General features: G+C 64.9%; 56 protein-coding genes and 1 pseudogene (2 of these 57 running past the window's edge). 20 read left to right on the top strand and 37 right to left on the bottom strand.

The genetic code is table 11. The features are described 5' to 3' along the window. On the bottom strand, positions 1 to 919 hold the 5' portion of the coding sequence (locus tag AC1RBA_RS18705) for an aminotransferase-like domain-containing protein (RefSeq protein ID WP_492419530.1). The gene continues 503 nt to the left of window position 1, outside the view; only the first 919 of its 1,422 coding nucleotides appear in the window; it begins with the start codon at positions 917 to 919; the stop codon falls past the left edge of the window. A gap of 152 nt (positions 920 to 1,071) precedes the next feature. Between AC1RBA_RS18705 and AC1RBA_RS18700 the strand changes: the two genes are divergently transcribed. From AC1RBA_RS18700 to AC1RBA_RS18685, 4 genes are all read left to right on the top strand, one after another. Then, a complete protein-coding gene (locus tag AC1RBA_RS18700; protein WP_492419528.1) occupies positions 1,072 to 1,800 on the top strand; it encodes a c-type cytochrome in 729 nt (242 codons plus the stop codon). Continuing rightward, positions 1,797 to 3,071: a c-type cytochrome gene (locus AC1RBA_RS18695; protein WP_230505937.1), complete on the top strand. Its 1,275-nt coding sequence runs from the start codon at positions 1,797 to 1,799 to the stop codon at positions 3,069 to 3,071. The genes AC1RBA_RS18700 and AC1RBA_RS18695 overlap by 4 nt, the downstream gene beginning before the upstream one ends. 75 nt (positions 3,072 to 3,146) lie before the next feature. Further along, positions 3,147 to 3,428, top strand: coding sequence for a type II toxin-antitoxin system HigB family toxin (locus tag AC1RBA_RS18690; protein ID WP_409026816.1), 282 nt, complete (start codon positions 3,147 to 3,149; stop codon positions 3,426 to 3,428). Next, positions 3,416 to 3,841, top strand: coding sequence for a helix-turn-helix domain-containing protein (locus AC1RBA_RS18685; protein ID WP_083287837.1), 426 nt, complete (start codon positions 3,416 to 3,418; stop codon positions 3,839 to 3,841). The genes AC1RBA_RS18690 and AC1RBA_RS18685 overlap by 13 nt, the downstream gene beginning before the upstream one ends. A gap of 51 nt (positions 3,842 to 3,892) precedes the next feature. Here the strand turns inward: AC1RBA_RS18685 and AC1RBA_RS18680 are convergent, their stop codons facing one another. Next, the gene (locus tag AC1RBA_RS18680) at positions 3,893 to 4,528 is read right to left on the bottom strand and encodes a class I SAM-dependent rRNA methyltransferase (RefSeq protein WP_070224987.1); all 636 of its coding nucleotides are present in this window, start codon (positions 4,526 to 4,528) and stop codon (positions 3,893 to 3,895) included. 188 nt (positions 4,529 to 4,716) lie between these two features. On the opposite strand from AC1RBA_RS18680, the gene AC1RBA_RS18675 reads away from it, so the two are divergent. Further along, a complete protein-coding gene (locus tag AC1RBA_RS18675; protein WP_492419525.1) occupies positions 4,717 to 5,502 on the top strand; it encodes a head GIN domain-containing protein in 786 nt (261 codons plus the stop codon). Between the two features lie 60 nt (positions 5,503 to 5,562). Here AC1RBA_RS18675 and AC1RBA_RS18670 read toward each other — a convergent pair whose 3' ends face one another. Beyond that, positions 5,563 to 6,105 (bottom strand): YaeQ family protein, encoded by a 543-nt coding sequence (locus AC1RBA_RS18670; RefSeq protein ID WP_070291303.1) that lies wholly within the window; start codon positions 6,103 to 6,105, stop codon positions 5,563 to 5,565. 39 nt (positions 6,106 to 6,144) lie between these two features. After that, positions 6,145 to 7,026 carry a formyltetrahydrofolate deformylase gene (gene purU, locus AC1RBA_RS18665; protein ID WP_070224981.1) on the bottom strand — a complete coding sequence of 294 codons (882 nt, stop codon included), beginning with the start codon at positions 7,024 to 7,026 and terminating at the stop codon, positions 6,145 to 6,147. 345 nt (positions 7,027 to 7,371) lie between these two features. On the opposite strand from purU, the gene AC1RBA_RS18660 reads away from it, so the two are divergent. From AC1RBA_RS18660 to AC1RBA_RS18650, 3 genes are all read left to right on the top strand, one after another. After that, positions 7,372 to 7,884 (top strand): phasin family protein, encoded by a 513-nt coding sequence (locus tag AC1RBA_RS18660; RefSeq protein WP_070224980.1) that lies wholly within the window; start codon positions 7,372 to 7,374, stop codon positions 7,882 to 7,884. Positions 7,885 to 7,932: 48 nt separating this feature from the next. Further along, on the top strand, positions 7,933 to 8,316 hold the full coding sequence (locus AC1RBA_RS18655; protein ID WP_070224979.1) for a KGG domain-containing protein: 384 nt from the start codon (positions 7,933 to 7,935) through the stop codon (positions 8,314 to 8,316). Positions 8,317 to 8,496: 180 nt separating this feature from the next. Further along, positions 8,497 to 9,009, top strand: a complete 513-nt coding sequence (locus AC1RBA_RS18650) for a YgjP-like metallopeptidase domain-containing protein (protein WP_070304061.1) — start codon at positions 8,497 to 8,499, stop codon at positions 9,007 to 9,009. Between the two features lie 159 nt (positions 9,010 to 9,168). Here the strand turns inward: AC1RBA_RS18650 and AC1RBA_RS18645 are convergent, their stop codons facing one another. The 12 genes from AC1RBA_RS18645 to AC1RBA_RS18590 form a co-directional block, all read right to left on the bottom strand. After that, entirely contained in the window at positions 9,169 to 9,762 is a 594-nt protein-coding gene (locus tag AC1RBA_RS18645) for a PEP-CTERM sorting domain-containing protein (RefSeq protein WP_070224977.1), read from the bottom strand. A 349-nt stretch (positions 9,763 to 10,111) separates the two neighbouring features. Next, on the bottom strand, positions 10,112 to 10,657 hold the full coding sequence (locus AC1RBA_RS18640) for an LOG family protein (RefSeq protein WP_162995816.1): 546 nt from the start codon (positions 10,655 to 10,657) through the stop codon (positions 10,112 to 10,114). Positions 10,658 to 10,668: 11 nt separating this feature from the next. After that, positions 10,669 to 11,442 (bottom strand): tetratricopeptide repeat protein, encoded by a 774-nt coding sequence (locus AC1RBA_RS18635; protein WP_070224976.1) that lies wholly within the window; start codon positions 11,440 to 11,442, stop codon positions 10,669 to 10,671. Between the two features lie 41 nt (positions 11,443 to 11,483). Beyond that, positions 11,484 to 12,155 carry a TetR/AcrR family transcriptional regulator gene (locus tag AC1RBA_RS18630; RefSeq protein WP_034758777.1) on the bottom strand — a complete coding sequence of 224 codons (672 nt, stop codon included), beginning with the start codon at positions 12,153 to 12,155 and terminating at the stop codon, positions 11,484 to 11,486. A 138-nt stretch (positions 12,156 to 12,293) separates the two neighbouring features. Further along, complete coding sequence (locus AC1RBA_RS18625) at positions 12,294 to 12,914, bottom strand: phasin family protein (protein WP_492419523.1); 621 nt, start codon at positions 12,912 to 12,914, stop codon at positions 12,294 to 12,296. 152 nt (positions 12,915 to 13,066) lie between these two features. Then, positions 13,067 to 16,705 carry an EAL domain-containing protein gene (locus tag AC1RBA_RS18620; RefSeq protein WP_492419521.1) on the bottom strand — a complete coding sequence of 1,213 codons (3,639 nt, stop codon included), beginning with the start codon at positions 16,703 to 16,705 and terminating at the stop codon, positions 13,067 to 13,069. 302 nt (positions 16,706 to 17,007) lie between these two features. Next, positions 17,008 to 17,964 carry an esterase/lipase family protein gene (locus tag AC1RBA_RS18615; RefSeq protein WP_492419520.1) on the bottom strand — a complete coding sequence of 319 codons (957 nt, stop codon included), beginning with the start codon at positions 17,962 to 17,964 and terminating at the stop codon, positions 17,008 to 17,010. Further along, entirely contained in the window at positions 17,961 to 19,595 is a 1,635-nt protein-coding gene (locus AC1RBA_RS18610) for a GMC family oxidoreductase (protein ID WP_492419519.1), read from the bottom strand. The genes AC1RBA_RS18615 and AC1RBA_RS18610 overlap by 4 nt, the downstream gene beginning before the upstream one ends. Positions 19,596 to 19,602: 7 nt before the next feature. Further along, positions 19,603 to 20,130 carry a hypothetical protein gene (locus AC1RBA_RS18605; protein ID WP_492419518.1) on the bottom strand — a complete coding sequence of 176 codons (528 nt, stop codon included), beginning with the start codon at positions 20,128 to 20,130 and terminating at the stop codon, positions 19,603 to 19,605. A 72-nt stretch (positions 20,131 to 20,202) separates the two neighbouring features. Next, complete coding sequence (locus AC1RBA_RS18600; RefSeq protein ID WP_492419517.1) at positions 20,203 to 21,399, bottom strand: MFS transporter; 1,197 nt, start codon at positions 21,397 to 21,399, stop codon at positions 20,203 to 20,205. Between the two features lie 100 nt (positions 21,400 to 21,499). Beyond that, positions 21,500 to 22,402, bottom strand: coding sequence for a LysR substrate-binding domain-containing protein (locus tag AC1RBA_RS18595; RefSeq protein WP_492419516.1), 903 nt, complete (start codon positions 22,400 to 22,402; stop codon positions 21,500 to 21,502). Beyond that, positions 22,399 to 23,163 carry an RNA methyltransferase gene (locus AC1RBA_RS18590; protein WP_492419515.1) on the bottom strand — a complete coding sequence of 255 codons (765 nt, stop codon included), beginning with the start codon at positions 23,161 to 23,163 and terminating at the stop codon, positions 22,399 to 22,401. Before AC1RBA_RS18590 ends, AC1RBA_RS18595 begins: the two co-directional genes overlap by 4 nt. 195 nt (positions 23,164 to 23,358) lie before the next feature. On the opposite strand from AC1RBA_RS18590, the gene AC1RBA_RS18585 reads away from it, so the two are divergent. Next, positions 23,359 to 24,138, top strand: coding sequence for an inositol monophosphatase family protein (locus AC1RBA_RS18585; protein WP_326457276.1), 780 nt, complete (start codon positions 23,359 to 23,361; stop codon positions 24,136 to 24,138). A 74-nt stretch (positions 24,139 to 24,212) separates the two neighbouring features. Here AC1RBA_RS18585 and AC1RBA_RS18580 read toward each other — a convergent pair whose 3' ends face one another. From AC1RBA_RS18580 to AC1RBA_RS18535, 10 genes are all read right to left on the bottom strand, one after another. Continuing rightward, on the bottom strand, positions 24,213 to 25,154 hold the full coding sequence (locus AC1RBA_RS18580; protein ID WP_162995604.1) for a type II secretion system F family protein: 942 nt from the start codon (positions 25,152 to 25,154) through the stop codon (positions 24,213 to 24,215). An 18-nt stretch (positions 25,155 to 25,172) separates the two neighbouring features. Further along, entirely contained in the window at positions 25,173 to 26,141 is a 969-nt protein-coding gene (locus AC1RBA_RS18575; RefSeq protein ID WP_070312938.1) for a type II secretion system F family protein, read from the bottom strand. A 6-nt stretch (positions 26,142 to 26,147) separates the two neighbouring features. Beyond that, positions 26,148 to 27,494 (bottom strand): TadA family conjugal transfer-associated ATPase, encoded by a 1,347-nt coding sequence (locus AC1RBA_RS18570; protein ID WP_070291412.1) that lies wholly within the window; start codon positions 27,492 to 27,494, stop codon positions 26,148 to 26,150. 63 nt (positions 27,495 to 27,557) lie between these two features. After that, positions 27,558 to 28,718: an AAA family ATPase gene (locus AC1RBA_RS18565; protein WP_492419514.1), complete on the bottom strand. Its 1,161-nt coding sequence runs from the start codon at positions 28,716 to 28,718 to the stop codon at positions 27,558 to 27,560. Positions 28,719 to 28,755: 37 nt separating this feature from the next. Beyond that, complete coding sequence (locus tag AC1RBA_RS18560) at positions 28,756 to 29,028, bottom strand: hypothetical protein (RefSeq protein ID WP_230505924.1); 273 nt, start codon at positions 29,026 to 29,028, stop codon at positions 28,756 to 28,758. Between the two features lie 9 nt (positions 29,029 to 29,037). Further along, positions 29,038 to 30,546 carry a type II and III secretion system protein family protein gene (locus AC1RBA_RS18555; RefSeq protein WP_492419513.1) on the bottom strand — a complete coding sequence of 503 codons (1,509 nt, stop codon included), beginning with the start codon at positions 30,544 to 30,546 and terminating at the stop codon, positions 29,038 to 29,040. A 25-nt stretch (positions 30,547 to 30,571) separates the two neighbouring features. Further along, positions 30,572 to 31,405: a Flp pilus assembly protein CpaB gene (gene cpaB / locus AC1RBA_RS18550; RefSeq protein ID WP_070312942.1), complete on the bottom strand. Its 834-nt coding sequence runs from the start codon at positions 31,403 to 31,405 to the stop codon at positions 30,572 to 30,574. 63 nt (positions 31,406 to 31,468) lie between these two features. Then, positions 31,469 to 32,029 (bottom strand): A24 family peptidase, encoded by a 561-nt coding sequence (locus tag AC1RBA_RS18545; protein WP_083293675.1) that lies wholly within the window; start codon positions 32,027 to 32,029, stop codon positions 31,469 to 31,471. Between the two features lie 116 nt (positions 32,030 to 32,145). Continuing rightward, positions 32,146 to 32,319 carry a Flp family type IVb pilin gene (locus AC1RBA_RS18540; protein WP_071650303.1) on the bottom strand — a complete coding sequence of 58 codons (174 nt, stop codon included), beginning with the start codon at positions 32,317 to 32,319 and terminating at the stop codon, positions 32,146 to 32,148. Positions 32,320 to 32,520: 201 nt separating this feature from the next. Continuing rightward, a complete protein-coding gene (locus AC1RBA_RS18535) occupies positions 32,521 to 33,213 on the bottom strand; it encodes a LuxR C-terminal-related transcriptional regulator (RefSeq protein ID WP_230505922.1) in 693 nt (230 codons plus the stop codon). Between the two features lie 558 nt (positions 33,214 to 33,771). On the opposite strand from AC1RBA_RS18535, the gene AC1RBA_RS18530 reads away from it, so the two are divergent. The 3 genes from AC1RBA_RS18530 to AC1RBA_RS18520 are packed head-to-tail and all read left to right on the top strand — an operon-like array spanning position 33,772 to position 36,205. After that, complete coding sequence (locus AC1RBA_RS18530) at positions 33,772 to 34,260, top strand: TadE/TadG family type IV pilus assembly protein (RefSeq protein WP_070224959.1); 489 nt, start codon at positions 33,772 to 33,774, stop codon at positions 34,258 to 34,260. Continuing rightward, complete coding sequence (locus AC1RBA_RS18525) at positions 34,260 to 34,865, top strand: TadE/TadG family type IV pilus assembly protein (RefSeq protein ID WP_070312945.1); 606 nt, start codon at positions 34,260 to 34,262, stop codon at positions 34,863 to 34,865. The genes AC1RBA_RS18530 and AC1RBA_RS18525 overlap by 1 nt, the downstream gene beginning before the upstream one ends. Continuing rightward, positions 34,865 to 36,205, top strand: coding sequence for a vWA domain-containing protein (locus tag AC1RBA_RS18520; RefSeq protein ID WP_492419512.1), 1,341 nt, complete (start codon positions 34,865 to 34,867; stop codon positions 36,203 to 36,205). The genes AC1RBA_RS18525 and AC1RBA_RS18520 overlap by 1 nt, the downstream gene beginning before the upstream one ends. A 14-nt stretch (positions 36,206 to 36,219) precedes the next feature. Here AC1RBA_RS18520 and AC1RBA_RS18515 read toward each other — a convergent pair whose 3' ends face one another. Both AC1RBA_RS18515 and AC1RBA_RS18510 read right to left on the bottom strand, forming a co-directional pair. Next, entirely contained in the window at positions 36,220 to 38,070 is a 1,851-nt protein-coding gene (locus tag AC1RBA_RS18515) for an amidohydrolase (protein ID WP_492419511.1), read from the bottom strand. Between the two features lie 66 nt (positions 38,071 to 38,136). Then, positions 38,137 to 38,790 (bottom strand): hydrolase, encoded by a 654-nt coding sequence (locus AC1RBA_RS18510; RefSeq protein ID WP_070224955.1) that lies wholly within the window; start codon positions 38,788 to 38,790, stop codon positions 38,137 to 38,139. 218 nt (positions 38,791 to 39,008) lie between these two features. Here AC1RBA_RS18510 and AC1RBA_RS18505 point away from each other — a divergent pair, with 218 nt between their 5' ends. After that, positions 39,009 to 39,263, top strand: coding sequence for a hypothetical protein (locus AC1RBA_RS18505; RefSeq protein ID WP_070291319.1), 255 nt, complete (start codon positions 39,009 to 39,011; stop codon positions 39,261 to 39,263). Positions 39,264 to 39,278: 15 nt separating this feature from the next. On the opposite strand, the gene AC1RBA_RS18500 is transcribed toward AC1RBA_RS18505, so the two are convergent. From AC1RBA_RS18500 to AC1RBA_RS18485, 4 genes are all read right to left on the bottom strand, one after another. Continuing rightward, complete coding sequence (locus tag AC1RBA_RS18500; protein WP_492419510.1) at positions 39,279 to 41,423, bottom strand: TonB-dependent receptor plug domain-containing protein; 2,145 nt, start codon at positions 41,421 to 41,423, stop codon at positions 39,279 to 39,281. A gap of 113 nt (positions 41,424 to 41,536) precedes the next feature. Then, positions 41,537 to 43,093 (bottom strand): M56 family metallopeptidase, encoded by a 1,557-nt coding sequence (locus AC1RBA_RS18495; RefSeq protein ID WP_492419509.1) that lies wholly within the window; start codon positions 43,091 to 43,093, stop codon positions 41,537 to 41,539. A gap of 3 nt (positions 43,094 to 43,096) precedes the next feature. After that, positions 43,097 to 43,474: a BlaI/MecI/CopY family transcriptional regulator gene (locus AC1RBA_RS18490; protein WP_070291322.1), complete on the bottom strand. Its 378-nt coding sequence runs from the start codon at positions 43,472 to 43,474 to the stop codon at positions 43,097 to 43,099. A gap of 99 nt (positions 43,475 to 43,573) precedes the next feature. Beyond that, entirely contained in the window at positions 43,574 to 45,295 is a 1,722-nt protein-coding gene (locus AC1RBA_RS18485) for a methyl-accepting chemotaxis protein (RefSeq protein ID WP_492419508.1), read from the bottom strand. Between the two features lie 290 nt (positions 45,296 to 45,585). Here AC1RBA_RS18485 and AC1RBA_RS18480 point away from each other — a divergent pair, with 290 nt between their 5' ends. From AC1RBA_RS18480 to AC1RBA_RS18455, 6 genes are all read left to right on the top strand, one after another. Further along, entirely contained in the window at positions 45,586 to 46,956 is a 1,371-nt protein-coding gene (locus tag AC1RBA_RS18480) for a DEAD/DEAH box helicase (RefSeq protein WP_070291324.1), read from the top strand. A 244-nt stretch (positions 46,957 to 47,200) separates the two neighbouring features. After that, positions 47,201 to 48,001 carry a 2-oxo-tetronate isomerase gene (gene otnI, locus AC1RBA_RS18475; RefSeq protein ID WP_121668923.1) on the top strand — a complete coding sequence of 267 codons (801 nt, stop codon included), beginning with the start codon at positions 47,201 to 47,203 and terminating at the stop codon, positions 47,999 to 48,001. A gap of 88 nt (positions 48,002 to 48,089) precedes the next feature. Further along, entirely contained in the window at positions 48,090 to 48,908 is an 819-nt protein-coding gene (locus tag AC1RBA_RS18470; RefSeq protein ID WP_492419507.1) for a hypothetical protein, read from the top strand. Beyond that, complete coding sequence (locus AC1RBA_RS18465; RefSeq protein ID WP_083287293.1) at positions 48,893 to 49,366, top strand: hypothetical protein; 474 nt, start codon at positions 48,893 to 48,895, stop codon at positions 49,364 to 49,366. The genes AC1RBA_RS18470 and AC1RBA_RS18465 overlap by 16 nt, the downstream gene beginning before the upstream one ends. An 83-nt stretch (positions 49,367 to 49,449) precedes the next feature. Next, a complete protein-coding gene (locus AC1RBA_RS18460) occupies positions 49,450 to 49,866 on the top strand; it encodes a VOC family protein (protein ID WP_070224947.1) in 417 nt (138 codons plus the stop codon). Between the two features lie 108 nt (positions 49,867 to 49,974). Next, positions 49,975 to 50,355 carry a TraR/DksA family transcriptional regulator gene (locus tag AC1RBA_RS18455; RefSeq protein ID WP_436542114.1) on the top strand — a complete coding sequence of 127 codons (381 nt, stop codon included), beginning with the start codon at positions 49,975 to 49,977 and terminating at the stop codon, positions 50,353 to 50,355. Positions 50,356 to 50,523: 168 nt separating this feature from the next. On the opposite strand, the gene phbB is transcribed toward AC1RBA_RS18455, so the two are convergent. Then, complete coding sequence (phbB, locus tag AC1RBA_RS18450) at positions 50,524 to 51,270, bottom strand: acetoacetyl-CoA reductase (protein WP_070224945.1); 747 nt, start codon at positions 51,268 to 51,270, stop codon at positions 50,524 to 50,526. A gap of 168 nt (positions 51,271 to 51,438) precedes the next feature. On the opposite strand from phbB, the gene AC1RBA_RS18445 reads away from it, so the two are divergent. Next, entirely contained in the window at positions 51,439 to 52,305 is an 867-nt protein-coding gene (locus tag AC1RBA_RS18445) for a universal stress protein (RefSeq protein WP_070291328.1), read from the top strand. A 21-nt stretch (positions 52,306 to 52,326) separates the two neighbouring features. Here the strand turns inward: AC1RBA_RS18445 and AC1RBA_RS18440 are convergent, their stop codons facing one another. From AC1RBA_RS18440 to AC1RBA_RS18425, 4 genes and pseudogenes are all read right to left on the bottom strand, one after another. Beyond that, positions 52,327 to 52,686 (bottom strand): hypothetical protein, encoded by a 360-nt coding sequence (locus tag AC1RBA_RS18440; RefSeq protein ID WP_070224943.1) that lies wholly within the window; start codon positions 52,684 to 52,686, stop codon positions 52,327 to 52,329. A 196-nt stretch (positions 52,687 to 52,882) separates the two neighbouring features. Then, positions 52,883 to 53,437 (bottom strand): glycine zipper domain-containing protein, encoded by a 555-nt coding sequence (locus AC1RBA_RS18435; RefSeq protein WP_070224942.1) that lies wholly within the window; start codon positions 53,435 to 53,437, stop codon positions 52,883 to 52,885. Positions 53,438 to 53,542: 105 nt separating this feature from the next. Continuing rightward, on the bottom strand, positions 53,543 to 54,286 hold the full coding sequence (locus AC1RBA_RS18430; protein WP_492419505.1) for an amino acid ABC transporter ATP-binding protein: 744 nt from the start codon (positions 54,284 to 54,286) through the stop codon (positions 53,543 to 53,545). Next, positions 54,283 to 54,406: pseudogene (locus tag AC1RBA_RS18425) on the bottom strand (amino acid ABC transporter permease) (it continues 568 nt past the right edge of the window). The gene AC1RBA_RS18430 and the pseudogene AC1RBA_RS18425 overlap by 4 nt, the downstream one beginning before the upstream one ends.

Below are 54,406 nucleotides of genomic sequence, written 5' to 3'. Positions count from 1 at the left end.
TGACGAGGCCCGCGCTGTCGTGGCTTTTCGTCAGGCCCGGACGCTGCTTGCCGAAATACAGCTCGCCATACACATCATCCTCGATCAGCGGCACGCCATGGCGCGCCAGCAGTTCGACCAGCGCGCGCTTCTTTTTCGGCGGCATCAGGCTGCCCAGGGGGTTCTGGAAACTCGTCATCAGCCAGCACGCCTTGGGCCGGTGGCGTTGCAGCAACTCTTCCAGCGCGGCCAGGTCGACGCCGTCACGGGGGCTGGTGGCAATTTCCACCGCCTTCAGTTCCAGCCGCTGCAGCGCCTGCAGGCAGGCATAGAAGCTGGGCGACTCGATCAGCACCGTGTCGCCGGGCCGCGTGACGGCTTGCAGGCACAGGTTCAGCGCTTCCAGCGCGCCATTCGTGATGACGATGTCGTCGCTGGAAACGGGCACGCCGTCAAGCTGGTAGCGCAGGGCGATCTGGCGGCGCAGCTCGGCATTGCCCAAGGATAAATCGGTGACGGTGCTCCACGGGTCGAGGCGGCGCATGCTGGCCGACACGGCCCGCGCCAGCCGTTCCATGGGGAACAGATGCGGGCTGGGAAAGGCCGAGCCGAACGGCACGATATCGCGCGCGCCGACGGCGCCCAGCACCTCGAACACGAGGTCGCTGACGTCGACGGTGGTGCTGGCATCGAGCGGGTGGGAACTGTCCGGCTCGGGGGCCAGCGCGGCGCGCTGCGGCGCCACGTAATAGCCGGAGCGGGGACGCGAGACGATCATGCCGCGCGCTTCGAGCAAATAATACGCCTGGAACACCGTCGACGGGCTGACGCCCCTGCGCGCATGCTGCTGGCGTACGGAGGGCAATTTATCGCCAGGCAGCAACAACTGCGTGGCTATCATGGCGGCGACTTCTTCCGCCAATTCCTCATATCGTTTCAACCCTGCTCCTCAAACTGATCCGTAGTTTTATTGCACAACTGATCCTGTCACAGTGACAGCACCCGGTATATGCTAGGGTAACAACATCCGGGCAGCAACACCGGCACGGCATATCGACCGACGAGACAGGTTATTTCCCCATGCAACTCCCCATGCTACTGCATTCCCCTCCCGTGCTGGTGCTGGCCCTGGCGATCGCCTGGCCCTGCATGGCGCTGGCCGCGCCCGCCGCGCTGCCAGCCGGCCACGACAGCCTGGAACAGCGCATCAAGGCGTGCACGGCCTGCCATGCGCCGAAGGAACGCCACGACGCCTTCTTTCCCCGCATCGCCGGCAAGCCTTCAGGCTACCTGTACAACCAGCTGCTGAACTTTCGCGAGGGACGGCGCCAGTATCCGATGATGAACTACATGGTCGAACACTTGCCCGACGATTACATGCGCGAAATCGCCGAGTATTTTGCGGCGCAGCACCCTGCACCGCCGCCGGCCCAGCCCAGCGGCGCCGGCACGATGGCCCTGGAACGCGGCAAGCAGCTGGTGCTGCACGGCGATACCAGTAAAAAGATTCCCGCCTGCATCGCCTGCCATGGCGAGAAGCTGGCCGGCGTGGCGCCCGCCATCCCCGGCTTGCTGGGCTTGCCGCGCGACTATATCAACGCCCAGCTGGGTGCCTGGAAGAACGGCATCCGCCGCGCCCACGCGCCCGACTGCATGGCGCAAGTGGCGCAGCGCCTGTCGGATGCGGACGTGGGCGCCGTCTCGGCTTGGCTGGGCACGCAAGTGGCCAGCGCCGACGCGCGCCCCGCCAGCAGCATCGCCCTGCCCTTGCCCCTGCATTGCGGCGGCGTGCCGGGCTCCGGTGCGCAGGTGGCGCCATGAAAAAATGGATGATCGCGATTGCCGGCGTTGCCATCGTTGCGGCCGGCGCCAGATTCGTACTGTACCCAGACGACGACATGGGCCCGCCCGCCGTTGCCAGCACTCTGAGCCAGGAACAGCTGGTCGCGCGCGGCGCCTACCTGGCCAAGGCGGGCGATTGCATGGCCTGCCACACGACGCGCGGCGGCGTGCCCTACGCGGGGGGACGCGCCCTGCAGACGCCGTTCGGCAAGGTGCTCTCGCCCAACATCACGGCCGACAAGGAAACGGGCATCGGCAGCTGGACGGCCGACGATTTCTGGCGCGCCATCCACAACGGCAAGTCGAAAGACGGCCGGCTGCTGTATCCGGCCTTTCCCTACACCAGCTACACCAAGGTGCAGCGCGAAGACAGCGACGCCCTGTATGCGTATTTCCAGAGCGTGCCGCCGCACAAGCAGGAGAATACGCCGCACGCGCTGCGCTTCCCCTACAACCAGCAGATCGCGCTGGCCGCCTGGCGCGCGCTGTATTTCAAGCCAGGCGTGTACCAGCCGCTGACGGGCAAAAGCATGGAGTGGAACCGGGGCGCCTACCTGGTACAGGGCCTGGGCCACTGCAGCGCCTGCCATAGCAGCCGCACCACCCTGGGCGGCAGCGACGACGGCCTGTCGGGCGGCCTGATCCCCGTGCTGGGCTGGTATGCGCCGTCGCTGACGTCCGACGCGGAAGCGGGCCTGGGCGACTGGGACACGGCGCATATCGTGGACTTGCTGCAAACGGGCGTCTCGCCGCGCGCCACCGTCTTCGGCCCCATGGCGGAGGTCGTGCGGCAAAGCTTGCAGCACATGAGCGGCGCCGACGTGCAGGCGATGGCCGTCTACCTGAAAAGCCTGCCCGGCCCCTCGCAGCACGCGCAACGGGCGCCGCGCGACACGTCGGAGCAAGCCCGGCAGCAACTGGCGCTGGGCGCAAAACTGTATGAAGCGCAGTGCGCAAGCTGCCACCAGGCCGACGGCAAGGGTGTACCGCCCGGCTACCCGCCGCTGGCCGGCAACCGCGCGCTGACGACGGTCTCGGCCGTGAACGCCATCCGCCTCGTGCTGAACGGCGGCTTCGCGCCCGGGACAAAAGGCAACCCGCGTCCCTACGGCATGCCGCCGTTCGGTCCCGTCATGGATGATGCGGAAGTGGCGGCCGTGGTCACGTATCTGCGCGCGTCGTGGGGCAATGATGCGCCGGCGGTGTCGGCGCTGGAGGTAAACAAATACCGCAGCGTGCCGCTGGAATAATGCCGTTTGACGATTATCTCAAATTGAGATAATCTGCGCTCATGATATCGCTTCGTCACGGCATCGCTTCGGCATATGCGCATCGTCGCCAACAAGGCTTTGATCGATTTCGCCAGGAAACATCCCCTGGCGGGCGAGCCCATGCAGGCATGGCGCAAGATCATCGAATCGCGGCCTTTTGCCAATTTCGCCGTGCTGAAGTCGATATTTAACGCCACGGATCGCGTCGGTGATTACTATGTTTTTAATATTGGCGGTAACAAGTACCGGATCATTGCCGCCATTCACTTCAATCGCCAATTGCTGTTCATCCGGGAAGTGTTGACGCACAAGGAGTACGACGCATGGAAACCTTGATGCATCGTGAGATGATTACAGAAATCACTGTCCACTATCAGGCCTTGTCCAAACTGGTCCCTCTGCAGGCGATTCCTGATGCGCCCGCTTATGAACAAGCTGTCAGCGTATTGCATCAGCTATTGGACGCGGGGGCGGCCGATGAAAAACACCCGTTGGCGGGGTTGGTTGACAGTATCGGCCGGTTGATAGCCGATTACGATCAGGAGCATTTCCCGGCTGCCCCTGTTTCGCCTGCGGCCACGCTGCGCCAGTTAATGGAACAACATGCACTGACACAGTCCGACGTACCGGAAGTCGGCACACAAGGCGTCGTCTCTGAAGTGCTCAACGGCAAGCGGGATCTGAATGTGCGGCAAATCAAGGCCCTGGCACAACGATTCGACGTCCCTCCCAGTGTTTTTATTGCGTAATCCAATAAAAAACCGGCTCACGCCGGTTCTTTTCATGTCAAACAGCCGTTCTCAGCGGAACTTGCTCTTGTGCCCCGTTTTGAGGTCCAGCGCATAGCGCACGCCGTTGTCCGTCAGCATGACTTCATCGGGCGGTTCTTCGCCGGCCAGGGCGCCGTCGATCAGGGGCAAGCCTTCGCCCTTGCGCATCAGGTCGTCGCAGCGCTCGTACACGTTGACGCAGCCGGTGGACGCCATCAGCGATTGCACGATGGCCACTTTCCAGGCGTCGACGCCGCCGGCGTTGAATTCGCAGATCAGATAGCCCTGCACGCCGCCAAACAGTTGCACCACCAGGCCCGGCAAGCCCTCGTCTTCACCCTTGATCAGGGTCAGCAGCTGGTTTTCGCCGGCCTTCTTGATGGCTGGCAGTTTTTTCTCGATGGCGGCCTTGACCCTGCGCTTGATCAGCGCGTGGTCGACCGGTTCGTCTTCCTTGAAGCTCCAGATGCGCGCGCGGATCTGCGACTTCGAATTGTAGGCGGCGCGGGCGATAAATTGTTTCGAAGAACTCTGCACGATGGCCGTCGAGCCGGGCTTCATTTTTTCCTGCGGCTTGCCTTCGACTTTTTCAATCGCGGACGCGTAAATCCACGATTGGCCCAGCAAGCTCTTTTCCTTGCCCTGTTTGATGGTGATGATCAGCATGTAATTCCAGTAGTGTGAGCGGCGCGTGCCCCTCGTCGTATGTCCAATACCGGCATGATACCTCATGCCATCCTGTCGCATCCTCCTGCATTCCATGCCGCTGCCGGCGCAGTCTGTCGCAGCGCGCTACGCAGGCGCAGCAGGCTCGCATACCATGGCTGCAGTCCAATTCAAAACAGGGAGCAAGAATGACACCGACACTTTTCCACCGCCGCCGCGTCAGCGCCGCGACCGCCCTGCTGCTGGCCGCCTGCGCGCTGGCCATGCCGGCCGCGCCGGCGCTGGCCTCGCCACTGGACTGGATTTCCGGCAACAGCATCCAGGGCAGCGGGAAGCTGCAAAAACAGACGCGCGAAGTGGGCAGTTTCCATGGCGTGGCGCTGAACGTGCCGGGCACGGTCGAACTGCGTATCGGCAACACGGACAGCGTCACCATCGAAGCCGACGACAATATCCTGCCGCTGATCGAGACAGCCGTGGAAAACGGCACCCTGCGCATCCGCCCCGCCAAGCGCAACGCGAATTTCCGCCAGAGCAGCCTGACCATCGTCATCCAGGCGCGCCAGGTGGAGCGCGTCAGCGTGGGCGGCTCGGGCAACATCACGGCAACGGGCTTGCGGGCCGAGAATCTGCGCTTCGACGTGGGCGGTTCCGGCTCCATCAACGCGCGCGAGCTCGACAGCCGCCAGGTGTCCGTGGCCATCGGCGGCAGCGGCAACTTCAAGGCCAGCGGCAAGACCGAGCAGCTGACGGCGTCGATCGGCGGCTCGGGCAATATCCAGGCGGGCAAGCTGGCCGCGCGCGACGTGCAGGTGAGCATCGGCGGCTCGGGCGAGGCGCAGGTATGGGCCAAGGATGACTTGACCATCAGCATCGGCGGTTCGGGCGAAGTCAGCTACTACGGCGACCCGCGCATCAGCCGCAGCAAGCAGCGTTCGAGCAGCATCAAGCGCCTGGGTGCCGCGCCGAATTAAGCCCCCACAATGACAAAAGCCCGGAGCGATCCGGGCTTTTTGCGTTTCAGACAGCCAACATCAGCGTGCCGGCTTCACCGGTTCGCGGTCGATCAGGACCGTGTTGACGCTGTCGGTCAGCCAGATCTGGCCATCCTGGATCGTGCATTGCAGCTGCATGGTGCGCTGCGCCAGCTTGCTCATGTCTTGCGCCGCCTCGGACGGCAAGTTGATCACGGTCAAGTTCTTCGCCCGTTCCAGTTTATTCGCGATCTGCTTCCACCAGATGTGGCTGGTTGCGCCATAGCTGTAGACGATGACCTGTTCCGAACGGCCGCAGGCCTTCAGGATGCGCTTTTCATCCGGCTGGCCCACTTCGATCCACAGCTGGATGGCGCCCGTCAAATCCTTCTGCCACAGGTCGGGCTCTTCCGTATCGAACAGGCCCTTGGTGAAGGTCAGCGCCTCGTCCGCATGGATGGCGAACGCCAGCAGGCGCACCATCATGCGCTCGTCCGTTTCGGACGGGTGGCGCGCCAGGGTCAGCGCATGATCCTGGTAGTAATTGCGGTCCATGTCGGCGATCTGCAGATCGGCTTTGAAAATTGTTGCTTTGAGGGCCATCGTGTTTCTGTCTCGGTAAAGTAAATAGTGAAGTCGGTATCAGCGGAAAACCACGGTCTTGTCGCCATTTTTCAGGATGCGATGCTCGACGAACCATTTCACGGCGCGCGCCAGCACCACGCACTCGACGTCGCGGCCGATGGCCGTCAGCGTTTCCGCATCCATCGCATGGTCGACGCGCTCGACGTCCTGCTCGATGATCGGGCCTTCGTCCAGGTCGCCCGTGACGAAATGGGCCGTCGCGCCGATCAGCTTGACGCCGCGGTGGTGCGCCTGCGCATACGGCTTGGCGCCCTTGAAGCTGGGCAGGAAGGAGTGGTGGATATTGATGGCGCGGCCGTCGAGCGCCTGGCACAGGCCGGGCGACAGGATTTGCATGTAGCGCGCCAGTACCACCAGGTCGATCTTGTGCGTGTCCATCAGGTCGAGGATCTTCGCTTCCTGCGCCAGCTTGGCCGCTTCCGGCGCACCGGCCGCCAATGGCAAGTGGTGGAAGGGAATATTGTAGCTGGCCGCCAGCTGGTAGAACTCCATGTGATTCGACACGATGGCGGGAATTTCCACGTTCAGCAAGCCGCTCTTGTAGCGGAACAGCAAATCGTTGAGGCAATGGCCGATCTTCGACACCATCAGCATCACGCGCGGCTTGACGCGCGCATCGTGCAACTGGCCATGGAAGGGGCCATTGCGCTGCATGACTTGCGACAAGTCGGCGAAGTCGCTGCGCAACTGGGCGTCGCTGACGGCGCCGTCTTCCAGCGCGAAATGCACGCGCATGAAGAACAGCTGGGATTCCTGGTCGCCGAACTGGGCGGAATCGAGGATGTTGCAGCCGTGATCGGCCAGGAAGCCGGACACGCGGTGCACGATGCCGCGCTGGTCCAGGCAGGACAGGGTCAGTATGTATTCGGGATGCGTCATGGTCGCGGAAATAGGTAAAAAAGTAAGGCGATGCTCGGCTCAGCCACGCGCGCCGGCCATCGGCTGCGCTGCCGCGAGCCGGCTATTGTCGCACGGCCGGGCCGGTAAGCCGGCATTTTCCACACAAACAGCATGGCTGCCAGCAGCAGCGAGCTAACTGGCGTTCATTTGATCTAACACAAAGCCATCGCGTTTTTGCGCCTGCCAGCTCCCATTCTCGCGCCAAACCGGTAACTGGCGTGGAACCTGGCACGCCATCCGGCGTCTATCTCTTTGCTTGTTTCACCATACGCCGCATCCGGTGCACCGGATGTTTTCTGGATCAGCTTTTCATTGAGGTAGAACATGTTCACAAACAGTATTTTCCCCAGTCTCAGCCCGGCCCTGAAGTCCCATCTCGAGGCCCAGTGCAATTTCGCCACGGAACTATCGCGCAAGATGTTCGATACGGCGCAGCAATTGAGCGAGCTGCATCTGCGGCTGGCGCAAGACTTGCTGCACGAGTGGAGCAACGCCAGCCAGCAACTGCTGGGCGCGCGCGACACGGGCGAGTTCATGTCGCTGGCCGCTGGCCAGTTGCAGCCAAGCAGTAACAAGCTGCACCAATACCAGCAGCAGCTCGGCAATCTCGTCGCCAACGCCAATGTCGAGATGAACCGCACGGCAGAGAACCACCTGCCCGAAACGAGCCGCACGGCCGTGGCCTTCGCTGACGAAGTGGTGCGCAAGACAGCGGAAGAAACGGAAAAAGCCACGCAGCGCCAGCGTGAAATGATCGAAAAAATGCACGCCATAGGCCACCGCGACGGCGCGGGCCGCAGCCACGATAACAGCAGGCAATCCGATCAGGCGCATTGAGCGCCTGCACAGACCACTTGACCCCCACTCGACAGCAAGGAGAGCGACATGGCTAGCAATCAAGGTAATGAACAGGGCAAAGGCACTGGCAGCAGCCAGAAAGCCAGCGAATCGGGCAGCGCCAAAGGCACGAGCAAGCGCGGTTTCGCCGCCATGAATGAGGAACAGCAACGCGAAATTGCCAGCAAGGGCGGCCAGGCAGCCCATCAAAAAGGCACGGCGCATGAATTCGACTCGGAAGAAGCACGCCGTGCCGGGCAGAAAGGCGGTGAAGCCGTCAGCCGCAACCGCGAACACATGGCGGAAATCGGCAGGAAAGGCGGCGAAAGCCGGCAATCGGCTCAGCGCGCCAATGAAAACCGCAGCAGCACGGCGGGGCGCAGCGGCGGCACGGGCCGTCAGGGCGGCAAGGACGAAGACGACAAGGGCTGACCGGGCTGCGGGACTTGCCGGGCCGAGCGAGCGGCTTAGCCCGGCAACGCACGGCTTGGCGCGCGAAGGCACGGGGCGGCCCTGGCAGCTCCGTGCAAGGGGTGGCGCAGCGCGGGGCGCGGCGGTATGGTACATTCTCGCCTTACCGACACCTCCGCGCCAAGTCCCGCCCTTCCCCGCATGCAGCCATCCCTGAAATACCTGAGCGCCTATTCCGAACAAACGCAAGCGCAAGTGCAGCAACTGATCGCGCAAGACAAGCTGGGCGAAGTGTTATTAAAACGCTACCCGAACGCGCACGATGTGCGCAACGACAAATCGCTGTACCAGTATGTGCAGGACTTGAAGAATGAATTCCTGCGCAATGCCGAGCCGATCAACAAGGTGGCGTTCGACAGCAAGATCCATGTGATCCAGCATGCGCTGGGCTTGCATACCTCGATCTCGCGCGTGCAGGGAGGCAAGCTCAAGGCCAAACATGAAATCCGCGTGGCGACCATGTTCAAGGAAGTGCCGCTGGAATTCCTGCGCATGATCGCCGTGCACGAACTGGCGCACGTCAAGGAAAAGCAGCACGACAAGGCCTTCTACAAGCTGTGCACATATATGGAACCGCAGTACCACCAGTACGAATTCGACGTGCGCCTGTACCTGACCCAGCTCGACCTGTCAGGCCAGCGCCTGTGGTCATGAACTGCTGCGGATGACGGTCTGCGCATGAAGTCCACGTGAAAATGCCGCCCGGCATACTGGGCGGCATTGTTCGAGTGCGCTGGCTAGTCAGCATGGCCGCCCGGTAAAACGGGCGGCTTTTTTACAGGCGCGCCGGCATGGCCGGCACCATGTTCAGGCTCAGGCGGCGTTCTTGCGGCGAAGCATGAAGCCAAGCAGGCCCAAACCGCCCAGCAGCATGCCGTAGGTGGCCGGTTCCGGCACGGCGCTCACGCTGGCGGCGATATTGTCGACCTGGAAGGTATGCAAGGCGCCTTCCTTCCACGTTGCCGACAGCAGATTGCTGAAACCCGTAAACGTGTAATCGGCGAAGGTGTGGCCGCCGCCGAGGGTGAAGGTCTGGCTCACCGTGCCGCCGCCCACTTGGTGGCCGACGAAGGTCACGTCAAAGGAACCGGGCAAGCTCACGAAGTCAGCCAGGCTGATCGAGCTCAGCGAGAAAGCGCCGCCATCGGCACGGCTCAGGGTAGTCGTCGACAGGAGCGTCGCACCGAGACCGGCCGAACCGGCATAGGCGAGGCTATTCTGGTGTGCCGAGCTCAGCAGCCCGAAACTGCTGTCGAAGTTGTAGCCGCCTTCGGAGTAGGACTTGAACACGGAACCAAAGTAGCCGGGTTGTTCCAGCGGATCGAAGCCGATGATGGTGGTTTGTGCGTGGGCGCCGCCAGCGCTGGCCAGAATGGCGGCGACAGCGGTCGCTCGCAAGAGGGTCATAGGTTTCAAAATAGCATCCTTTCGAGATGATGAAGTAGCGTGGTTGTGGCAACTTGAAATGGACCGGCACCTTTTTTTTGGGAGTCTGTACAACGCTCGTCGGTGTCCGATATTCCTAACTTTGAACCATGCCAGTAGACCACAGCCATGCTTAAAAATCATCTTCATTTTCAAAAAAACATGCTATTACTGCAATTTTTTTGCCATATTTTTATTAATTAACTCATCAGGCCCGATCAATTTTCCCATGCGGAAATAAAAAAGCCATGCAGTGCGTACTGCATGGCCCTTGCAAGCGACAGGGAAAATAGGTGCCTGGCGGCATACGCACCGCCAGGCGAAAACGGCATTACGGCGCGCACTCCTTCAGGCGCTGCACCAGCGCGGCAGGATCGGCGTCGGCATTGAGGAACGCCGCGTGCTGCGGGCGGATGAAACCCTGCTCCTTGCCGTTTTGCACGAAAGCAATCAAGCCATCATAGAAACGGTCGACATTGAGCAGGCCGATGGGCTTGGCATGCAAGCCCAGCTGGGCCCACGTGAGCATCTCGAACAGTTCTTCCAGGGTGCCATAACCGCCGGGCATGGCGATGAAGGCATCGGACAGGCTGGCCATCATCGCCTTGCGCTCATGCATGTCCTTCACGATGAACTGGCGCGTCAAGCCCATGTGGCCCACTTCGCGTTCCACCAGCTGGGTGGGAATCACGCCCGTTACCTCGCCGCCCAGGCGCAGCACTTCATCGGCGATCACGCCCATCAGGCCCACTTTTCCGCCGCCATACACGAGCGAAATATTTTCCGCCACCAGCACGCGCGCCAGATCGCGCGCCGCCACGGCATAGTCCGGCGAGACGCCCGCGTTGGCGCCACAGTACACACATAAAGCCTTGATCACAGTCGTCCCTACCCTTTCAATTCATCGATCGCCGCCTCGACTTCGAGGCGTTCCTTGGCGTCCAGTGCCACGCACTCGGCCGCCTTTTCATACAAGGCCAGCGCTTCCGCCAGCTTTTTCTTTCCATCGAGCATATTCAATGCGCGCGCATATTCGCTGTGCGCGAGCGCCGAATACGGCGTCAGGGCCAGCGCCGTCTTGAAGTGCTGGTAGCCGTCTTCCTTGTTGGCGCCATAGGTCAGCCCCCCTATCATGACGCCGACCTTGTCGATAATTTCCGTATGATAAATCCCAAACGCGATATGCGCTTCCGCATGCATGGGCGCGATCGTCATCGTGCGGTCCAGGCTGTTGCGCACGCGCGCGCCCATGCCCTGCGCCAGCGCCTTGACGACGGAAGTGCCGAGCGCGTAGCGGCCCAGGCTGTAGGCATGCCAGTAGTAGCCGGCCGGATTGTCCGGCTGCTCGCTCTGCTGGCGCTCACAGCGCTCGGCCACTTCCTCGTACATGTCGAGTTTCTGGCTGTCATTGCCTTCCAGGTGCGTGGCGTAGATGCAGGTGGCCTTGTGCGCCACCGCATAACCGGGCACGCCGACGGCCAGGCCCAGCTTCACGGCGCGCTCGAAGTCGCCCGCATGGAAGGCCAGCCAGGCTTGCACCAGCGCAGGGTGCGTGGGAAACGGTTCCACGTCGCCCGCATGCAGGCGCGACCAGGCCGCTTCCAGGGTTTGCGGGGTGTAGACATATGCTGCGTCCGGATAGGGAAATTGTTTCCAAGCCATATATCTCTCCTGTAATTGACGACGTGGCGCCAACAGCCGCATCAGTCGTTCTTGAGTTTGGTCACATACTCTTCCGACAGTTTGCGAAACAGCAAATGCGTTTCATTGCGCAAATAGGGCCCGATCAGGGACAGCACCTGGTAGCAGCCGCGCGCCAGCGCATCGGACATCGATTGCTGCTCGCTGTACTTGCGCGGATTGCGCACGTATTCGTACGACAGCCAGTAGGTGGCGACGACCACCATATTCGTCGCCATGGCGGCCACTTCCATGTCCGACGCCTCGAGCGACTGTTCGCTGCGCAAATCTTCGCACAGCTGCGTAGCCACCTTGATCTTGTGCGCCAGGATCAGTTTGAAGTGCAATTCCAGCTTGCGGTTGCGCGACAACAAATCGTTGAGGTCGCGATAGAAAAAGCGGTAGCGCCAGATCAGTTCGAACATCAGGTGCAGGTACAGCCAGACATCCTCGATATTCGAGCGGCGCCCGTCGGGCACGGTCAGGATGCGTTCGATTTCCGCCTCGAACTGGACGAAGATCGAGTTGACGATGTCGTCCTTGTTACGGAAGTGGTAATACAGGTTTCCCGGCGAAATGTTCATCTCTTCCGCAATCACGGTCGTCGTGATATTCGGCTCACCAAACTCATTGAACAGGCGCAGCGACAACTCCAGGATGCGTTCGCGGGTACGGCGTGGTGCTTTTTGTAGCATGGCGGGCAATCTCTCTGTGTTCTGCCTCAAGCATACCACCTAAGATAGCCGTAATGAAACACCGCGCCCCACGGCGGCGGCGAATAAGGCAGGCAAAAAAAAGCCTGCGCGAGCAGGCTGGAGGAATGCTGCGCCAGCTCAGGTCGGCGATGCTTTTTTCTTCGCGGCCGGCCTGACGGCTGGCTTGCTGGCGGCTGGCTTGGTCACGGGCTTGGTCACGGACTTGGCGGCGGTGCGCGGCACCGCCTTGGCGGTCGTCTTGGCCGGTGCCTTGCCCGGAGCCTTGGCGACGGCCACCTTCGGTGCCGTTTTCGGCGCCGTCTTCGCGGCAGGCTTGGCAACGGCCTTCGGCTTGGCCGCCGGCGCGGCCTTGCCCGACAGGGCCGCCACCTGCACGCTCAAGGCATCGATCTTGGCGTGCAGCGCGGCAATGTCGTTTTGCATGGGCACGCCGATGGTGGCCAGGGCCCGCGCCACACGCTCCTCAAACACCTGTTCCAGCTTGTCCCAGGAACCGGTGGCCTGCTTGCCCACACCATCGGCCAGCTTGCTGACGCTGCCGCTGACATCGGCCACCTTGTCTTCGGCGCGCTTCTGGAATTCCGTGCCCTCCTTGACCAGCTTGGAAAGCACGCGTCCGCCCTCTTCCTGCGCCTTGGCGAAGGCGCCCAGGCCCGCTTGCCAGATCTGCTGCGCCGACGAGCGCACGGCGCTCGCCAATTCCGTGTCTTCCGCCAGTTCCTTCAATTTCTTTACCATCGCCCGCTCCCGTCATGTGAAAGGCCATGCCACTACATGGATGTTTTTATTCTAGAGAGCAAAACTAGAGACGGGAGTCTAATTCGATAGCGAGCTGCGCCCCAAGGTGCGCCAGCGCACGCGGCGGCCGGTCGCTTGCGCGCGGCCAGCGCCTAAGCCGCCGCTTTCACGGGGCCATGCAGCAGCTTGTGCAAGCGGAAGCCTTCGCGGATATTCTCGCGCAGCACGGCGCCTTTCCACGGCTTGGTGTAGAAGCGGTCGACGGCGCCGCGGTTGATGGCCGCCATGATGGGCGTCAGGTCGGCAAAGGCCGACAGCATGATGCGGAAGGTGTCGGGGCACAGGTGCTTGACCCGCTCCATGAATTCGGTGCCGCTCATGAGCGGCATGCACTGGTCGCACAGGATCACCTGCACCTTGTGGCGCGCCAGGATGTCGAAGCCCTCGGCGGCCGTCTGCGCCGTCAGGATGCGGTAGCCGTCCTGCGCCAGGAAGTCGCTGAGCACGTCGAGCATGAAGACATCGTCGTCGACGATCAGCAAGGTTTGCTGCTCTTCGCTGCCATCATCCTGCGGCGCCTGCAGCAGCTTGCCCCCCATCAGCATCTGCTCGAATTCTTCCTGCGGCACGGGGCGGCTGAAATAATAGCCCTGCATCTCGTCGCAGCCGTGGCGCCGCAAATAAGCCAGCTGCGCATCGTTTTCCACGCCTTCGGCAATCACCTCCAGTTTCATGCTGTGCGCCATGCTGATGATGGCCAGCACGATGGCCGCGTCGTCCGGATTGCTCGTCACTTCGCGCACGAAGGCGATGTCGATCTTCAGCTTGTCGATGGGGAAGCGCTTCAGGTAGGCCAGGCTGGAATAGCCGGTGCCGAAATCGTCGATGGAAATCTGGATGCCCAGCGCCTTCAGGTTGCGCAGCACGGAGATGGTCTCCTCGGCGTTCGACATCAGCGAGCTTTCCGTCAGCTCCAGTTCCAGCAGGTCGGGCGCGATATCGTACTTGCGGATGGCCTTGAGCACCTCCTCTTCCAGGCCGCCGACGAAGAACTGGATGCCCGACACGTTCACCGACAGGTGCACGGGGCCGATGCTGCTGGCGCCCCACTCGCTGATCTTCTTGCACGCCTCGTCGAGCACCCAGTTGCCGACGCGCACGATGAGGCCCGTTTCTTCCAGCAGGGGGATGAACAGGGCCGGCGAGACCATGCCGTGGCCCGGACGGCGCCAGCGGATCAGCGCTTCGGCGCCGCTGATGCGCCCCGAGATGATATTCACCTTGGGCTGGAAGAACAGCACGAATTCCTCGTTGTCGATGGCGCGCCGCAAGGCATTTTCCATGTCCAGCCGCGCCATCGATTGCGCATTCATTTCCGCCGTGAAGAAGCGGAAGGCGTCGCGCCCCGCTTCCTTGGCGCGGTACATGGCCGTGTCGGCGTATTGAATCAGGGTGTCCGCATCGAGCGCATCCTCGGGGAACACGGAAATGCCGATGCTGACCGTCACCGTCACCTCGTGGCCCTGCAAGTCGAAGGGCTTGCGCATCGCCTCGCGGATCTTGTCGACCACGCCCACGGCATGCTGGGCGCCTTCGGGCAGCACCAGGATGGTGGCAAATTCATCGCCGCCAAAGCGGCCGATGGTGTCGCGCACGCGCAGGCAATCGACGAGGCGGCTGGAAAACTGCCGCAGCAGGTCGTCGCCGATGGTGTGGCCCAGAGTATCGTTGATATTCTTGAAGCGGTCGACATCCATGAACAGCACGGCCACGGCCCACTGGTGTTCGGCCGCCTGGGACAGCGAATGGGTCAGCGAAGCGAAAAACTGGCTGCGGTTCGGCAAGCCCGTCAAAGTATCGAAATGGGCCAGCTTCATCAGACGCTGCTCGGCATCCTTGCGCTCGGTGATGTCGCGCGCCACGGCCACCAGAATCCAGCTCTGCCCCGAGCGCAGGGTGCGCCGCTGCACTTCCACCGACAGCGGCGAGCCGTCCTTGCGCTGCAGCTGCAATTCCGTCATCGGGCCGCCCTGGTCGCCGGCCAGCAGCTTGTTGTACAGCTCTTCGAGCTGGGATTCGCCCTCGTGCGCGCGGCCCGGCCCCACGCGCAGGAAATCCTCGCGCTCGAAACCGAGCATGCGGCAAGCCGTCTGGTTGACGTCGACGAAGCACATGCCGGCGCGGTCGACGAGGAAAATCGCGTCGGCCGTGGCATCCATCGCCAGGCGGAAGCGGCGCAAGTCTTCATCGAGGCGGATGCGCGCCGCCATGTCCAGTGTCAGCTGCTCGTGATGGCGCTTGATCTCGTCGTACAGCAGCAGATTGTCGTAGGCGACGGCGATCTGCGCCGCCACCGTCGCGGCGACGCGCTCGTCGACTTCGGAAAATTCATTCGCCCCCAGCTTGTCGACCAGGTACAGCCAGCCGTGGCTGCGTTCGCGCGAAGCGATGGCCACGCCCAGGAAGGAATGCACGGGCGGGTGCGTGTCGGGCAAGCCCAGCGCGCCGGGATCGCCCTTCAAGCCATTGACCCGGTAGGGCTGGCGCTGTTCCAGCAAGCGGTTCAGGATGCCCGTGCGCGGCGCGCTAGCGATGCGCTCGAGGTTTTTCTCGGCGCCGCACGAGGAAAAATAGCTGAGCTTTTCGGCGCCCTCTTCCAGCACGCCGATGCAGGCGTACTTGGAGACGCAGATATTCTGCGCCACCTTGCAGCCCGCCTCGATCAGGGCGCGCGGATCGCGTTCGGCGCCCAACTCGATGCCCAGTTCGATCAGGGCCGTCAGGCGCAGGCTCACCGCCTGCAGGCTCGACAGCGAACGCGACAGGCGCTCCGTCATGACGCCCAGGTCTTCGGGAAGCGCGGCCTGGCCCTCGCGCTGGCTGGCCAGCTGCGAAATCTGCTGGCTGCTCGATTCGAGTTCGTCGAGGTAGCCGCTGACCTGATGCTCGATGCCGGCCAGCTTGCCCGTGACGGGAAGCGCCGCCCCGCCGCCCGCGCCGGGCCCCGCCGCCATCTGGGCCGCCGCCGGCATCAGTCCCAGCGCCTCGTTGACGGTGCGCACGATAACCTCGGGATCGGACGGCTTGGGCAGCACCCAGCGCACGCCGCATGCCTGCGCCAGCAGGATCGCTTCCTGCTCGCGGTAGGTGGCCGTATAAAAGATGATGGGCACGTCGGTCAGCGCGGGATCGGCGTGCACGCGCGTGACGAATTCGTAGCCGTCCATGTTCGGCATGAGGATGTCGGAGATGATCAGGTCCGGCCGCTCGGTGCGCAGGATTTCCAGCGCGTCGGCGCCATTGGCCGCCTCCAGCAGGCGGTGGCCGCCGTAGCCCAGCAGAGCGGTGAGGAATTCGCGGTTCAGCACATGATCATCGACGATCAGGATGGTGGCTATGTCGTTTTTAACTGGCGTCGACGGCGCCCCGGGTAAAAAAGACTCCAGCTCCGCCACGAACAGGTCAGGTTCGATCGGCTTGCCGATGTAGCCATTGAAGCCCGCTTCGAGCAGGCGTTCGCGGTCGCCCACCATGGCCAGCGCCGTCACGGCCAAGGCAGGAATCTTGCGCAGCAGCGGGTCTTTCTTCAGCTCCGCCACCACGCCATAGCCATCGAGCTTGGGCAAATGCACGTCGCAAATGATCAGGTCGGGCAATTCGCTGCGCGCCATGCGCACGCCCTCTTCACCGTCATAGGCGGCCAGCGGCGTGTACCCGAAGGCACGCAGCAAGTACACCATCAATTCCATATTGGTGGCGTTATCTTCGATAATCAGTATACGTGCGGACAATTAGCGCCCCCAATAAAAACTGCATGGACTCATTTTCTGCCTGCGTTCAACTTTCCGCTTGCGCGGCCACCATAACAATCCTACAACATCTTGCCATATATCCAGAGAAATAGGTGGCCGTCGTCAGGCTGCGGAACGGGGCAAGCGGCCTCAAGAACAAATTTCCACCGCCTGTCTTCCGATGCTAGCTTAATACAGTACGCCAGTGGAAAACAGCATTATCTGCCCCTTGCGTTGTTAAACAGGGGCAACAGCAGAGTCAAAACAGACAGTCTTGCCATGCAGACAAAACACAACAGGACTCAGGCGAAATGGGGGGCCGAAGGGGGCTGGGCGACTTCGTTCTTGATAGTGATTTCTGCCAGCAGCCGGCGCAGCACGCGCGCGTCGCTGGCCAGCGCCACGTGGCCGATGCCGCCAAAGGCGAGATTGCGCGCGCCCGGCAACTGCGCGGACGCTTGCGGCGCGACGATATTGTCGTGATGCGAATACATCGACGTGATCAGCGCGCGCGTCTCCGGCGTCTCGCTGGCGGCCAGCTGCGCCAGCCAGCCGCTGGGCGCATCGTCGATGCGGCTCATCTGCCGCGCATTCGTCCCCGCCGCCAGGTTGGCCAGCGCCGTGCCGTGGTGCGGCGTGCCGATGGTGAGGATGCGCGCCACGCGGGCCGCGCCGTAACGGCGCAGCCAGGCGCGCGCCACCAGGCCGCCCATGCTGTGGGCGACGATGATGACGCGGTCGCTGCCCGTGCGCGCGCACAACGCCTCGATCGCTTGCTCGACCTGCGGCACGAAGTCTTCGATGTCGGCGCCTATCGGCTCCAGGTCGACGCCGTCGTGCGCGATGCCGGCGCGCGCCAGCTGCCGGCTCAGCTGCGTCCAGTAGCCGCGGTTGCACACATAGCCGTGCACCAGCAGCACCGGCAGACCCTGGCCAGCGACGTTGTCGGCCGCATGCAGGCGCGGACGCAGCATGTCCCACGACGAGGACCGCAGGGTAGCGCGCAGCTCGCCGAAAAACAGGCGCGCGGCGCCCCCGGCACCCAACTGATATTGCTCTGGTACGGGGCTGCCCAGGCGCCGGCTCTGCCAGAAATTGCGCGCCACGATCAGCGCGCGCACGGCCAGCAGCATGGCGCCCGCCAGCAGCAGGGCCATGGCGGGCGAGGCGACGCCCCACGCGTGCATGGCCAGGTACGCCAACCCCAGCACGGCCAGCACCTGCAGCAGCATCAGCCACTTGAGGATGCGCGCGATCATGCAGCGCCTGCAAGAGGAACGGGCGCCGGCTTGCCCGTTAATTGCTGCGCCAGCCCGCTGGCCAGGCGCGCGGCCAGCGCATAGATCGTCAGTTGCGGATTGGCGCCTATCGACGTGGGAAACAGCGAGCCGTCGTGCACGGACAGGTTGCGCACGCCGTGGTAGCGGCCGTCGGCGCCCGTCACGCCCAGGCGCGCATCGTCCGACATGGCGCAGCCGCCCATCACGTGGGCCGATACCACGCGCGCCAGCAGCGCCTGCATCGGCAAGTCGCCGATGGCCCGCTTCGCCTGCGTCCAGCTCGCGTAATGGCTGGCCATCTCGTGCACGGGATACACGCTCCTGGCGCCGGCGGCGAACTGGATTTCCGCCATCGACAGCAGCGCGCGCCGCACGCCATCCCAGATGAACGGCGTGAGCGGATAGTCGAGCACGGGCGCGCCGAAGCTGTCGATGGAGACGCTGCCGCCCGCCGAGTCATGGTGAAAGCCGTCGCGCAGCAAGGCCAGCAAGGCGTGCGCATGGGGGAAGTCGCGCATGGTGCGCGCATGCTCGTCGCCGAAGCCGCCCATGGTGGTGGCCATCAGCAGCGGGTGCAAAGGCGGCGCTTCGAGCTTGTAGCCGATGGGGCCGTCGATGGGCGCCGTGTGCAGGAAATGGTCGGAATAAATCGTCTGCGGCGCGCCCGCATAGGCGTCGACGCGCTGCGGGAACAGGCCCGCCGACACCACGGTAGGATGCAAAAAGGTGCGCCGGCCCAGCAAGCCGTGCGGGTCGGGCGCCTGCGAGCGCAGCAGCAGGGCCGGCGAATTGATGGCGCCGCCGGCCAGCACAAAATGTTTCGCGCGCAGCGTCAGGCGCACGCCCGTGGGTACTTGCCCGGCCGCGTCCAGCGCAGTGACTTGCAGGCTGTCGATGCGCTCGCCCTTGAAGCTGAAACGCTCGGCGCGCGCATGCACGAGCAGGCCCGCGCCCAGCGCCAGCGCCGACGGAATCGTCGTCACCAGCATCGACTGCTTGGCGTTGGTCGGGCAGCCCATGCCGCAGTAGCCGAGGTTCCAGCAGCCGTTCACGTTGCGCCGGATGGCGGCCGTCGGAATCCCCAGCGCCGCGGCGCCACGGCGCAATAAATCGTTGTTTTCGTTGGGCGGCGCGGCCCAGTCGCTCACGTGCAGGCGCTTCTCCATCATGGCGAACCACGGCGCCATGGCGTCCACCGAATAGCCGGACAAGCCAAAATGCCGGCGCCAGTATTCGAGGGTGCCGGGCGGCGTGCGAAAACTCGAGGTCCAGTTGACGGTGGTCGAACCGCCCACCGTGCGCCCCTGCAGGATATTGATGGCCTTGTCGCGCGTCTTGCGCGCGGCCGATTCCTGGTACAGCGCGGGATAGGCCTGCGCTTCGCGCATCTTGAAGTCCTTCGAGGACTTCAAGCCGCCCTCTTCGACCATCAAGACTTTCAAGCCGGCCAGCGCGAGGATTTCCGCCGTCACGCCGCCGCCGGCGCCGCTGCCGATGACGACGACGTCCGCCTCGAAGGTACGGTCGGTGCCCAGGGTGCTGGCGTCGGTGACGTTCCAGCCTGCCGCAATGCCGGCGGCGATGGGATCAGGAATGGGGGATATGCTCATGGATGCCTTATGCGCTCAGTTCGGGCAGCGGCCCCGGATAGCCGATGGCGGCCCAGTGGGCGGCATCGGCGTACCAGGCGCCGAGGATCAGGTCATGCAGGGCCAGATAGGCCGTCTGCAGGGTGGCCAGGCGGTGCGTGCGCCACGCCTGCAGAAAGGCGGCCACCTGGGCCGGATCGGCTGCGTGCCAGCCACCTGTTACACCGGCGACGAAGCGCCGCGCGGGCGCCAGCGCCAGCAAGCCAAACAAATCCTGCACTTCCTGCTGCGCCGCCAAGGGCAAGCCATGGATGGCCGTGTCCACGCCGGCGATGGCGCCATCGAGCGCCGCGGCCCGCGCGGGGGCTTCCTGCGGCAGCGCGCTGCCCAGCATGGCCGGCACGATGGCCGCCAGCGCAGCGCGCGCTTCGCCGTCGAGCACGAAACGGCCAGGAGGCGCCGGCCCGCGCACCAGGCGGTAGGCGGCGCCGCCGGCGGCCAGCGCACAGGCGCCCAACACGCCCAGTTTCAAAAACGATCTGCGTCGCATTCCCATGTCTCCCCTTGTTTTGTACGGCCTTTTGCAGGCCAGTGTACGCCAAAGGAAGTGCGCTTCCGCGCGCAAAAACTAGAGCGAGCCGTCTAGTTTGCGCGACTGTAACCACAGCGGCAGCATGGCCAGCAGCGCCGCCAGCGCGCCGCCGATGGCGATGCCTGGCAAGCCGAAGGCGACGATCAGCACACCGCCCAGCGCCCCGCCGGCAGCCGTGCCCGCATTGAAGGCGGCGATATTCAGGCCCGCCGCCACCGCATCGCTGCCCGGGCAATGCTGCTGCGCCAGGCGCAGCAGGCGCATGGTCGACAGGGTGACGAGGGCAAAGAACAGCAAGCCCAAAGTGCCGCACAGGGCCAGCATGGCCAGGGGATGCGTGCGCAGCGCATAAAATCCCAGCAGGTTGAGCGCCAGCGCGGCCAGGGCCAGCACGGTGCAGCGCAGGGCGTGGGGACGGTCCGCGCACCAGCCGCCCAGCAGGTTGCCGCCGATGGCGCACGCGCCAAAGCACAGCATGGCGGCGCTGAGCCAGCCCGCATCGAGCCCGCCCAGCTGCAGCAGGAACGGCGAGACATACGTAAAAAAGCTGAAGGTGGCCACGCTGACCAGCGCCGCCACGCCGGCCGCCAGCAGGAGGGGCGGCTGCAGGATGGCGCGCAGGCTGGCCAGGGCCGACGTGGCAGCAAGCGGCTGGCGCGCGGCGGGCATGGCGCAGCGCAAGCCGGCACCGCCGCACAGGGCCAGCACGCCGATGGTGAAAAAGACCCAGCGCCACGACGAGACGGCGCCCAGCCACGTCCCCAGCGGCACGCCGCCCGCCAGCGCCAGGGTCAGGCCCAGCCAGACGATGGACAGCGCGCGTCCCGCGCGGGACGGGTCGACCAGGCTGGTGGCCGCATGCGAAGCGACGGCCATGAACACGCCATGCGCGAGGCCCACGGCAAAACGCACACCGAGCAGCGCGCCCAACGCCGGCGCGGCCGCCATGGCCATGCTGCCGGCCGCCAGCACGAGCATGGTGGCCACCAGCACCTGACGCACGGGGCGGCGCGCCAGCATGGCCGTCAGCACGGGCGCGCCGATGGCCGCTCCCAGCGCATACGCGGCAATGGCGCCGCCGGCCGCCGCCACGCTCGCGTGCAAGTCGCGCGCCATGGGGGTCAACAGGCCGGCGGCGATGAATTCAGACAAGCCGAAGGCGAAGCTGCACAGGGAAAGAAGATAAATGGAAGATGGCAGCGTGGCGGACGGCAGCACTGTGCGTGAAGACATGGTGGACATGGCAGCTCCTGACAATCAAAAACGCCATGCTGGCCCCTGCACCACCATCTGTAAAATATCTTATTTATCTTGAAACGAGACGTTCAAAGTCTTATTGAGCAGCAGACAGCCGCAGCTGCGCCAGCAGCCGCTCGCGCACGGGAGACGTGCGTTGCGGGTCCCACGCCATGTACAGGTCGAGCTGGCGCAGCGGCGCGGGCGCGCTGCTTGCCAGCGGCAGCATGACGACGCCGGCAGGCCTGGACGCCGCCAGGCTGGCTGGCAGCAGGGCCACGCCGAAGCCTGCCGCCACCAGCCCCAGCACCGTCTGCAAGCGGCGCGCCTGCTGCACCACGCGCGGCACGAAACCCGCATGCAGGCACAGGCTGGCCAGCTGGTCGTGGAAACCCTGGCCCAGCTCGCGCGGCGAGGCGACGAAATCGTCACCGGCCAGGTCCGCCAGGTCCACGCGCGCCTGGCCCGCGCAGCGGTGATCCGACGGCAGCGCGATCACGATGTCTTCGCCGGACAGGCGCTCGAAGCGCAGGCCGGGCGTGCTGCGGCCGGGCGCGCGCAGCACGGCGATATCGACCTCGCCCCGTTCCAGCCACTCGACCTGCTGCTGCGTCGATGCTTCGCGCAAGGTGAATTGCACGGCAGGCGAGGCGACGCGGAAGGCGCGCAAGGCGTCCAGCACGTGGGCGTACGGCGTAATGTGGATAAAACTGAGGCGCAAGTGGCCCTCGATGCCTTGGGCCACCCGGCGCGTGGCCGCCACGCCCTCTTCCAGGCTGGCCAGCACCTGGCGCGCCGTGGCCAGGAAGGCATCCCCTGCCGGCGTCAGGCTGACCTTGCGGTTGGTGCGTTCGAAAACGGGGTAGCCCAGCGCCTCTTCCAGCCGCAGGATCGCCTGCGACAACGGCGGCTGCGCCATGTGCAGCCGTTCGGCCGCGCGGCGGAAATTGAGTTCCTCGGCGACGGCGATGAACTGGCGCAGCAGCCGCGTCTCGATCATGGGCCTTTTTTGGCGACCGCCAGGATATGCCGCGCGATGCCGCGCAGGATATTGACTTCTTCCGTTTCCAGCCCCGTGCGCGAAAACAGGCGTTTTAAGCGCGGCATGAGTTTTTTCGGGTTGTCCGCGTCGAGGAAGTCGATGGCGACCAGCGCCTGTTCCAGGTGCGCATACATGCCGTCGACCTGCGCCAGGCTGGCCGCGTCGCCATGGAAGCCGACGGGGCTGGCCGCCTGCCCATCGCCGAGCGCCGCCACGCGGCATTCGTAGGCGACGACCTGCGCCGCCTGCGACAGGTTCAGCGAGGAATACTCGGGGTTGGCAGGGATGTTGATCAGCACATTGCACTGCTCGACGATCTCGTTGGGCAAGCCAAAGCGCTCGTTGCCGAAGATGACGGCCGCGTGCAGGTCTTCGCTGGCCGCCAGCTGGGCCGCGATGGCGCGCGGAGCCGTGACGGGCGGCGAGAATTCGCGCAGTCGGGCCGACACGGCCGCCGCGTAATTGCAGCCTTCGAGCGCCTCGGCGATCGAGCCGACGATGCGCGCGCCGGACAGAATATCCTGCGCGCCGCTGGCGAAGGCCACCGCTTCCGCGTCCGTCAAGGCGTCGGGAAAGCGGGGGTTGACCAGCACCAGATCGGAAAAACCCATCGTTTTCATGGCGCGCGCGACGGCGCCAATGTTGCCAGAGCGACTAGTTTCGACAAGAATAAATCGCAGGCGTTTGAAAAGAGACGTGTTGATTTCAGGCAGATTCATTTAAAATAGCGCTATTGCGCGGTATCGATACAGGAAATTTCGGGAAACGGAGTCACAAAACGCTGACGCCAGGCCGGGATTTTAACCACTTCGGCACCGCTCCGCTCTTTAATTCATTCTTGCACTCTATCGTACCGGCGCCGCAAGGCGGCCATGGGCGGTCGCGTGCTTTTAACGGAAGCTCACATGCACCCAATGCTCAACACGGCGATCAAAGCCGCCCGCCGCGGCGCCGCCGTCATCAATCGCGCCTCTTTTGACCTCGACCGCGTCGTCGTCACGGAAAAACAACATAACGATTTCGTCACCGACGTCGACCAGGCGGCCGAACAAGCCATCATCGAGGTGCTGTCCAAGGCCTACCCGGACCACGCGTTCCTGGCCGAGGAATCGGGAGCTTCCGCCAACTCGCACGACGAGAATGAATATCAGTGGATCATCGACCCGATCGATGGCACCACCAACTTTATCCATGGCTTTCCGCAATACTGCATCTCGATCGCCCTCGCGCATCGCGGCGTCGTCACGCAAGCCGTCATCTACGATCCGGTCCGCAACGACCTGTTCACGGCCACCAAGGGCGCCGGCGCCTACCTGAACGAAAAACGCATCCGCGTCACCAAGCTCGACCGCATTTCGAACGCCATGCTGGGCACCGGCCACGGCGCCGGCCCGCGCGCGCTCGACGAATACCTGAAGATGTACCAGATCATGGCCGAACGCAGCCAGGGCGTGCGCAGTGCCGGCTCGGCCGCGCTGGACCTGGCCAACGTCGCTTGCGGCCGTCTGGACGGCTTCTACGAAAAAGGCTTGAAGCCTTGGGATATCGCCGCCGGCGCCCTGATGATCACGGAATCGGGCGGCATCGTCGGTGAATTTTCCGGCGAATCGGACTACCTGTACAAGGGCGACGTCATCGCCGCCAGCCCGAAGATCTTCGGTCAGATGATCACGCTGCTGGCGCCTTTCGCCTGATCGCCAGACGCGCCCTGATGTAAAAAAGCTGCCGGAGGAAACTCCGGCAGCTTTTTTTTGGCCCCGGCCAGCCCTCAGCCGCCCCGCATGGCCGGCAGCAGCACGCGGTAAATCTGCAGGAACGCCGGTCCCATCAGCACCACCATCAGCGACGGGAAGATAAAAAAGATCAGCGGGAACAGCAGCTTGAGGGCGATCCTGGCCGCCGTTTCCTCGGCGCGCTGGCGCCGCTTGGTGCGCAGCTGGTCGGACTGCACGCGCAGCGACGCGGCGATGCTCGTGCCGAAGCGCTCGGCCTGGATCAGCAAGGTCACCAGCGCATCGACATCTTCCACCCCGGTGCGCAGGGCCAGGTTGCGCAAGGCCTTGTCCTTGGCGCTGCCGGCGCGCAGTTCCAGCGTCACCAGTTGCAGCTCTTCGGCCAGGACCTTGCTTTTCAAGCCGATTTCCTGCGCCACGCGCGCCAGCGCCGCATCCATGGCCAGCCCCGCTTCGACGCACACCGTCATCAGGTCCAGCGCATCGGGAAAGGTTTCGAACACTTCGCGCTGGCGCTGTTGCAGGCAATGCGACAGCCAGACATTGGGCAGGTAATAGCCGAGGGCGGCGGCCGCGACCAGCCACAACAGCATATTGTGCCCGCCGTGGCGCAGCAGGAAGTACGCCAGCAGCGGCAAGCCCACGAACAAGGCCGTCTTGGCCGCGTAAAACAGCGCGGGCGCGGCCTGGCTGCGCCAGCCGGCATGGACGAAGCGGCTGCGGATGGGCGAACTTTCCCAGCCCTCGTCCGGCAGCGACAGCCTGGCCAGCGGGCGCGTCAGGCTGACGGCATGCGCCAGCCAGCGCCGTCTGGCATGGCGCCCGCTATCGCCGGCCGCGCCGGCATCGCCCAGCGCCTGCAGCCGCTCCTGCACGGCGCTGCCGGCGAATATGCGCAGCACCAGCAAGGCCAGCGCGAAAACGATCAGGAACAGCAGGCCCAGCAAAGCCAGCTGCGCCGCGCTCATGCCGCTCATCGTGTTTTTTCTTTCATGTCACACCCGGATATGGATAATTTTTCTGATGCAGAGCACGCCAACCATCAGCAAGCCCAGCGCCACGCCGACCATCTTGCGCCCGCCCCCATCCGTGTACAGCACGGCGATAAACTGCGGATTCATCACGTGCATCATCAGCGCCGCGCCGAACGGCAGCAGGCCCAGGACCCAGGCCGACATGCGCCCTTCGGCCGACAGCACGCGCACCTGTCCCAGCAATTTCAGGCGGTCGCGGATGATGGCGCTGATGCTGCTCAGCAATTCAGTCAGGTTGCCGCCCGTTTCGCGCTGGATCAGCACGGCGATGACGAAATAGCGCAAGTCCGTGCTGGGCACGCGCGCGGCCAGGTTGCCCAGCGCATCGGCCATCGCGACGCCGAAACTGACTTCGTCGAACACGGCGCGAAATTCCTCGGCCAGCGGCCCCGTCATCTCCTCGCCCACCATTTTCAGCGCGGTGGGAAACGCATGGCCGGCACGCATGGCGCGGCCCATCAGGTCGAGCGCATCCGGCAGCTGCTGCTCGATGCGCACCAGCCGCCGGCTCCTGGCGCGGCGCACCAGCAGATACGGCAGCATGGCGCCGCCCGCGCCCAGGCCCAGGCGCACATACCAGGGCAGCGGCAGCGCGCCGGCCAGCAGCAGGCCGGCCAGCGCGCCGAGTGCGCAATAGCCGAGGAAACCGGCCACGAGCCAGCGCATGCCCGCCTGCAGCAATAGCTGCTCGATGCGCCCCGCGCCGGGCAAGCCTTCCAGCACGCCTTGCAGAAACGGATGGACGCTCAGCGGGCGCTGCTTGGTGATCGACAGCGCCTGTTCGCCATCGCTGGCCGTATACATGGCTTGCAGGCGCCGCGCCACGCGCGCCGCGCCCGGCCCCCGCGCCGCCTGCCACGCCAGCCAGGCGCCAGCCACCAGCAGCAGGACGGCCAGGAAAATAAACAGATAGACAAGGTAGGAAAGCATGGCGTGTCAGCGCCCCGCCGCGGTGGGTTCGAACAGCGAGGCCGGCACGCCGATGCCGAAGCTGTTCAGGCGTTCGAGGAAGCGCGGACGGATGCCGCTGGCCGAGAAATGCCCGACCACCGCGCCGCCCTCGGCCACGCCCGTCTGCCGGAAACTGAAGATTTCCTGCATCGTGATGACCTCCCCTTCCATGCCCGTGATTTCCTGGATCGACGTCACCTTGCGCTTGCCGTCGATCAGGCGCGACACCTGCACCACCACCGACACGGCCGAGCTGATCTGCTGCCGGATGGCCTTGCTGGGCAGGTTGGCCGCCGCCATGCTGATCATGTTTTCCAGCCGCGTGATGGCGTCGCGCGGCGTGTTGGCGTGGATGGTCGCCATCGAGCCTTCATGGCCCGTGTTCATGGCGCCCAGCATGTCGAGCGCCTCGGCGCCGCGCACCTCGCCCAGGATGATGCGGTCGGGACGCATGCGCAGCGCATTGCGCACCAGCGCGCGCTGGCTCACTTCGCCCTTGCCTTCGATATTCGGCGGACGCGTTTCCAGCCGTACCACGTGCGGCTGCTGCAACTGCAGTTCGGCCGCGTCTTCCACCGTGACGATGCGTTCGGTCTGGCCGATAAAGCCGGAAATCACGTTGAGCATGGTGGTCTTGCCGCTGCCCGTACCGCCGGAAATGAGGATATTCATCTTCGCCTTGCCCAGGCCCTGCAGCACCTCGGCCATTTCCGCCGTCATGCTGCGGTAGGCGACCAGGTCGGCCAGGCGCAGCGGATCGACGGAAAAACGCCGGATCGACATCACGGGGCCGTCGATGGCCAGCGGCGGGATGATGGCGTTGACGCGCGAACCGTCGGGCAGGCGCGCATCGACCATGGGGCTCGATTCGTCGATGCGCCGGCCCACGCGCGAGACGATCTTGTCGATGATTTTCATCAGGTGGGCGTCATCGTCGAAGCACACGTCGGTCAGCTCGAGGCGGCCGCCGCGCTCCACATAGACCTGCTGGTGGCCGTTGACGAGGATGTCCGACACACTGGCGTCCGACAGCAGGGTTTCCAGCGGGCCGAAGCCCAGCATCTCGTGCTGGATGTCGCGCGTCAGGCTCCTGCGCTCGGCCTCGTTGATGACCACCGCCTCTTCATCCAGCAAGCGCTCGACCAGGCCGCGCAATTCTTCGCGGATGCGCTCCTGCGACAGGCGCTGCATGCTTTCCAGGTCGACCCGTTCGAGCAGCAGCCCATGGATGCGCAGCTTGAGGTCGCGGTAGCCGCGGTTGTCGATGGCCGCCATGCGTTGCGGCGCGAGCGCGGCGATCTTGGCGCTGCCGAGACGTTCGCGGATGGACAAGGCGGCGATGGGGGAACTAGCCATGAAATGCTCCTGTTCTATGATGTGGATCAAGCGCGTGGATCAGGCGCGCCGCAGGACGCGGCCCAGCCAGCCCTGGCGCGCCGTGCTGGCCGCGCCGCCGGCCAGGCTGGCGGCGAATTCCTGCAGCGAGCGCGTGATCGGGCTGGCTTTGTCGAGCTGTAAAATCGGCACGCCCTGGTTGACCGAGGCGGCCGCCGAGGCGTAGTGATTGGGCACGGTGCGGTAGACGGCCGTGCCATACGCCGCTTCCAGGTCGCGCAGGCGGATCTCGCCGCCCTTGTCGTGGCGGTTGACGATGATATGCACCTTGTCACTGGCGTATTCGAGCGAGCGGAACATGCCCAGCAGGCGCTTGCCGTCGCGGATGTAGGGCAAGGTCGCCTGCAGGACGGGAAAGATCATGTCGGCGTGGTCCAGCGCGCGCACGCTGACGGCGTCGAGGTTGCGGCCCACGTCGAGCACGATGAAATCGTACTGGCGCCTGGCCTGCCGGATGATGGCGTCGATGTGTTCGGGCGCCACTTCGCTGGCGTGGGCGGGATCCTCGGGCGCGGCCAGCACGCTGTAGTTGGGCAGGATGTGCAGCATGCTCGATCCCAGGAACGAGGAATCGAGCCGGTGGATGTCGCGCGTGACGTCCGACAGCGTGGCCAGCGGCTTGTTCTCGGAGACGAACAGCGAGGCGTCGCCAAAATGCAGGTTCATGTCGATCAGGGCAACGCGCTGCTGGCCGCCGGCGGCCAGCGCATAACCGAGGTTGCTGGCGATGAAGGTGGCGCCGCTGCCGCCCTTGCACGAGATGAAGGCCAGCACCTTGCCGTTGCCATGCTCGCGCCGCTCCAGCTTTTCCTCGATGCGTTCGAGCGCCGCATACAGGCTGGCCGGCGCGGCGGGAAACGGCAGCACGTCGCGCACGCCCGCGCGCATGGCCTGCAGCAGGAATTCGGGCGGCTGCTGGTGGCACAGCACGATGAAAGCCATGCGCGGATGCAGGTTGCTGAGGCGCTCGATGGCGGCCAGGTCGGCGCCGTCGTTCGACGGGCGGTCGAAGATCAGCACGTCGGGCGGCGACTGCGCCGCCTGCAGCGGTTCGAGCGTTTCGCCGCCCGCATCGATCTCGTCGAGCCGGTTGCGGCCGCGCAGCAGCTGGCTCAGTGCGGACAGTGTTTTTTCATCCCTGGAATTGATGGCGATTTTCACGATAGGCCTTGCTGGTTCTGTGGTGACGGTGCCAGCTTCACTTGCGCGCCCCGACGCCGATGGTGAAGGCGGCCGCTTGCGGCGCGGGTGCGGCAAAGCTTTTCTGGTACGCCGCGTAGGCGGCTTGGGCGGCCTTGCCGTCCAAGCCGGCCACGGGGTCGCGGTTCGCGCCCGCCTGCGGCGACAGCATTTGGCGCTGGCGCAGCTGCGCGACGCTGTGGCCGAACTGGCGGTCCAGATTCGGCGTGGCGGCGCAGCCGCTGGCGGCCAGCGCGGCCAGCAGTACGGGGAGGAAAACGGGATGCTGCATGATGTGCTCCTATTGAATGTCCGCGCCGGCCGGCGCTGTCTGCGTGGCCGCGTCCTGCCGCGGCCGTGGCGCGGCGGCGCCTTCCATTTTTCCTTGCAAGAAGAACTCGCCGCGGCTGGGTGCCACATAGGCATCGGTCGGCAGCACGATCTCACTGTCGAGCGGCTTGACCAGGTGCGGCGTGATGATGAAGACGAGCTCGGTGCGGTCCGTCTGGAAATCGCTGCTGCGGAACAGCGCGCCCAGCACGGGAATCTCGCCCAGGAAGGGCAAGGCCTTGATATTGGTCGTCACATTGTTCTTGATCAAACCGCCGACGGCAAAACTCTGGCCATCGAACAACTGCACCGTCGTGGTGGTGCGCCGCGTGGTAAAGGCCGGCAGCACCGCGTTGGCGGCGGCGCCCCCGCCGGTGGTGATGCCGATGCCTTCGCGGTTCAGCTCCGACACTTCCGGCGCCACCTTCAGGTTGATGCGTCCGCCTTCGAGCACGGTGGGCGTGAACTTGACGGCAATGCCGAATTCCTTTTCCTCCAGCGTGATCTTGTTGGTGGTGCTGTCTTGCGCGACCGGAATGAAAATCTTGCCGCCCGCGAGGAAACTGGCTTCCTGACCACTGATGGCCATGATGTTCGGTTCGGCCAGCACCTTGACCAGGCCGTCGCGCTTTTGCGCATCGAGCGTGAGACCGTTGCCATTCTTGCCGTTGACGGCACCCAGCTGGCTGGGATGGCCGCTGAGCAGGTTCGACAGCAGGCCGTAGCTCCAGTTGCCGCGCGTGCCGCTGATGCCCACGCTGGCGCCCAGCTGGTCGACCAGGGTCTTCGACACTTCGGCGATCTTCACTTCCAGCATGACCTGCTGCGGCGCCGCGACCGTCAGCATATTGATGACCTTGACGCCGCCGCCGGCATTGGCGGCGCTGGCGGCGCCGTCGGCCGGCACCGCCGCTTCGCCCGCGCCGCGCTGGGCATAGGCTTGCGCCATCTCGAGGATCTGGCTGGCCTTGACGCTGTCGCTGACCTGCCCCGACAGCACGATGCTGCCGCCGGCCGCGCCCGCCTTGACGGCATGCTCGCCGGGGAAGACATAGGCCAGCTGCGCCTGCAAGCCCTCGACATCGATCTCGACTTCAATATCGACGATCACGGGGCGCTGCTGCCGGTCCCACAGGATCAGGTTGGTGCTGCCCGGGGCCAGCCCCCAGACGAACAGCTGGCTGGACGAGCCCAGCATCCTGGCGCCGGCCACGCGCGGATCGTTGACGGCGATCTGCGACACCGGCAGGCTCAGACTGCGCAAGGTGGACTTGCCCACGGCGATGCGCACGGGCGCGCCCAGGCGGGCGATATCGGCGCCCAGCGACATGGGCGGCGCCGCGACTGGCGTCATGACGGCCTGCCGGGAAGGCGCCGCCGCGCCGGCGCTGCCGGGCCAGGCCAGGCCTGCGGCCGCGCCGCCCAAGGCCAGGGCCAGGCGCATGCCCGCACTCGAGGCGTGCTTACGAAATGTATTCATCGATCATCCTTGCTTGCCTGCTGATTTAAAATTGCTGGACGCTGGTATCCATGCCCTTGATGACGGTGACGCTGTCGCGCGCGGCAGCGCGTGCCGGCGCCGTCTGACGCCGCGCCGCGCGCACGGGCGCCGCCGCGGGCGCCAGCGCCTTCAATTCCAGCAGCGACTCCTTGGTGGCGCCGCCCGTGTCGGCGGGCGCCGGATCGACCTGGTTGCGCAGCACCAGCGACAGGCTGCCCACGCTGCGCGCCAGGTCCAGCTTTTCCACCTGCTCCGGCGTCAGCTCCAGGGTCACGGCGTTGACCACCTTGGGCTTGTTGTCGTCGCGGCCGGATTCCTGCGCCACGGCCAGCACCAGGATGCGTTCGAGCACGATCTTGGAAATGGCCAGCGGCCCGCCGCCCGCCGGTCTGGCGCGGTCATCCTGCGTATGCACGAGAATGTCGACGAAGTTGCCCGGCAGCGCGAAGCCGGCCACGCCCACCACGTCGTTGACGCGCACGGTCATGGCGCGCTTGCCGGCAGCGACGATGGCCGACAGGCCACCGGTGGCGCCGGGCGGCGCGAGCTTGCTTTCCAACACAGGCTCGCCCCTGCTGACGGCGCTGCGCGTGATGCGCCCGTCCAACGCGCCGGCCTCGCCAAACGCCCCCGGCGGCATGGCGCCCGCCGGCCAGTCCATGCCGCGCAGCATGGCCGGCGTCACCTTCGCGCCCACGCCGATATCGACCAGCGCGACCATCACCGTCTGGCTGGCCGGCGCGCCCTGCCCTGACATCCAGCGGGCGGCCGCCAGCACGGCGCCGCCCGCCATCAGCAACGCCAGCAGCAGCACGATCGCAACGCGGCTATTTCTCATGATTTATCCTCTTGGTGAAACATGGGTTTCCGCGCGCACGCGGCCATATCGCTGCCCGGCGCGTCACGCATGGCCGCCGGCCGCCAGGGCCAGGCTGATGGCGGTGCCGGCGGCAATGGCGATCGCGTACGGCAGGCTGCCGCTTGGCGGAGCGGGCGGGCCGACCTGCGGCGCCTCGCCTGCCGCGGCGCGCAGCCAGCCTTGCAGCAGCAATTGCCGGGCATTGGCCAAGGCCTGGCGCAGCGTGCCCTGGCACAGGGCGACGGCCAGCGCCAGCACGCCGCCAGCAAGCAGGCTGCACAGCACGGCAAACACGGCGGGGCGCGGGCCCAGAAACGCCCCCACCATCGCCATCAGCTTGACGTCGCCCGCGCCCAGCGCCTTCAGCGCATACATGGGCAGCAGCAAGCCCAGGCCGACGGCCAGGCCGCCCAAGGCCAGCCACGGCCCGGCCGGCGTCAGCCCTGGCAACGCCAGGCTGTTGAGCAGCACGCCGAGCAAGGCGCCGGAAAAGACCAGCCTGTTGGGAATGCGCCGGCGGCGCACGTCATGCCAGACAGCGGCGGCCAGCAGCCCCCACAAGACTATGGCGGGGCTGAACGTCCAGAAAGAATGAGGGTCCATCGTGTACCTGATGCAAGCCGAGCGCATGACGGCATGCGCATCGTTGGGCGGGAAGCCGGCAGGCCAGTGCACATGGACAGCTGGCATGCCGGGGTGCAGCGCGGTTGGCGGGCGTCTTAGATCGCCGCGCCCGTCAACTTGGTGCCGATGGCCTTGAAGGCGCCATCGAGGCCGGTGGTGAAATAGCCGACGGCCGTGACCAGCGCCGCCGCCACGAGCGCAGCGATCAGCGCATATTCGATGGCGGTCACGCCATCTTCTTCGGCGATAAAGTTTTTAATGAAATTCATATTATTCCCTTTCAGGTCAAGTTTTAAACATGATAAAAACTGAAAATACAGTCTGAAAATAAAAACATTCACCTTGTTTTTATTTGCCAATTTCTGATGCGTGTATTTTATATAAACAAACATTAAATCGAATCAGAGAAAAGTCATTTTATGCGCAGTACAAACCATCTTAATTTTTTGTCCACATTCAGGACATATGTACTATCCCTCCGCAGGCAGGGACTCGGCCAGCCGGTTGCGGGTGGCGTACACATATAATTCCAGGCGGTTGGTGACATCGAGCTTGCTGTAGATCGATGTCAGATGATTACGCAAGGTTTGCTCCGAGATAAAAGCGCGCTGGGCTATTGCACGGTTCAGCGCGCCATTTCCTTCCACCATCATGGCAACGATCTTGCGCTCCTTCAGCGTCAGCCTGGCGATCCGCTGCTCTTCCGGATCGGGTGCCGCTTCCGGCTTGTTGAGCACCCCCAGCATGCTGTCGAGCAGCGCCGGAGCCAGGCACAACTCGCCCTGATGCAGGCGGGCGATGGCGTCGACCATTTGCTTGACGGGCGTCTCCTTGCCCACCACCGCGCGCACACCGCTGCGCACGGCGCGTCCGCACTCGGCCTGGTCCTGCGTGCCGCTGAACAGCAATACGCGCGAGACGCCATTGCCGAGCAGCTGCGGCAGATAATCGATGGCGCAGGCGCCGCCGCAGCCCAGATCGGCGTCAAGCACGATGACGTCGGGACACAGGGTCCGGGCCAGCAGCAGCGCGCCGTCGATCTCGGTGGCGCTGGCCACCACCTGCATTGCCGGCTGGGCGCCGGCGAGCAGCTGCTCCAGGCCCCACAGCCAGGTTTTGTGGTCCGACACCAGCATGACGCGTATGACATTTTTTGTTGACATGCTTTACCTCTTAACGTGTAACCCATTCCCTTCGGGGAATGTTGTTGATCCGAATCGGATTGCCAGCCTCGCCCGCGCGCGCCTCTGTTGCCGCGCGCAGGGGAGGAAGTCATGGGGGCACGAAGGAAGAGGCCTTGGGCCGGCACGCGCAAACGCGGTGCGTGACCCACGCCAGCGGTCGCCGCACGCCGGGCGAGTGCCGATGGATGGGCAGCGCGGCCAGGGCGGGCGCACCGCCGGCGCGCCATCGCTGCTGCCATCGCTGCTGTTGCTTACATTGCAGCATTTTTATTGCATCACCTTGCAAAACAAGTCTTTGCCTGCACGCAGGACAATCCTGACACCAAGCCTGTTTTCATACCCGCGCATATTACTCCCGGCCCTGTAGGGACGGGGGCCGCACACTTGAAATAAGGCGCTTAATTACGATTATCTTGACCTGTAATAATTTAATGGGAAGACATGCCCTTGAAAATCGATATAGAATAATCGCCAGTCAAATGGCGTAATACCATCCGCCCGACATTCTTCATCGCGGCACCTAACCGGATTAATCCCATGCGTTTAAAACAGGCCGATTCCCCTATATTCCGCAAGCAAAGCGGACAGGGCGGCGCCACCTTGCTGGAATTGGCCCTGATAACGCCGGTATTTCTCATGCTGATAATCGGCATCATTGAATTGAGCATGGCGTATTTTGCCAATATGACCATGCAGCACGCGGTGCGCGAAGGCGCGCGCTATGCCGTCACGGGGGCCAAAGACCTCGACCCCGACAGCGCCAACCAGCAGCGCTACCAGGCCGTGATACAAAAAATACGCGACAGTTCCATGGGCATGTATGACAAGGTCAGCCCCGTGATCTCCGTCAACGGCAGCGATGCGGTCGGCGCCGCCATGTTCGGCCAGGCCGGCGATATCGTCGTCATCTCCGTCGATTGCCGCTGGGCGTTTGCCACGCCGATGATCCGGGCCCTGTTCCGCGACGGCCAGGCGCACTTCGTGGTGGCCGCCACCATGCGCAATGAAAGCTTTGGCGGCCTGTGATGCGCGCCCGCCCTCCTGCGCCGCGCGCCGCGCGCGGCATCGCCGCCGTGGAATTTGCCATCGTTCTGCCGCTGCTGGCGCTGCTGCTGTTCATGCTGGCCGACCTGTCGCGCGCCATCCAGGCCAAGACCATCCTGCTCAACATCAGCCGCGAAGGCGCCAACCTGGCCTCGCGCTCCACGTCCGACCTGAGCGGCTCGGGCCAGGCCATCATGAATGCGCTGGCCGCCAGCACGCCGCCGCTGGACATGAACAAGCGCGGCATGATCTACATCACCAAGATCATGGGCTACACGGCAAAGAACGGCTTGCGCAATATCGTGCTGGAACAATACCGCTGGGATGCCGGCGCCAGGGCCAGCGGCTACCTGCCCGCCAGCCAGGTATGGCAATGCGGCAGCTGGAGCAACGGCACGTGCACCGGCATCGCCAAGGACGAGCATGCCCCCACGGTGGCATTGATGCAGAACCAGCTGGCCGATGGCGAACTGATCTACGCCGTGGAAACGTTCTACGATTTCGACATGCTGTTCGGCACCCTGAACTTTGGCAACAGCACGACGCCCGTGCTGGGCCCCAACCTCACTTCGATGACGGTATTCTGATGCGCATTCCACACAAGCGGCAAGGCGGCCAAGTGCTGATCATGGTGGCGCTATCGGCCGTCGTCCTGATCGCCTCGGTGGGCCTGGCCGTCGATTCCGCCCTCGGCTACTTCGTCAAGGCCAAGCTCAATGCGGCTGTCGACGCGGCCAGCCTGGCGGCGGCGCGCGGCATTACCGCGGGCAATTCGGAAGCGGAACAGCGGGACAGCGCGCGCCAGTCGGCAAGGGAGTTTTTCGACATTAATTATCCGGACAACTTCCTGCTCTCGACGCCGGTCCTCAATCCCGTCGACGTCACGTTCGACAGGGGCACCGTCACCATCGACGTCTCGGCCACCGCCTCGCTGCCCGTCTCGCTGATGGGCATACTCGGCTTCAAGACCCTGAACGTGGCGGCCAGCGCGCAAACCATCCGCAAGGACCTGGACATGGTGCTGGTGATGGACACGTCGCGTTCGCTGGAAAACAATGCGGACGCCGTGCGGGCGGCAGGCAAGTCCTTCCTGAACAAATTCAATTCCACGGTCGACCGGGTCGGCTTGCTGCATTTCGCCTCTGAAGCGCAAATCGACGTCCCGATCAGGCAGGTCGAGCGCGGTTTCGACCGCGACAGCATGACCATGAAAAATGGAAAGATCGATCAATTCACGTTTGTCGGCGGCACCAATTCTTCCGCCGGCATGTTCCAGGCGCGCAAACAGCTGAACGACATCGCGCAGGTCAACCGCTCCAGCCTGCGCGTCATCGTGTTTTTTTCCGATGGCTCGCCGGCGGCGTTTTCCGCGTACTTCCCCAACAAGGACAACAAATGCAAGGACGCAGGCGGCCTCGCCACCTTTCCGAAACTGCAAAACCCGGCATTGGCGGGCTTGTACAGGATGAAAGTGAGCGACTCGCTCCAATACGGCGATTGCGCCGCCAGTCAGATCACCGCGCTTCCCGCATGGTATAACGCGAATAATGACGCGGCGCTGCGCGAGTTTCCCATCGTCACCAATACGCCCCGCGTCGTAACCGCTTCCACCGCAACGGCGCAAGCGCAATGGACGAATGTGCACCGCGCCTCGCGCAACCTGGTTGAAGCGATGGCGGCAAAAGCGCGCCAGGAGGGCATTTTTGTCTTTACCCTGGGCATGGGCGCCTCGCTGAAAACCAAGGAAGGGCCGGACAACGAGCTGGGCGAAGACTTGCTGCGCTGCCTGGCCAACACGACCGATGCAAAAGCGGCTTGCCGCAAGCCGGCCGAGCCCGTGGGCCTGTACTGCTATGCGGCCACCGAAAGCGAGCTGAGCCCATGTTTCACGCGGCTCGCCTCGGCCATCCTGCGCATTTCCAAATAAGGCCAGGCCGCCCTCTAGAAGGCGAAGCAGCTGCAACCGAGCGTACCCCAGAAGCCGGAAAAATCGCTGATCGGCACGGCCGACTTGCGCGCCCGGTCGTGCGCATGCGCATGCACGCCGCAGGCGCCCGCGCACTGGTGCGGCAGCATGGCTTGCGCCGGCCTGGCCGCGGGCCGGTAATGACCGGGCACCGTGCGCACGGGCGACCACTCGGGAAGCACGGGAATGGGCGGCGGCGCCAGGGTCGTGAATTCCGCCTGGCCGTAGACGACCTTGCCGCCCACCATGGTCAGCACGGATTCGATGGACTTGATCGCCTCTTCCGGCACCGTAAAGTAATCGGCCGACAGCACGGCCAGGTCGGCCAGCATGCCCTCGCGGATGCGTCCCTTCTTGCCCTGCTCGCTGGAGAACCAGGCGCTGCCCGCCGTCCACAGCTCCAGCGCCGTGTCGCGCGACAACCTGCCCGCCGCATCCGTCAGGGCCAGTCCGCCCACGGTGCGCCCCGAAACCAGCCAGTACAGCGCCGTCCACGGGTTGTAGCTGGCGACCCGCGTGGCGTCCGTACCGCCGCCGACGGGCACGCCCGCGTCCAGCATGCGCTGCACGGGCGGCGTCGCCTTCGCCGCGTCCGCGCCATAACGCTCGACGAAGTACTCGCCCTGGAACGCCATGCGGTGCTGGATGGCCAGGCCGCCGCCCAGCGCTTTCACGCGGTCGATATTTTTCGGGCTGATGGTTTCCGCGTGGTCGAACAGCCAGTGCAAGCCGCCGAACGGCGTGTCGCGGTTGACCTTTTCAAACACGTCGAGCATGCGGCTGATCGATTCGTCATAGGTGGCGTGCAGGCGGAACGGCCAGCGCTGCTCGACCAGGTGGCGCACGACCTTTTCCAGCTCATCCTCCATGCCGGCCGCCAGTTCGGGGCGCGGTTCGAGGAAATCCTCGAAGTCGGCGGCGGAAAACACCAGCATTTCGCCGGCGCCGTTGTGGCGATAGTAATCGGTGCCATCGCCGGGTTTCACCATGCCCGTCCACTTCTGGAAGTCCTGCAATTCCGCGCCCTTGTTTTGCGTGAACAGGTTGTAGGCGATGCGGATGGTCAGCTGCTCTTTTTGCGCCAGCTCGTCGACGACCGCGTAATCCTCGGGATAATTCTGGAAGCCGCCGCCCGCGTCGATGGCGCTGGTCAGCCCCAAGCGATTGAGTTCGCGCATGAACTGGCGCGTGGAATTGACTTGCAGTTCGCGCGGCAAGGTCGGGCCTTTCGCCAGGGTCGCATACAGGATCATGGCGTTCGGCCGGGCGATCAGCAAGCCCGTGGGATTGCCCGATGCATCGCGCACGATCTCGCCGCCGGGCGGGTTCGGCGTATTTTTATCGTAGCCGACGGCGCGCAGGGCGGCGCGGTTCAAGAGGGCGCGGTCGTACAGGTGCAGGATGAAGACGGGCGTGTCGGGCGCGGCCGCGTTGATTTCATCGAGGGTGGGCATGCGCTTTTCCGCGAACTGGAATTCCGTCCAGCCGCCCACCACGCGCACCCACTGCGGGTTCGGCGTGCGCAAGGCCTGTTCCTTCAACATGCGCAAGGCATCGGCCAGCGAGGGCACGCCTTCCCAACGCAATTCCAGGTTGTAGTTCAAGCCGCCGCGGATCAGGTGCAGGTGCGAGTCGTTCAGGCCGGGAATCACCGTGCGGCCACCCAGGTCGATCAGCTGCGTGGCGGGACCGCGATGACGGATCACGTCTTCGACGTCGCCCACGGCGAGGAATTTGCCATCGGCGATGGCGACGGCGGACGCCAGCGGCTGCGTCCGATCGACCGTGTGGAAACGGCCATTGAGCAAGATCGTGTTTGCGTGCATGGGAACTCCCGAATCATGTAAAAACACGGCTCTGCCGGCGGGCGGCGGAGCCGGAGTCAGTGAAAATCAATGGCCTTCGCTGGCGTTGAACATGGATTTGGCGTAGATCAAGCCCAGGCCATAGCCGCCGCCGTGCGCCACGGCTGTCGCCACCGTCTCGTTGTAAGTCTCGCCGCGTGCCCAGTCGCGCTGCAGTTCCAGCAGGTATTGCACGGACGTCATCGGCTGCGCGCCCGCCTGTATCATGCGCTGCATGGCCATCGCATGGGCTTCGTCGGAGACGTCGCCGCTGGCGTCGGCGATCACGTACACCTCGAAGCCCTGCTCCAGCGCCGACAGCGCAGGGCCCACGATGCAGACGGATGTCCACAGGCCGGCCAGCACGATCTTGCCCTTGCCGTAGCCATTGACCTTGTCGGCGATGCGCGCGTCTTCCCAGGTATTCATGCTGGTGCGGTCGATCGGCGCCTGCTCGGGGAAGACGGACTGGATCTCGTCAAAAATAGGGCCGGAGAACGATTTGGCGGCCACCGTCGTCAGAATCGTCGGCACCTTGAATTGCGCCGCCGCCTTGGCCACCAGGGCCGCATTGTTGCGCAGCAAGGCCAGGTCGATCGAACGGGTGGCGAACGCCATCTGCGACTGGTGGTCGATCATGATCAGGGTATGATCGTTTGGAGTCAGCAGTTTGTGGGCGGCTTGGGCGGTGGCGATAGGCATGATGTTTTCCTTAGTGAAAATAATTGAATATAAAAAAGAGAGGTCCTTGTACGGCATTTCTGCTCCTGCCCTTGCGTCACGCTGTGTGTGCCGGGCCAGTGCTATGCAGTATGGACGAGATACTTTGAAAACAAAAACGGAAAGAATGCCAAGCTATGTGCAATTTTTTCGATAATGAAAAATAGCCGCTGCGGCGGCCTGTCAATCAAGGAGAAAACATGGGATTTGAATTCAGGATCGCGGCCAGCCTGGCGCCGCGCCAGCGCCAGCATCTCGAACAGCTGCTGGCGGCACTGCCGCAGGCACCGCGCGCAACCGGCGCCGCCATGCCCGACACCGACGCCAGGCTGACGGATGCGGGCCTGTATATATGCCAGCACCTGCGCCCCGACCCGTGGCACGGCCTGGACGCCGTGCGCGGCTACCTCGAGGCGCAGGGCGTCAGCTACACCGTCGACGAGATCGACGACTAGGCTGGCTACAGCTGGCTACAGGGTTCCCTCGAGCATCAGCCGCCAGATGCGGTAGCTGCCCGTATCGACCGTGCGCAGCAGGCTGCGCGCGCCATCCGCATACAGGCTGCGCGTGCGGTAATCCTGCCCCAGCAGGTTGGCGCCCGACAGGCGCAGGCGCAGCCTGTCGCTGACTTTCCACAGCGCGTACATATCGAGTTCGCGCTTGCCGCCCTGCCAGGCCAGCAGCTGGCCGGACTCGCGCGAGCGCCCGCCCGCCTGGTAATTCAGGTCAGCGCCCAGGCTCAGGGGCAGGCGGGCCAGCTGGTAGTCCCCTCCCACGTTGGCGCTCCACGGCAGCTGGCTGTCGAGGCGGCTATCGGGGCCGGGCACGGCATCGAGCCTCGACCAGTTGCGCGCCACGTTGGCCCGCAAGTCCAGCGCGGGAGCGCCCGCCCACAGCGCCGTCAAGGGCAGCTTCGCTTCCAGCGCGATCGAGCGCACGCCGGCATGGCCATGGTTGACGGGCGTGCTCACCCAGCGTCCGTTGTCCTGGTACAGGCGCTCCAGCATCACGTCGCTGATGCGCCGCAGCGAGGCGCTGGCGCCCAGCATGGCGCCCGCGCCCGGATAGTATTCATAGGCGGCATCAAGGCCCCAGGCCAGCTCCGGGCGCAGCGCCGGATTGCCCTGGGTGTCGGGATTCGCGGGACTGTTGCCATTGTCGACCGTGTACGGGCGCGGGATCAGCTCGAAAATCTGCGGCGCCTTGTAGGTGCGCGTAACGGCCAGGCGCACCTGCTGCTTGCCGCCGGACTTCCACAGGCTTTGCACCAAGGGACTCCATACCTGCGCGCGCACGTCGACCGGCTCGCCGCCGCCCGTGGCGCTGGCCGTGCGCCAGCTTTCCCAGCGCAAGCCCAGGTACAGCGACCAATGCGCGGACAGCTCCCATTCATCCTGCGCGAACAGGGCCAGGCGCCGCACCGTGGCCGCATAGTCTTCGTCGCTGAGCACGGGCGGCCCGCCCGGCTCCAGCTGGCGTTCGCGGCGAAAATCCGTGCGCCGCCGGTGCCCCGCATCCCAACCCGCCGCCAGCGTGTGGTATTCGCCCAGCGCGCGGCGGTAGGTGCCGCTCGCCTGCATGCCCACCTCGTCCAGGCCCGAATCGACCAGGCGCGTGATGCCCTGTCCCGGCGCCGCGCCGCGGCCCAGGAACTGATAATCATTGGCGCGGTGATTGATGCTGGCGCCCAGCTTCACGTCGAGACTGGCGCCATGGTCGAGCTTGCGCAGCCAGTGCAGGTCGCTGCGCACGGTGCTGCTGTCCTGGTTGAAATGGGCCTGGTTATCCGGATAGGCGGTCGTGCCGCCCAGGTAAGCCGTTTCCTGCGCGTGGCGGCGGCTGGCCAGGCGGCGCACGTTGACCAGGCTTTGCCAGGCCAGGCTGCCCTCCCCCGCCAGCGCCCATTGCACGCGGGGCGCCAACTCGATGGCGTCGCTCGTCACGCGCTCGGTGAGCGGCACGTGGCGCACCACCGTGGGCGCGCCCGCTGCGTCGAATTCGCGGCTCCACTCGTCGAGCAGCGCTTCGCGTCCCGTATGGCTGAGCGTGCCGGCCAGCGCGTACGACCGGCGTCCATCCTTGTCCGACCACTGCACGGTGGCGCTGCCGGCGGGCATGCCGTGGCTGGCGGACGCGCCCAGCTTGAACGTGCGTTCGCGCCGCCCGCCCGACTTTTTCAGCACGATGTTGATGGAACCGGCGATCGCCTGGGTGGAAAATTCCGCCGTGGCGGCGCGCATGATTTCCACGCGCTCGACCAGTTCCGGGTCCAGGGCGTCGAGCGAAAAGCCGGGCGCCACGGGCACGCCATCGAGCATGATCAAGGTATAGCCCTGGCCCAGCCCGCGCATCTGGATTTGCCCGCCAGCGGCGCCCGCAGCCGCGCCGGATGGCCCGCCGATGGAAATGCCGGGCAGGCGCTTCAGGGCGTCGGACAGCACGCGGTCGCCCTGGCGTATCAATTCATCGTGGCCGACGACGATGGCGGCGACGGTGTCGTTGCGGCGCTGCTCCACTTTACCGGCATGGACCGTCACGGAAGGGAGAATGTCTTCGGCACGGACGTGCGCCGTCAACGGCAGCGCGAGGCTGCACAACAAGATACTCAATCGCATGGGGATTCCCGAAGAAAGGATATTTCAGTGAAAACCAAGAGCCTCACGCCGGGGCAGACCCTGCCGAGTCCGCCCCCGTTTGTTGTTCCTGGGTGACAAAATACCGTGCGGCGTCAGCGGCCGAACTGCTCCTTGCGCATGCGCAAGGCCCGTTCGCTGGCGTTGGCATCCAGGCCGGCCAGCCAGCGCTGCGGATCTTGCACGCGGCCGTCCTGGCGTACCTGGAAGTGCAGGTGCGGCCCCGTCGCGCGGCCCGTGTCGCCCACCGTGCCGATGCGCTGGCCGGCCTCGACGATGGCGCCGTCTTCCAGCGCGACGCTGTCGAGGTGGACGTATACCGATTGCAGTCCGCCGCCATGGGCGATGTGCACGGCCTTGCCCAGCCAGTCGTCCTGCGTCACCGTGGCGATGCCATCGGCCACTGCCTGCACGGACGTGCCGCGCCGCGCCGCCAGGTCAATCCCGCGCAAGCCCTTCTGCGTGATGGGGCGCACCACGCCAAAGAAACCCGTGACGCGCATGGTGGCGAGCGGATTGCGCCACGGCGCATGGGCAGGTGCCGTGGCCGGAAGCGGGGCCGGGCTGGCAAAGGACGCGGCCGATGTCCAGGCCCGTGCGGGCTGTAAGGCCGGTGCCGGTTGTAAAGCCAGTGCCGGCTGCAAGGCCACGCTGGCCGCACCCAGTGCGCACAGGACCAGGCCCATGGCCAGCCGGGCGCGCCAGTGCATACTGGCGGCGCTGCTGTCGCGCATGCGGGCCACGCGCTCCAGCATGCTGTCGGGTTGGCCGCCAAACGCCAGGCCGGCAGGGGCACGGGTTTGCAGGCCCAGCTGGCGCACCAAGGCGGCCGCATATTCGCGGCGCTGCTGCTGCGAACGTCCAGCCAGCACATGGCGGTCGCAGCCCAGTTCCTGCGCCCAGGCCAGCTTGCCTGCGAGCCAGCGCGCTGCCGGGCTGAACCACAACAGCAGTTGCACGCCGCTGGCCAGCAGCTGGAGCATGGGATCGCGCCGGCGCGCATGCGTCAGTTCGTGTTCGATGACCAGTTGTTGCTGCTCGGCCGTAAATTGCCGCAAATGCGCGGGCAACAGCAAACGTTGCCGCCACACGCCCACCAGCATGGCCGAGATGGGCGCGTCGATTTCCAGTACGGCGGTGCGCTGGGCTTGCAGCTGGCGCAGTTGCGCCGGCGCAAACGCGCCATGCGCGGCCAGGGCTGCCGGCGCCAGCGGCTGCGCCGCCTGGAGCAAGGCCCGCAGTGCGCTGCGGCTACGCCAGCGGCGCCACGCCAGCACGGACAGAACCAGCGGATACACGCCCAGCCAGATCGTGGCCAGCATGCTCAGCCAGGCCGTCACCGATGGCGCTTCGACCAGCGGCGCTGGCATGGGCGCGGGCGCGGGCGCGGCCATCGGCAAAACCGCCTCGGGCGCTGCCTGCGCGGCGGCGGGCAAGCTGAACTCGGGAACCACGCTGATCTGCTGGCCCTGCGGCAACAGCGGCAGCAGGAACACGGCGGCCAGCACCAGCGCGGCCGCCAGCCACACGCTGCGCTGGGCGGCCAGCGCGGGCCAGCGCCCCTGCGCCAGGTGCAGCAAGCCTTGCAGCAGCAAGCCAGCGAACAGGCAGGCGGCCGTCGCCTGCAACAAGGTCAGGGCGAACAGGGTCATGGCCTATTCCTTCGCGTCCGCAGGCCAGTCCTGCAGCAGCTGCTCCAGCGCCGCCAGCTCCTGCTGGTCCACCAGTTTGCTGCCCGTAAACATACTAACCGGCAAGGGACTGTCGATTTCCATCACGCGCCGGCCAAAGTCGTGGGCGAACGCGGCCAGGGTGGCCACTTTGTCCACGTTCGCTTCATACACGAGCACGCCGTGCACGCTGCGCTGCAGCAGCATGCCCTTGTCCAGCATGCGCTCAAGCGTCTTGCGCGTGGACGAAAAAGACCAGCCCAGCTCTTCTTCCACGCGGGCATGCAATTCGCGCGCGGACAGCGGGTGGTCTTTCCACAAGGCTTTCAATAACGACAGTTCGGTGACGGAGGGCGTGCTCATGGTGCATCCTTTGAGTGACTGTTGACACAATTATGCGACAACAGTCACACGCATGCAAGCGGTATTTGCGACAACTGTCGCATGCACTGGGCGCCTGTGCTAAAACTCGTCCCACTCATCGTCCCCCGGACGCTGTTTGCCGGCTGGAACTTGCGGCGCATGGGGCGCTGCGGGCTTGACGCTCAGGCGGGCAGGCGCGCGCGCCGCCTTGGGCGGCACGGGACGGCGCACGGCGGGCCGGGGTGCCGGCGCCGCGATGGCGTCCACCTGCGCCGTCCTGAACACGCTCACCGCATCGGCCAGCCGCGCCGCCTGCTCCTGCATGGCTTCCGCAGCCGCGGCGGCCTCTTCCACCAATGAAGCGTTTTGCTGGGTCACATGGTCCATTTCGCTGATCGCCTGGTTGACTTGCTCGATACCGGCCCGCTGCTCATCGCTGGCAGACGAGATATGCCCGACGATGCTGCTGACCTTGTGCACGCTGTCGACGATCTCGTGCATGGTGTGGCCCGCCTCGTCGACCAGGCGCGCGCCGCTCTCCACCTGCGCCACCGAGTCGTTGATCAGGGCCTTGATTTCCTTCGCTGCGCCGGCTGATCTTTGGGCCAGGTTGCGCACTTCCGTAGCGACGACGGCAAAACCGCGCCCCTGCTCGCCCGCCCGGGCCGCCTCGACGGCCGCGTTCAGGGCCAGGATATTCGTCTGGAAGGCGATGCCGTCGATCACGGCGATGATGTCGACGATCTTGCGCGACGAGTCGTTGATCGAACCCATGGTATCGACCACCTGCGCTACCACGCTGCCGCCCTTGCCCGCCACGGTGGAAGCCGACGCGGCCAGACCGTTGGCTTCATGGGCATTCTGCGCGTTCTGCTGTACCGTGCTGGTCAGTTCTTCCATCGAGGACGCGGTCTCTTCCAGCGAACTGGCCTGCTGTTCCGTGCGCGCGGACAGGTCGAGGTTGCCCGAAGCGATCTGGCGCGAGGCCGTGGCGATGGCCTGCGTGCCGCCGCGCACCTCGGTGACGATGCGCAGCAGGCTGGCCGTCATGTCTTTCAATGCCTGCATCAGCTCGCCCGTCTCGTCCTTCGAGCGCACTTCCACCTGTACCGTCAGGTCGCCCTGCGCCACCTGCCTGGCCACGTCGATGGCTGAACGCAGCGGCCCGCTGATGTTGCGCGCCAGCCACCAGGCGATCAGGGCGGCCAGGATCAGCGCCGCCGCGCCGCCGCCCAGCAAGGTCCAGTGCGTGCGCGCCTGCAAGGCCGCCGCCGCTTCCGAGCGTTGCGCCAGCAGCACCGTTTCCGCCTGGCCGATCTCGCCCAGCAATGCGCGCATGGCATCCATGCCCTGCTTGCCCCGGCCCTCCTTTTCCAGCGCCAGCACGGGCTCGATGGCCGCCGTGCCCTGCGCCACGGCGCGCCGCATGGCGATCACGGGTTCGAGCGCGCCGGCCAGCCAGGCTTGCTTGGCGGCATCGAGCTTCGCCAGGCGCTCCTGCTGGGCAGGATTGTCGCTGGTCAGGGCGCGCGCCTTGTCCAGATGCGCGCCGAACGCGGCCTGCCCCGCCTTGTACGGTTCCAGCGAGGCCTCCGCGCCCGTGATCACATAGCCGCGCTGCCCCGTTTCCATATTGATCAGGCTTTCCAGGATCGCGCTGTTTTCAGCGAGTACCTGGTAAGTGTGGGTATTGATGGCATTGGCGTCGGCCAGCCGCGAGACGTTCAATGTGGCGACGGTGACCAGGGCGGCCAGCAACAGGACGATGGTGGCAAAACCGCCGTACAGGCGGGTGGCGATGCGAAGATCGGCAATACGCATGATAGTCCTCCGGGAGTGAACACCCCGGCGCCACGGCGAGTCCCGCAGATGGAGTGCTACAGGCAATAATAATGAAAAACGGCATGCAAAGGCGCACCGTGGCCATGTATTTCTTTTACCTGTGGCATTGCATACTTTAAACAAACTCGGCGGTTTTTTGCCATGCTGTTATACTTCGCGTGTGCGGCACATATGACCAGTCCCCTTGCCGCTGTCTTTCGACCCCTAATCTGATTGCCTGCGACTGGCGCCCCACGATGGCGACAGGCCGATCTCACAATAAAGTTACCATGTCCTTTTCCTCCCTCGGATTGTCCGACGCTATCGTACGTGCCGTTACCGAACACGGCTACACCGTGCCGACCCCGATCCAGTCGCAGGCGATTCCCGCCGTGCTCGCTGGCGGCGACTTGCTGGCCGGTGCACAAACCGGTACCGGCAAGACGGCCGGCTTTACCCTGCCCGTGCTGCACCGCCTGTCGACCGACACGAATGGCGCTGCCATCACCAGCAACACCTCGACGCGTCCGATCCGCGCCCTGATCCTGGCACCGACGCGCGAACTCGCCGCGCAGGTCGAGGAAAGCGTGCGCGCCTACAGCAAGTACACCAAGCTGAACTCCACCGTGATCTTCGGCGGCGTCGGCATCAACCCGCAAATCAAGCAGCTCAAGCATGGCGTCGACATTCTCGTCGCCACGCCTGGCCGTTTGCTCGACCACATGGGTCAGGGCACCGTCGACCTGTCGAAAGTGGAAATCCTGATCCTGGACGAAGCCGACCGCATGCTCGACATGGGCTTCATCCGCGACATCAAGAAAGTGCTGGCCGTGCTGCCGCCGAAACGCCAGAACCTGCTGTTCTCGGCCACGTTCTCGGAAGAGATCAAGGCCCTGGCCGACGGCTTGCTGAACAAGCCGGCCATGATCGAAGTGGCGCGCCGCAATTCGACCGTGGAAGTGATCAAGCAAAAGATCCATCCCGTCGACCGCGACAAGAAGCACCCGATGCTGTCCTACCTGATCAAGTCGAACAACTGGACGCAAGTGCTGGTCTTTACGCGCACCAAGCATGGCGCGAATAAACTGGTCGAGCAGCTGGGCGCGGACGGCATCGGCGCCCTGGCCATCCACGGCAACAAGAGCCAGTCGGCGCGCACGCGCGCCCTGTCGGAATTTAAAGATGGCACCCTGCAAGTGCTGGTCGCCACCGACATCGCCGCGCGCGGTATCGATATCGACCAGTTGCCGCACGTCGTCAACTACGACTTGCCGAACATTCCGGAAGACTATGTGCACCGTATCGGCCGCACGGGCCGTGCCGGCGCCAAGGGCGAAGCCGTGTCGCTGGTCTGCGTGGACGAGCACGAAATGTTGAAAGACATCGAAAAGCTGATCAAGCAAACCCTGCCGCGCGAAGTCATCCCGGGCTTCGAGCCGGACCTGAACGCCCGCGCCCAGCCTGTGCAATTGCGCAGCGGCACCGGCGGCCACCGCAACAACAGCCGCGCGCCAGCCGGCGCCGTGGTGCGCGTGAAAACGGGCGGCAGCGGCGCCAAGCCACGCAGCGCCGGCCCATCGGGCGGCGGTGGCGGCGGCAACCGTTCGGGCAATGCGCCGCGTTCGGCGGCCTCCCACCGCTCCGGCGGCCGCGGCCGCTAAAACGCGGCCTGAAAGCTACTGCGCGGGGCGCTATTGCGTTTGCGTTGCTCGCCGTACTCCAGTACGGCTGCGCTACTCGACGCAATATCACTCCCGCTCGCTACGCTTTCAGGCGGCGTTTGTCTTTGTTAAAAAGACGACAAAAACCGTTCCAGGACTCGCTTCTGGAACGGTTTTTTCATGCACGCCACTGATTGGCAATTTGGGCTAGGATAGTATCCATCTTCCTCACCTGCGTGCCGCCATGCCGAACTTCGCTGCCAACCTCAGCATGATGTTTACCGAACTGCCTTTCCTCGACCGCTTTGCCGCCGCCAGGGAAGCGGGCTTCGATGCCGTCGAGTTTCTGTTTCCCTATGCCGTCGAGGCGCGGCAGATCGCCATGCGGCTGGAACGCCACCATCTGCAGCTGGCCGTCTTCAACTTTCCGCCCGGCGACTGGGAGCACGGCGAACGGGGCATCGCCTGCGACCCGCGCCGGGGCGAGGAATTCCGCACGAATGTGCAGCTGGCGCTCGACTATGCGCTGGCGCTGGGGGCGAAGCAGCTGCACTGCATGTCCGGCATCGTGCCGCCCGGCATGAGCCTGGAGCGTGCGCGGCAAAGCCTGATCGGCAACCTGCAATTTGCGGCCGACGCCTGCCGTCCGCACGGCATCAACGTGCTGATCGAGCCGATCAACCGATTTGACATGCCCGGTTACTTTCTGAACCATAGTCAGCAGGCGGCCGACGTCATCGCCGACTGCCAGCGCAGCAATATCTTCCTGCAGTACGACATTTATCACATGCAGCGCATGGAGGGCGAGCTGAGCAACACTATCCGCGCCCTGCTGCCCCTGATCCGCCACATCCAGATCGCCGACACGCCGGGCCGCCACGAACCGGGTACGGGCGAGATCAATTACCGCCACCTGTTCAAGCTGCTCGACCAGGTCGGCTACGTGGGCTGGGTCGGCTGCGAATACCGTCCCGCCAGCGACACCGTGGCCGGACTGGGCTGGCGCGAACAATTGACCACCACCACGGGCACAACAGGCGCCTGATCGCAGCGCGCTTGCGCCCGCACAAGGCGGGCAACGCAGGCCGGCACGACAATACCTTTCCATACAGTATTTCCTGTCGAGAGGTGACGTGTCCGCCCTGCCCGCCCGCCATCGCCGCGCCCTTTGCCATAACCTGTACCTGAGCCTCTTCCTGGCCGTCGTGCTGTGCGGCTGCGCCAGTGCGCGCACCGACCTGGCGCAAGTGCGCGCCCTGGCCGCCGGCACCGATGCCTTGACGGCCTTCGGCGAACTGTCGCAGCGCCACGTGGACAGCTACCAGCGCGCCCGCCCCTATCTGTCGCCCGCCGAAGACGCGCGCGAGCGCCTGCTCGATGCGCAGCGCCGCGCCGCGCAAGCGGACGTCGCGCGCCTGGCGCAAGCCGTGCGCCTGTATCTGCAGGCGCTGGGCCGGCTGGCGAATGCCGATGCGTACGACGTGCAGCCGGAACTGGCCGGCGCCGGCGCCGCCATCCGCGCCTGGCCCGGCAGCGGCATCGACGACCGCCATGTCAGCGCCTACACCCTGTTGCTGCAGCAACTGTCGCGCCTGGGCGGCGCGGCCAGCCAGCAGGCGCACCTGGCGCAAGTGCTGCACGACGGCGACGCGCCGCTGCAAGCCCTGCTGGCCGCGCTCGACAGCTTGCTGGCGCTGTACGACAAAAGCGGCGACAACGAGCGCGACATGGTGCTCGGCCTGCTCGACGTGGAAATCGCGTTTGCCGACACGCCGCAGCAGCGCCTGCTGGCCGTGCTGGCGAAAACCATGCAGCAAAGTAAAACCGAAGAATACCGGCTGCTTGGCTTGCGCCACACGCTGGCGCGCCGGCAACTGGCGGCACTGGCGCGCGACCACGCACAGCTGGCCGCCGCCCTCATCACCACGGAGGCAAGATGGACGGATCGGTAGGCAGGAGCAGCGGCAGCGAACGCCGCGAAGCGGCTCTCAGCAGCGCCATGCGCGTCGAGCAACTGGCCGACAGCCTGTCGCAGGCGGCTGTCACCCTGCACGGCGCCGTCATGCGCGCCATCCGCAAGCGCGCCAGCCAGGGAGAAAACGGCATCAGCCACAGCCAGGCACAAGCCGTCTTCGCCCTGGAAGTAGCCTTGCGCCAACAAGCCAACCAGCTGTATGCCGATGCTGCCGGCCATACGGTAATGGGCCTGGAAACGGCGCAGCGCCAGCTCAGCGGCCTGCTCGACACGGTGCGCCTGCGCATCGCCCGCAACGACGATGTGCGGCACTGGATCAGCCTGTCGACGAGTTTGTTACATCTGGGCAGTGCCGTCCTGGCCGGCAATCCCGAGCGCATCCTCAGCACGCTGGGCAAGGTGCGTGAGCGGCTGCAAGAGATGGCGCCGGACTGATTGAAATCGGCCGGCGAGCGCCTATACTGGGACGTCCCCGCCTGGCAATCGTGCCTGCGGGGCGATTGCCAGAGGAGACCAACATGCGTATCGAACCGTATTTGCAATTCAATGGAAACTGCGCGCAAGCGCTGGAATACTACCGGCAGCACCTGCATGGCACGGACCTGTGCCTGATGCCGTATCGCGGCACGCCGATGCAGGAGCAAGTCAAGGAAGACTGGTATGACAAGATCATGCACGGCTCCGTGCAGCTGGGTCCCACCATGCTGATGGGCTCGGACGGCGGCTGCGACGAGGGTGCCAAGGGCATGAGCGGCAGCTCGATCTGCCTGACCGTCGACACGCCGGAGGAGGCGGAACGGGCCTTCGCCGCGCTGGCGCGTGACGGCGCCATCCAGATGCCCATGGAAGAAACGTTTTGGGCCAAACGCTTCGGCATGCTGAAAGACCAGTTCGGCGTGGCCTGGATGGTCAACTGCCTGAAAGAGCCAGCATAGAACGGCCCGCGCCTGCCTGCGCCGCGTCAAACGCGGCGCGGGTAGTAGCGCAAGCAGAAGCGCCCATCCTGGACTACCATAGAGGAGAGACTCCTATCGGGGACAGCCATGAATGGATTGCCGCAAGACCAGCTACAGCGCCTGCAAGGCGTGCTGGAGCAACGCAAGCTGGCGTTGCTGGAACAGATAGAGAACGAAGCGGCCGAAGCGGACGCGCGCGCCTCGCTGCTCAATGAAATCGAAGCCTCGCCGGCCGACAACGCCAGCGTGCGCACCTTGAACGCCCTCGTCAGCGAAGCGGCCGAGCACAATCAGGCGCAACTGGCCATCATCAAGCATGCGCTGGCCAAGTTCGCCGACGGCAGCTACGGCCTGTGCGACAACTGCGGCGAAGCCATCGGCCTGTCGCGCCTGAACGCCCGCCCCGAAGCGCGCCTGTGCATCGATTGCCAGACCCGGCTGGAAAAGGCACGGCGCTCCATACCATGACCCTAGCTTAACGGCGGCACGACAACAAAGGGCAAGGCATCGCTGCCCTGCCCCCTGTTTTCCAGCGTAATTACCATGCTGCCTGCCGTCCTCCGCCAGCGTCTATGCGCCGGCTGGGTGGATGGGTCTCCTCTACTGCCATTGCCTCTATGCAAGCTGTACGCTTGCTTAACTCATGTGCTGTCCGCCATTGATGGCGATGTTGGCGCCCGTGACGAATGCCGCCTCGTCGGACGCCAGGTAAGCGACCAGGGCCGCCACCTCGTCCGGCTCGCCCAGGCGGCCCAGGGGGATTTGCGGCAGGATCTTCGTTTCCAGGATATCGGCCGGCACGGCCGTCACCATCTGCGTGCGCAGGTAGCCGGGCGACACCGTGTTAACGGTGATGCCGTGGCGCGCCACTTCCAGCGCCAGCGCCTTGCTGAAGCCATGCACACCGGCCTTGGCGGCCGCGTAGTTGCACTGGCCAAACGCGCCCTTCTGGCCATTGACGGACGAGATATTGATGATGCGTCCCCATTTCTTTTCCAGCATGGGTTCCAGCACCTGCTTGCTCATGTTGAACAGGCTGTCGAGATTGGTCCGCATCACCTCGGACCAGTGCGGCAACTCCATCTTGCGCATGCTCTGGTCGCGCGTGATGCCGGCGTTATTGACCAGCACATCGATGCGGCCGAACTGCGCCAGCACCTTGCCGACGGCTTCGCTGCAGGCAGCAAAGTCCGTCACGTCAAGGGCCAGCGGGTGAAAATAATACTGCTGCGCCTGCTGCTCGTCGAGCCAGCTTTCCACCCGCGTGTTGCCCGGCGTATGCGCCGCCACGACGGCAAAGCCCGCCGCATGCAGGCGCCGGCACAAGGCCGTGCCCAGACCGCCCATGCCGCCCGTGACCAGCGCTACCTTTTGTTCCTTCATGACTGTCTCTCCCCGCTTGTTATGGTTGTTCTGCGTGGCATCAAGTGTAGGAGCAGTTTTTATTGCCAGCCTTGCGCCAGATCAAGTGCCCAGCCTGGTGCAGTCGTGCGCGGCCGGCGCCCCGGACTGTGCCAGAATGGCCGCTACTGCACAGCGAGAGGACAGGCCATGACGTACAAGACCGTATTGCTCCACATCGACGACAGCGCCGGGCGCGCCGCCCGCATCGAAGCGGCGGCCAGCATCGCCCAGGCGTGCGGCGGCCACCTGACGGGCGTGGCGCTGACGGGCGTGTCGCGCCTGCTGTACCAGCACCAGCCCGACCTCGATGCGGACCCGAACCTGAGCTTGCATCTGAATTTCCTGCGCGACCGCGCCACGCGCGCCCTCGACGGTTTCGAGCAACAGGTGCGCGCGGCAGGCGTCGCCTCGTTCGAACAGCGCGTGCTCGACGACGAGGCGGCGGGCGGCATCAGCCTGCTTGCCCGCTATGCGGACCTGGTCGTCATCAGCCAATACAATGCCAAGGATAAATCGCCGTCCGTGATGCGCGACTTTCCCGCCTATGTGCTGCTGCATTCGGGCCGGCCCGTGCTGATCGTGCCGTATGCGCCGCCGCTGCCCCTGCTGGCGCCGCCGGCAGCGGCGCGCAATGTGCTCATTTCCTGGAACGCCAGCAAGGAAGCAAGCCGCGCCGTGACCGCCGCGCTGCCCCTGCTGCAGCGCGCCGGGCAAGTCCACGTGGCCATCTTCGACGCCCAGGTGCATGCGGCCGAGCACGGCGAACAGCCGGGCGCGGAACTGGTGCACTACCTGGCGCGCCACGGCGTGGAAGCGCGGCTGCATTTGCTCGATGGGGGTGGCGTGCGGCGCGGCGATATCGGCGAGGCGCTGCTGTCGCAGGCCGCCGACCTGTCGGTCGACTTGCTGGTGATGGGAGCGTATGGCCATTCGCGCCTGCGCGAAACCATCCTCGGCGGCGTCACGCGCACGATTCTGCAGAGCATGACGATCCCCGTGCTGATGGCGCACTAGGCCTATGCTAAAACGGTCGGGCTAGCCGCCCTGCCAGGGCTGGCTGCGGATCTTTGCCACCTGGCGCTGCGCCAGCCACTGCCACAGCTGCAGCGCGTCGTCCTGCGGCAGGGCCGACATGTGGCGCGGACTGGCCAGGGCAATTTCGCAATCGCGGTCCGACCATTCCTCGAAAGTGACTTCGCCTCCGCTAGCGACTTCGACCTGATACATCAAGCCATCGTCGTAGCCAAAGCGCAACAAGACGGCGGCCGGGCTGCCGTCCGGCGTGACGGCGCCGCCGCGGTACACCTCGGCCAGCGCATCGGCCAGCTGTGCCGGTGAGGGCGCGCAGATGTCGCGCCCATCGGCCCGTGTCAGAATGAACCATGCCTGTGTCATGACGCGCCCTCCTATCCATACTCGTTAGCATGCGAGGCAAGTACTACGGGCAGTCACCTTGGTCCAGTGTCACTTCGGGCGCGCGGAAACTATCCCTGTCGGCATTGTTTACCAATAATTACTCATACTAACAAGGATCATACCTAAATTTCGTGCAGCGCGGAATTTATGCATATGGCACCACAGAGGCGTTGATTCACGCCACCAGCACGGGAATGCTGAGCGGATCGAAGTCATGCCAGTCGCCATTGGCGATCGTGCCTTCCGCTTCCTCGATATGCTCGGCGCCCAGCCGGTGCAGTGTCTCGAGCGCCCGTTCGCGCTCTTCGAGGCCGCCCAGCGCCACGGCGATCAGCATGCCCGGATGGCGCGGCTGGCGGTGGTTTTCGCCATGTTTCTCGGGCTCGCCCGCCTCCTTCATCTTGTTGAAACTGTAGAGTGAGCCCACATGGGCGCCCACCAGCGCGCCAACCACCGGCCCCAGCGGCCCCGTCGCCAGGGTGGTGGCCGCGCCGATGCCGGCACCGACGGCGGCACCGACGGCCACGCCCTCGACCACGCCTTCCGGCGTCTCCTTGGCGCCCGGCGAGACGTCGCGGTCGCCGCCAAGCGCATGCAAATCATGCTGGCCCGGCTGGTTGACAAAGAAGGCGCTGATGCGGCTGTCAGGAAAACCCGCCTGGTTCAGGGCGGCGCGCGCGGCGTCTATCTGCTCCTGCAACTGAAAATGACCTGCGATGATGCGTGACATGATACGGCCCTCCTGGTCGGCTGCGGGCGCCCCGTGCGCCACTCCGATAGCGTGCGCCCGACAACGCCAAGATACCGTTCGCTTGCGCACACAGCCCAGAAATCCTCAGGCCGGTGCCCCATATGGGCTGCGGATATCGGACAGGAATTGCTGTGCGCGCACATGTTGCGGCCGCGCAAAGAAATCGTCGGGCGTGGCCCGTTCCAGCACTTGCCCGTGGTCCATGAACCAGACGCGGTCCGCCACTTCGCGCGCGAAACCCATCTCGTGCGTCACGCACACCATCGTCATGCCGCCGTGCGCCAGGTCGCGCATCACGTGCAGCACCTCGCCCACCATTTCCGGGTCCAGCGCGCTGGTCGGCTCGTCGAACAGCATCAGCGGCGGCTGCATGGCCAGCGCGCGGGCAATCGCCACCCGCTGCTGCTGCCCGCCCGACAAGGCCGCCGGCATGGCGCGCGCCTTGTGCGCCAGGCCCACGCGCTCCAGCAGGGCCAGCGCCCGCTCCTCGGCTTCGCGCCGGGTGAGGCCGCGCAGGCGCTGCGGCGCCAGCGCGCAATTGTCCAGCACGGACAAATGGGGAAACAGGTTGAATTGCTGGAACACAAAACCGATATGCGAGCGGAAGGCATTCACGTCCAGCCCCGGCGCGTGGATATCCTGGCCCGCCACCGTGATGCGGCCCGAGGCGATCGCTTCCAGGCGGTTGATGGTGCGGATCAGGGTCGACTTGCCGGAGCCGGACGGCCCGCACACGACCAGCACCTCGCCCTTGGCCACGTGTTCATTGATCTCGCGCAAGGCGTGATAGTCGCCATAGTATTTGTTGACGTTGTCAAAGGTAATCATGCTGCCGCTTTCAGGAGACGCGCCTGGCGCCGCTCGAGCCAGAAGGCGGCGCGCGACAGGCTGAAACACAAGACAAAATACGTCATGCCCAGCAGGAAATACCCTTGCACGGGCTTGGTC

The organism is Janthinobacterium sp. GW823-FHT03B06 (assembly GCF_058796955.1).
Note: the sequence above shows the minus strand (reverse complement) of the source record. Positions and strands in the feature narration are given on the sequence as shown.

Excerpts from the sequence above, each read along its gene's own strand:
- AC1RBA_RS18700 (WP_492419528.1), top strand. The coding sequence starts at position 1,072 with ATGCTACTGCATTCCCCTCCCGTGCTGGTGCTGGCCCTGGCGATCGCC.
- AC1RBA_RS18695 (WP_230505937.1), top strand. The coding sequence starts at position 1,797 with ATGAAAAAATGGATGATCGCGATTGCCGGCGTTGCCATCGTTGCGGCC.
- AC1RBA_RS18690 (WP_409026816.1), top strand. The coding sequence starts at position 3,147 with ATGCGCATCGTCGCCAACAAGGCTTTGATCGATTTCGCCAGGAAACAT.
- AC1RBA_RS18685 (WP_083287837.1), top strand. The coding sequence starts at position 3,416 with ATGGAAACCTTGATGCATCGTGAGATGATTACAGAAATCACTGTCCAC.
- AC1RBA_RS18680 (WP_070224987.1), bottom strand. The coding sequence starts at position 4,528 with ATGCTGATCATCACCATCAAACAGGGCAAGGAAAAGAGCTTGCTGGGC.
- AC1RBA_RS18675 (WP_492419525.1), top strand. The coding sequence starts at position 4,717 with ATGACACCGACACTTTTCCACCGCCGCCGCGTCAGCGCCGCGACCGCC.
- AC1RBA_RS18670 (WP_070291303.1), bottom strand. The coding sequence starts at position 6,105 with ATGGCCCTCAAAGCAACAATTTTCAAAGCCGATCTGCAGATCGCCGAC.
- purU (WP_070224981.1), bottom strand. The coding sequence starts at position 7,026 with ATGACGCATCCCGAATACATACTGACCCTGTCCTGCCTGGACCAGCGC.
- AC1RBA_RS18660 (WP_070224980.1), top strand. The coding sequence starts at position 7,372 with ATGTTCACAAACAGTATTTTCCCCAGTCTCAGCCCGGCCCTGAAGTCC.
- AC1RBA_RS18655 (WP_070224979.1), top strand. The coding sequence starts at position 7,933 with ATGGCTAGCAATCAAGGTAATGAACAGGGCAAAGGCACTGGCAGCAGC.
- AC1RBA_RS18650 (WP_070304061.1), top strand. The coding sequence starts at position 8,497 with ATGCAGCCATCCCTGAAATACCTGAGCGCCTATTCCGAACAAACGCAA.
- AC1RBA_RS18645 (WP_070224977.1), bottom strand. The coding sequence starts at position 9,762 with ATGACCCTCTTGCGAGCGACCGCTGTCGCCGCCATTCTGGCCAGCGCT.
- AC1RBA_RS18635 (WP_070224976.1), bottom strand. The coding sequence starts at position 11,442 with ATGGCTTGGAAACAATTTCCCTATCCGGACGCAGCATATGTCTACACC.
- AC1RBA_RS18630 (WP_034758777.1), bottom strand. The coding sequence starts at position 12,155 with ATGCTACAAAAAGCACCACGCCGTACCCGCGAACGCATCCTGGAGTTG.
- AC1RBA_RS18625 (WP_492419523.1), bottom strand. The coding sequence starts at position 12,914 with ATGGTAAAGAAATTGAAGGAACTGGCGGAAGACACGGAATTGGCGAGC.
- AC1RBA_RS18615 (WP_492419520.1), bottom strand. The coding sequence starts at position 17,964 with ATGATCGCGCGCATCCTCAAGTGGCTGATGCTGCTGCAGGTGCTGGCC.
- AC1RBA_RS18610 (WP_492419519.1), bottom strand. The coding sequence starts at position 19,595 with ATGAGCATATCCCCCATTCCTGATCCCATCGCCGCCGGCATTGCGGCA.
- AC1RBA_RS18605 (WP_492419518.1), bottom strand. The coding sequence starts at position 20,130 with ATGGGAATGCGACGCAGATCGTTTTTGAAACTGGGCGTGTTGGGCGCC.
- AC1RBA_RS18600 (WP_492419517.1), bottom strand. The coding sequence starts at position 21,399 with ATGTCTTCACGCACAGTGCTGCCGTCCGCCACGCTGCCATCTTCCATT.
- AC1RBA_RS18595 (WP_492419516.1), bottom strand. The coding sequence starts at position 22,402 with ATGATCGAGACGCGGCTGCTGCGCCAGTTCATCGCCGTCGCCGAGGAA.
- AC1RBA_RS18590 (WP_492419515.1), bottom strand. The coding sequence starts at position 23,163 with ATGAATCTGCCTGAAATCAACACGTCTCTTTTCAAACGCCTGCGATTT.
- AC1RBA_RS18585 (WP_326457276.1), top strand. The coding sequence starts at position 23,359 with ATGCTCAACACGGCGATCAAAGCCGCCCGCCGCGGCGCCGCCGTCATC.
- AC1RBA_RS18580 (WP_162995604.1), bottom strand. The coding sequence starts at position 25,154 with ATGAGCGGCATGAGCGCGGCGCAGCTGGCTTTGCTGGGCCTGCTGTTC.
- AC1RBA_RS18575 (WP_070312938.1), bottom strand. The coding sequence starts at position 26,141 with ATGCTTTCCTACCTTGTCTATCTGTTTATTTTCCTGGCCGTCCTGCTG.
- AC1RBA_RS18560 (WP_230505924.1), bottom strand. The coding sequence starts at position 29,028 with ATGCAGCATCCCGTTTTCCTCCCCGTACTGCTGGCCGCGCTGGCCGCC.
- AC1RBA_RS18555 (WP_492419513.1), bottom strand. The coding sequence starts at position 30,546 with ATGAATACATTTCGTAAGCACGCCTCGAGTGCGGGCATGCGCCTGGCC.
- cpaB (WP_070312942.1), bottom strand. The coding sequence starts at position 31,405 with ATGAGAAATAGCCGCGTTGCGATCGTGCTGCTGCTGGCGTTGCTGATG.
- AC1RBA_RS18545 (WP_083293675.1), bottom strand. The coding sequence starts at position 32,029 with ATGGACCCTCATTCTTTCTGGACGTTCAGCCCCGCCATAGTCTTGTGG.
- AC1RBA_RS18540 (WP_071650303.1), bottom strand. The coding sequence starts at position 32,319 with ATGAATTTCATTAAAAACTTTATCGCCGAAGAAGATGGCGTGACCGCC.
- AC1RBA_RS18535 (WP_230505922.1), bottom strand. The coding sequence starts at position 33,213 with ATGTCAACAAAAAATGTCATACGCGTCATGCTGGTGTCGGACCACAAA.
- AC1RBA_RS18530 (WP_070224959.1), top strand. The coding sequence starts at position 33,772 with ATGCGTTTAAAACAGGCCGATTCCCCTATATTCCGCAAGCAAAGCGGA.
- AC1RBA_RS18525 (WP_070312945.1), top strand. The coding sequence starts at position 34,260 with ATGCGCGCCCGCCCTCCTGCGCCGCGCGCCGCGCGCGGCATCGCCGCC.
- AC1RBA_RS18520 (WP_492419512.1), top strand. The coding sequence starts at position 34,865 with ATGCGCATTCCACACAAGCGGCAAGGCGGCCAAGTGCTGATCATGGTG.
- AC1RBA_RS18515 (WP_492419511.1), bottom strand. The coding sequence starts at position 38,070 with ATGCACGCAAACACGATCTTGCTCAATGGCCGTTTCCACACGGTCGAT.
- AC1RBA_RS18510 (WP_070224955.1), bottom strand. The coding sequence starts at position 38,790 with ATGCCTATCGCCACCGCCCAAGCCGCCCACAAACTGCTGACTCCAAAC.
- AC1RBA_RS18505 (WP_070291319.1), top strand. The coding sequence starts at position 39,009 with ATGGGATTTGAATTCAGGATCGCGGCCAGCCTGGCGCCGCGCCAGCGC.
- AC1RBA_RS18500 (WP_492419510.1), bottom strand. The coding sequence starts at position 41,423 with ATGCGATTGAGTATCTTGTTGTGCAGCCTCGCGCTGCCGTTGACGGCG.
- AC1RBA_RS18495 (WP_492419509.1), bottom strand. The coding sequence starts at position 43,093 with ATGACCCTGTTCGCCCTGACCTTGTTGCAGGCGACGGCCGCCTGCCTG.
- AC1RBA_RS18490 (WP_070291322.1), bottom strand. The coding sequence starts at position 43,474 with ATGAGCACGCCCTCCGTCACCGAACTGTCGTTATTGAAAGCCTTGTGG.
- AC1RBA_RS18485 (WP_492419508.1), bottom strand. The coding sequence starts at position 45,295 with ATGCGTATTGCCGATCTTCGCATCGCCACCCGCCTGTACGGCGGTTTT.
- AC1RBA_RS18480 (WP_070291324.1), top strand. The coding sequence starts at position 45,586 with ATGTCCTTTTCCTCCCTCGGATTGTCCGACGCTATCGTACGTGCCGTT.
- otnI (WP_121668923.1), top strand. The coding sequence starts at position 47,201 with ATGCCGAACTTCGCTGCCAACCTCAGCATGATGTTTACCGAACTGCCT.
- AC1RBA_RS18465 (WP_083287293.1), top strand. The coding sequence starts at position 48,893 with ATGGACGGATCGGTAGGCAGGAGCAGCGGCAGCGAACGCCGCGAAGCG.
- AC1RBA_RS18460 (WP_070224947.1), top strand. The coding sequence starts at position 49,450 with ATGCGTATCGAACCGTATTTGCAATTCAATGGAAACTGCGCGCAAGCG.
- AC1RBA_RS18455 (WP_436542114.1), top strand. The coding sequence starts at position 49,975 with ATGAATGGATTGCCGCAAGACCAGCTACAGCGCCTGCAAGGCGTGCTG.
- phbB (WP_070224945.1), bottom strand. The coding sequence starts at position 51,270 with ATGAAGGAACAAAAGGTAGCGCTGGTCACGGGCGGCATGGGCGGTCTG.
- AC1RBA_RS18445 (WP_070291328.1), top strand. The coding sequence starts at position 51,439 with ATGACGTACAAGACCGTATTGCTCCACATCGACGACAGCGCCGGGCGC.
- AC1RBA_RS18440 (WP_070224943.1), bottom strand. The coding sequence starts at position 52,686 with ATGACACAGGCATGGTTCATTCTGACACGGGCCGATGGGCGCGACATC.
- AC1RBA_RS18435 (WP_070224942.1), bottom strand. The coding sequence starts at position 53,437 with ATGTCACGCATCATCGCAGGTCATTTTCAGTTGCAGGAGCAGATAGAC.
- AC1RBA_RS18430 (WP_492419505.1), bottom strand. The coding sequence starts at position 54,286 with ATGATTACCTTTGACAACGTCAACAAATACTATGGCGACTATCACGCC.